Source organism: Bradyrhizobium sp. LMG 9283 (assembly GCF_045571415.1).
GTDB lineage: Bacteria > Pseudomonadota > Alphaproteobacteria > Rhizobiales > Xanthobacteraceae > Bradyrhizobium.
This window is the reverse complement of sequence record NZ_CP120691.1, coordinates 5,204,349-5,259,876: the sequence shown is the minus strand read 5'-3', so window position 1 is coordinate 5,259,876 and position 55,528 is coordinate 5,204,349. Positions and strand designations below refer to the sequence as shown.

The following is a 55,528-nucleotide window of genomic DNA, read 5'->3' as shown; positions in this document are numbered from 1 at the left end:
CCGTCTTGCCTTCGTCCACCTGGAGCTTGACGCCGACCGGTAGGTTGAGGCCGAGCGGCAATTGCAGCAGCGCGATCGGCGTGCGGGTGTCGGGCGCGATGCGGATGTTGATCAGGACGACGGTCTGGCCGGTCTTGGTCAGCACCGCGTTCTGCTCCATCGCGCATTCGAGCGGCGCATCGCGGCTCGCGCTGGTGCAGCGGACGATCCAGCCGGGCTGTCCGGAAGCGCTGTCGGCCTGTGCTTGCGTCGGGGCGGGCGCGGGCTGCGCGGCCGGTGCAGGAGGAGCGGTATTCCTCTTGGCGCCCTGCTGGGCAAACGCAGCACCGGCCGACAACAGGACAGCGGCGGCGAGGGCGACAAGTCTGGATTGCATGGGCATAGCGAAACCGCGTTGGCGTGAACCGGGGCCTCGCTGTAGCGTTGTGGATGCCTCGGCGCAAGCTTACTCGGCGGCTTCCTTGACTCTGCGGTGCTCGGGCGCCTCGGCGCCTTCGTCGCCCGAACGGCCCCAAGTGGAGAACCAGTTGTTGAGCTTGTCGAGATAGAGATAGACGACGGGCGTGGTGAACAGCGTCAGCGCCTGGCTGACGATCAGGCCGCCGACCATGGCATAGCCGAGTGGCTGGCGGATTTCGGCGCCGGTGCCGTGGCCGAGCATCAATGGTACGCCGCCGAGCAGCGCCGCCATCGTCGTCATCATGATCGGGCGGAATCGCAGCAGGGCGGCCTGGCGGATCGATTCCTCCGGCGTCTTGTGCTCGTCGCGCTCGGCGGCGATCGCGAAGTCGACCATCATGATGCCGTTCTTCTTCACGATGCCGATCAGCAGGATGATGCCGATCAGCGCGATCAGGCTGAAGTCGAAGCCGGCGGCCATCAGGATCGCGAGCGCACCGACGCCGGCCGACGGCAGCGTCGACAGAATCGTGATCGGATGGATGTAGCTCTCGTAGAGAATGCCGAGGATCAGATAGACCACGACGAGGGCGGCGAGGATCAAGAGCGGCACGGTGCCGAGCGACTGCTGGAACGCCTGCGCGGTGCCCTGGAAGCTCGAATTCAGTGTCGGTGGCGCACCGAGCTCGGCCATTGCCCGCTGCACGGCCTCCGTGGCTTGGCCGAGCGCCACACCTTGCGCGAGGTTGAAGCTGATCGTGATCGCCGGGAACTGGCCCTGGTGGCTGATCGAGAGCGGGCGGACCGGATCGGTGGTCCAGGTCGCGAAGGTCGACAGCGGCACCTGGTCGCCGGTCAGCGGCGATTTCAGATAGAGCTTGTTCAGGCTGTCGAGATTGCCTTGCATCTCCGGCAGGATCTCGAGGATCACCTTGTAGGTGTTGAGCTGGGTGAAATACTGTGTGACCTGCCGCTGTCCGAAGGCGTCGTACAGGGTGTCGTCGATCAGCTGCGGCTGGATGCCATAGCGCGAGGCGGTGTCGCGGTTGATCTTGAGTTGGACCGTGGTGCCCTGGGTCTGCTGGTCGGTGGCGACGTCGCGCAGCTCCGGCAGCGTCTGCATCTTGGCCAGGATTTTCGGCGCCCACTCGTTGAGCTCGGTGAGATCGGCATCCTGCAAGGTGAATTCGAACTGCGTGCGCGTCGGGCGGCCGCCGAGCCGGACGTCTTGGGCTGCCTGCATGTAGAGGCGGGCGCCCTCGACCTTGTCGAACTGCGGACGCAGGCGTGCGATGATCTGCTGTGCCGAGGCCTCGCGCTGGTCGCGAGGCTTTAGCGTGATGTACAGGGCGCCATTGTTGCCGGCGCGGCCGCTGCCGCCGATCGCCATGGCAACGCTGGCAACATCGGGATCGGCCATGATGATCTTGCCGAGCTGCTCCTGGCGTCTCATCATCTCCTTGAACGAAATGTCCTGCGAGGCTTCGGACGTGGCCGTGATCAGGCCGACGTCCTGCTGCGGGAAGAAGCCCTTCGGGATCAGCACGAACAGGTAGATCGACAGCCCGAGCGTGGCGAAGAAGATTGCGAGCGTGGTGCGCCGCCAGGCCAGAGCGTGATCGAGCACATATTCGTAGCCGCGCAGCATCCCGTCAAAGGCGCGCTCGCTCCATTGGTAGAAGCGGCCGTGGCGGACTTCGCCGTGAGCGCGCAGGAAGCGCGAGGCCATCATCGGCGTCAGCGTCAGCGACACGAACATCGAGACGAAGATCGTCATCGCCAGCACGACGGCGAACTCGCGGAACAGGCGCCCGATGATGCCGCCCATCAGCAGCAGGGGGATCAGCACCGCGACCAGCGAGATGCTGATCGAGAGGATGGTGAAGCCGATTTCCTTGGAGCCCCTGAAGGCGGCCGCGAGCGGGGTTTCGCCTTCCTCGATGTAACGAGTGATGTTCTCGAGCATCACGATGGCGTCGTCGACGACGAAACCGACCGCGATGGTGAGCGCCATCAGCGACAGATTGTCGAGCGAGTAGCCGGCCACCCACATCAAGGCGCACGCGCCCAGCAGCGCCAGTGGCACCGTGACCGTGGGAATGACCGTCGCCCAGAAGCTGCGCAGGAAAATGAAGATGACCATGACCACGAGCGCGATGGTCAGCAGCAGCGTGAACTGGACGTCCTCGACCGCGGCGCGGATGGTCGTGGTTCGGTCGCTGATCAGCTCGATCTTGATCGCGGGCGGGATCGCTGCAACGAGGCGGGGCAGGGTCGCCTTGATCCGGTCCACGGTCTCGATGACGTTGGCGCCCGGCTGCTTGAAGATCACCAGGAACACGCCGCGCTTGCCATTGGCCCAGGCCGCCTGCTTGGCGTCTTCAGCGGCGCTGACCGCTTGGCCGATGTCGCGAATCCGCAACGGACCGCCATTGCGATAGGCGATAATGACGTCGTTCCAGTCCTTCGAGTGGGTGAGCTGGTCGTTGGCGTAGATCGTGTAGGCGCGTTTTTCGCCGTCGATATTGCCCTTGGGGCTGTCGACCGTGGTGATCGCGATCTGGCTGCGCACGTCTTCCAGCGACAGGCCCTTGGCGACGAGTTTCGCCGGGTCGACCTGGACGCGGATGGCGGGTTTCTGCTGTCCGCCGATGAAGACCTGTGCGACGCCCGAGAGCTGGCTGATCTGCTGAGCAAGCTGGGCGTCGACCGCGTCGCTGACGCTGGTCAGCGGCAGCGTCTCTGATGTCGCCGACAGCAGCAGGATGGGCGCGTCGGCGGGGTTGACCTTGCGATAGGTCGGTGGCGAAGGCAGGTTTTTCGGCAACTGGCCGCTGGCGGCGTTGATGGCGCCCTGCACGTCGTTCGCGGCGCCGTCGATGCTGCGGTTGAGGTCGAACTGGATGGTGATCGACGCCGTGCCCAGATAGCTCGTCGAGGTCATCTGCGCGATGCCCGGAATCTGGGCGAATTGCCGCTCGAGCGGCTGCGCCACCGACGAAGCCATCGTTTCGGGGCTGCCGCCGGGCAGGTTGGCGGTGATCTGGATGGTCGGAAAGTCCACCTGCGGCAGGGGCGCAACCGGAAGCAGGGGATAGGCGACGAGACCGATGAACAGAATGCCAGCCATCAGCAGCGAGGTGCCGATGGGATATCGGATGAAAGGTGCCGAAATCCCGCCCCCAATCATTCCTGTCGCACCTTGTTCTGGGCGGGATCCGAGCTTGCCACCGCCGTCGACACAAGGCTTCCGGGCTGGACCTTGAACTGACCGCCAACGATCACCTGCTGGCCCGGGCTCAAGCCTTCCTCGATGACCGATCGCCCGTCGATGCCATAGCTGACCTTGATCTTGTGCACCTCGGCCTTGTTGTCCTGATTGACCGTATAGGCGTAGAGTCCGTTGGTGGAATGCTGGACCGCGTCATCCGGAACCACGGTCGCATCCTTCAGCGTTCGCAACAGGAGCCGCGTCGAGATCGATTGGCCCGGCCACAGCGTGTGGTCCTTGTTGTCGAACACCGCCTTGAGCCGGATCGTCCCGCTGGTCGTGTCGACCTGGTTGTTGATGACCGCGAGCTTGCCCTCGGCCAGCGTCTTCTTGCCGTCGGTCGTGAAGGCGATCACCTTGAGCGCGCCGGCTTTCTGGCCCTCGCTGATATAGGGGAGCTGGTCTTCCGGCGCCGTGAAGATCACCGAGATCGGCTCGACCTGCGAGATCGTGACGATGCCCGTCTGCGTCGAGGCGTTCACGATATTACCGATGTCGACCTGGCGCAGACCGGCGACACCGGTAATCGGTGCCTTGATCTGGGTGTAATCGAGCTGGGTCTGGGCGTTGGCGATCGCGGCTTCGTCGGCGGCGATCTGGGCGGTGAGCTGGGCGACGGTGGAGCGCTGGGTATCCACCCGCTGTGCGGTCGCGAATTCGCCGAGCCTCATGGCGCGCTGAAGTTCGAGATTGGCGTTGGCCAGACTAGCCTCGTCCTGCGCCTTCTTGGCCTTCGCCTGGTCAAGCGCGGCTTGATAGGGACGGGGGTCGATCGAGACGAGGAGATCGCCCTGCTTGACGATCTGGCCCTCTTTGAATTCGAGCCTATCGATCTGGCCATCCACACGGGTTCGGACCTGGACCGTATTGAAACCCTGAACCGTGCCCAGACCGGTGAGGTACACCGGAAAGTCCGTCTTCTGGACCGGCGCAATGCTGACGGGGACGGCGGAGGGGCGAGGCGGGCCTTTTTGTGCGGTTTGGGTATTTCCAGCCTGGGACGAGCCGAACTTCTGCCAACTATAGTAACCCGCGGAGACCACGGCCGCGATGATCAGAAGCCAGAGGATCGGCCGGGACTTTTTCATATCGTCTCGTGTCGGCTCGTGTGCCCTCAGCTATGAATAATAGGGCAATCGTAGAGTTCCGTCGCGATGTATAATACACGCCAAGTTCCAGTGTAAACAGCACTATCGGTTCAGAATCCTAAACAATTGGAAAGCTTTGCACCCCCTGGGCAGCGGTCTGGCGCGGCGGTGTGCAGTGCTGCATTTTCCCGGCGCGACCGATCGGCGTGCCGGTCTCGTGCAGCACCCAAGAGGGTGTGCTCATGCCGAATTGGTCTCGCGCCAGCCGTGGTTCGGATCAGTCGCAAGAACTGTTCTAAGTCGGGTGGAGACCGTTTCGGTTGTCAGGCATTTCGGCATCGTCCATATCGGCGCCGCCATAAATGGAGCGCAGGATGGACGAGCTGAACGGCAAGCTGATCGCATGTCAGATTCTGATCACGGGATTGATCGCGCGTGTCGCCAACGAGCAGCGCGATCCCTTGCGCTTCCTCACCGACTTTCGCGACGAGATCAAAGCCGTCGTCAACGGCATCAACATCGCCGGCATGGACAGTACCGATCGCGTGCGCGCCGTCGCGCAGAAGACAGTCGACGAATTGTTCTCGCTGATGAAGCCGCCGAGCAGCGACTGAAGCCGTTAGCATCACCGCCGATTTCGCGGCATTTCTCGCGTACGTTTTAGAACGAGTCCAATCTATCTTTAGAACCGTTTCAAACTTCAGTTTAGAATCGTTTTGATCTGGACTTATTCAAGCGTTCTCGCGGCTTGCGCGCATTGACCCACTATTTTGCCGCCGATACCAACAGCCCAATTCGCTCGTCGAAGTGAGTGAGCGAACATGAAGATGGGGCGTGTTGTAATGGGGCAGGTGGTCGCACCGAAGTCGTTGCGTTCGGTGACAGCGTTCGATCCGATGGATGAGAGGTCCGCGGGCGTTTCCGGCAAAAAGGTTTCAGCGGTCGCGAGCTTGATCGCGGTGGCATCGGTGTCGAGCGGCGCGCAGGCGCAGCAGTCGAACCTGCCGCCGGTGACGGTCGATGCTCCGGTCGAGCGTCCGCGTCCGGCGGCCTCGAAGCCTTCACCTGAGCAGGTCCGTGCCCGCAACGCGCTTCGCCGCGCCGCGCAGCGCCAGCAGGCGGCACAGACAGCCCCCACCACGCCGTCCGGCGCTCCCGACGGCAATCCCTACGCCGATCCGGCAGCGCCCTACAAGATCGATCACGTCCAGGCCGGCGGCAAATTTCCGGAGAAGATGCTGAACACGCCGAAGACCATCACGGTGCTCAGCAAGGAAGTGCTCGAGGACAAGAACGCCACGACGCTGAAGGAGATCGGGCGCTCGACCGCGGGCGTGACGCTCGGCTCGGGCGAGGGCGGCAACGCGTTCGGCGACCGCTTCTTCATCCGCGGCTTCGATGCGCGCAACGACGTCTTCATCGACGGAATCCGCGATCCCGCGGTTTCCATCCGCGAGAACTTCTTCACCGAGCAGATCGAGATTCTGCGCGGACCGGCATCCTCTTATGCCGGCCGCGGCACCGCCGGCGGCGCCATCAACATCGTCACCAAGCAGGCCGGCGACGTCAACTTCAAGCGGATGGACAGCGAGTTTGGTACCGACATGACCAAGCGCGTCACGCTCGACGTCAACCAGGTCATCGATCCGACCTTCTCGGTGCGCACCGGCGGCCTGTTCCAGGACGCCAACGTCGCCGGACGCAACTACGTCACCGACAATCGCTGGGGCAGCTTCATCTCGACCAAGTACACCCCGACCAACGACATCAAGATCACGACGAACTACGTCCATACCGATCTCAGCGGCTATCCCGATTTCGGCGTGCCCTACTACAAGCAGGGCAACGTGCCGGTGACCTCCGCGGGCATTCCGCGTGGAAACTGGTACGGCTTCCTCAACCGCGACTTCCAGACTGCGCGGCAGGATTTCGGCACCGGCACGATCGAGTACAAGGTCAACGAGGCGATCACGCTGACCAGCAAGGTGCGCGGCGAGCACTCGCTGCTCAACTATATCGGCACGCTGCCGCAGAACCCGATCACGACGAGCCCCAATCCACTGCTCTGGACCACAACGGCGAGCGCGCAGAGCCGCTACCAGAACGTCGACGTGTGGGCCAATCAGAACGAGGCCACGTTCAAGCTCGACACGGGCGGTGTCAGGCACACTGCGGTGTTCGGCGTCGAATATTCGAACGAGAACATCTCGATCGACCGCTATGCCGGGCTCGCATCGGAACTGTCCGGCTCCGCCTTCACCAGCAATGGTGCCGTGACGGGGGTCAATCTCTACTCACCTCAGTACACCTACATTCCTTTCGGTATACCGTCGTTGCTTGGAAATCCGACGCGCTACGGCGTCAACACCAGCAGCGTGTATGTCATGGATACCGCGAACTGGCAGGACACGATCATCGTGAACGGCGGCGTCCGCTACGACGGCTATAGCCAGAGCGCGTCGAACAACTCGAGCTATGTGAAGCAGAATGCCGATCTGGTGAACTACAACGTCGGTGTGGTCTACAAGCCGATGTCGATCGGCAGCGTCTATGCGGCCTATGCGACCTCGGCCAATCCGTTCGGCTCGGAGCTTGACGCGACCGCCACCGACTACGGCGGTGTTCCCCCCAACTCGACCCTCTTGCTTGGGCCCGAGCGCAACAAGGCTATCGAGCTCGGCACCAAATGGGAGCTTGCGGATCGCCACTTGCTGGTGACCGGTGCGCTGTTCCAAACCACCAAGGACAACGCGCGCGAGACCGTCAACGGCCTGCTTACATCGGGTGCAGCCTACAGGATCCAGGGCATCGACATCGAAGCCGAGGGTAAGATCACCGATCGCTGGAGCATCTTCGGCGGACTCGTGCTGATGCAGTCGAAGGTCACGCAGAGCGGCGTTGCTTCGAATCTCGGACTGCAACTCGCCAATGTTGCCCACCAGTCGTTCAGCATGCTCACCAAGTACAAGTTCGATGACGGTTGGGAGCTTGGCGGCCAGGCGGTGTATCGCTCCAAGGTCTATGGCGGCACGTTCGCGGCAAACACCAACGAACTGCCGAGCTATTGGCGTTTCGATGCGTTCGTCGAGAAGAAGATCGACCAGAACTGGACCATGAAGTTCTATGCGCAGAACCTGACCAACAAGCTCTATTACGACTCGTTCTATCGCAGCAACGTGCCGTTCGTCGCGGTTGCGCCGGGACGGGCTTTCTACGTCGTGACGACAGCGAAGTTCTGATCATGCTGACGTGTCTGCCTGGCGTTCTCAGCAAGGATGATGTGGCGGATTTCCGCCGCATCATGGACGCCAGCGAATGGGAGGACGGCCGCTCCACCGCCGGCGCGCAGTCGGCGATGGTCAAGCGCAACGAGCAATTGCCGCCGGACAGCGAGGTCGCGCGCAAGCTCGGCAACCGCATCATCTCGGCGCTGACGTCGAACCCGCGCTTCATCGCGGCGGCGATCCCGCTCCAGATCTTCCCGCCGCTGTTCAACCGCTATGCGGCCGATAGCGGCCACCATTTCGGCCTGCACGTCGACAATGCGATCCGCGGCGACCGCCTGACCGGCCTTCGCATCCGCACGGACCTGTCGGTCACGCTGTTCCTCGCCGAGCCGGAGGAGTACGACGGTGGCGAACTTGTGATCGAGGACACCTACGGCTCGCACGAAGTCAAGTTGCCAGCCGGGGACTGCGTGCTCTATCCCTCGACCAGCCTCCATCTGGTCACCCCCGTGACCAGGGGGACGCGGGTTGCGTCTTTCTTCTGGCTTCAGAGCATGATACGGGACGATCAAGCCCGGAGCATGATCTTTGACCTCGACACCGCGATACAGGCGCTGGTGGAACGGCTCGGGCGTGACGATCCCGAAACGGTCAAATTGACGGGTATCTATCACAACCTCATTCGCTACTGGGCCGAAGTATGAAGACCACAACTTTCCAAACCAGTCTTGCCGCAGCCGTCCTTTTGGCGGCCGCCTGGCTCGCATCGCCCGTTTCTGCCCAGACACAGACCTCGCCGGCACCGGCCCAATCGGCGGCTCAGCCGTCTGCGGCCAGCCCGGCTCCGGCCGCGCCGGCGGCTACCGCGCCTGCTGCCCCAGCGCCTTCGGCGTCGACGGCAACCGTTCCGGGTGCGCCGACCGCGGCCCCCGCCGCCACCGTTTCCACGACCGCAAAGCCCGACGGGGCGGGCGTCGCGCCGGCCATGAAGGAATTGTCGCCCTGGGTGATGTTCATGTCGGCGGACGTCATCGTGAAGGCTGTGATGATCGGGCTCGCGTTCGCATCGCTGATGACCTGGACCGTCTTCATCGCCAAATCGATCGAACTTTCGGTCGCCTCCAGCAAGCTTCGTTCGGCACTGAAGAAGATTGCCGAGGCGCGCTCCCTCGCCGAAGCGCAGATGGCGCTCGGCAGCAAGGAGGGCATCCTGCCGTCCTTTCTCGTGGCTGCGCTGCGTGAGGCGCGGATGTCGGCCGGCTTGTCCAGCGATGCCGGCATCAAGGAGCGCGCAGCCTCGAGCTTCTCTGAAATCGTGCGCGCGGAACAGCGGCGGATCCGCATCGGCATGGGCGTGCTTGCGACCATTGGCTCGACCTCGCCCTTCGTCGGCCTGTTCGGCACGGTCTGGGGCATCATGAACAGCTTCATCGGCATCTCGAAGTCGCAGACCACGAACCTCGCCGTGGTCGCGCCCGGTATCGCCGAAGCGCTGCTCGCCACCGCGATCGGTCTCGTCGCCGCGATTCCCGCGGTCATCATCTACAATCACTTCTCGCGCGTGACGAAGGGCTATCTCGAGCTCGTCAGCCGCGCCTCGGGCGCGGCGGCGCGGCTGCTCTCGCGCGATCTCGACCGCAGCCACGGCAGCGTGCATTCGCGCGCGGCGGAGTAGACCATGGCCGTTTCGCTCGCAGACAATGATGACGACGACGACTTCTCGGAAACGCATGACATCAACGTCACGCCGTTCATCGATGTCATCCTGGTGCTGCTGATCATCTTCATGGTCGCCGCGCCGCTCTCCACGGTCGACCTGCCGATCGATCTGCCGACGTCGAGCGCCACGCCGCAGAAGAAGCCGGACAAGCCGACTTATCTGAGCATCAAGCCCGATCTGACGCTCGCGATCGGAGAGAACCCGGTTCACCGGGCGGAGTTGATCGGAACCCTCGACGGCCTGTCCGACATGAGCAAGGACAAGTATGTCTTCCTGCGCGCCGATCGTTCGGTCCCTTATGGCGAGTTGATGGGCGTCATGGAGCTCTTGCGCTCAGGCGGCTATACGCGGGTGAAACTGGTCGCGCTGGAAGGTGCGCCGGGGGCGCCTGCGGCCGGCGCCGCTCAGCCTTAAGAAGGCGCAACGATGTCGCACGAACCGAGACCATCCCGGAAGCTCTGGATTTTGGCAGCAGTAGCGGCGCTCGCGCTTCATCTGGGCGGTGCAGCGCTCGCGCTGGCTCATTTGCGCACCGACGATGACGGCGACGGCCTTGGTGCGGCCGGCGCCGAGTTCGCCGTGGAGATGGCCTCGCCCAAAGCGCCCGATACCGATCTGCCGCCCGGGCCCGATAGCGAGGCGATGCAGGAGCAGCAGGCGCTTCCCGAGCAGAAGGCCGAGACCAAGGAGACGGAGCTTCCGAAGGACCAGTCGCAGGAGGTCGAGGATCCTGACCGCGTCGTGACCGAGAACAACACGAAGAAGCCAACGGAAGACGATCCGAAGATTCAAGCTGTCGAGACTCCCGCTGCCGAGGCATCGCCGAAGTCGGTTGCAACGGCGCGGCAGACGCTCGATGAAGACGCGCGCGAAGCCGAGAAAGCCTTGGCACCGGTGCTGGGGCTCGGCAAGGACATCCTGAAGATCACGGCCGACTGGAACCGCAAGATCAGCGCGCACCTCGCGGCTCACAAGGTCAATCCGGAGGGCAAGCAGCCCAACAACCAGAAGGTCAAGGTGAGCTTCGCGATCAACCGGAAGGGCAACGTGCTGTCGGTTGATGTCGTGGAGTCGTCGGGGGATACAGCCTACGATGCGGCGGCGGTCTCAATCGTTCGCAAATCCGATCCCATCCCGCAGCCGCCAGCCGGATTGACTGACGACCGGTTCGAACGGACCGTGGACATCATCTTCACGCCGCCTGACGCCAAGAAAAAGAAGAAGACGGCTCAGCGCCAGTAGAGCCGGATCCCGACATAGACCACGACCAGGCAGGCGAAGATCAGCGCGACCGGGAGCGGCCGTTTCTGGGGGCCGGCGAATGCCGCCGCCCCGAAGGAGGTGGCCTTCTTCGGCTTCGGTGGCGGGCGGCGGAAGGCGGTAACATTGTCCGCGGCCGGCTCCGCCTGGCGGGGGCGGACGTCGGGAGGCGTACCCGCACCGCCCATCTCGGCATAATAGGCCTTGTAGATCGCGCCGATGGTGGCTTCGGTTGCCTCGCCCTCGCTCATCTGCGCCAGCAGGTTCTGGTAGCTCGCCAGGAACTCCTGGGCCTCCGCCGGCAGCGCGGACGCGCCGTTGAGTTTGGCCATCATCTTCCAGGTGGCAAAATCGGCGCGGGCGCGGGTGTCGGCGCGTCGCGCGATCAGCATATCGGCAGCTTTGACCAAGTTGGCCTCTGGCCCTTCGGCGTGGATTCGAATGTTACGTTCAACTACGCATTGCCGGTCAGGAGGAGAACAGCCTGAATCACATAACCGGTCAACGTCCGCAGTATTGCTGAAATAACATCAAGATTTAGACCGAACTGGGAACCCGCAAGCGGCAGCAGGATCAACAGGCCGATCAGGATCAGCATGCCGAATGGCTCGAGCCGGGCCAGCGGCGCGGCGAGGGGGCGGGGCAACAGCCCGACCGCAACGCGCCCGCCATCGAGCGGCGGGATCGGCATCATGTTGAACACGGCCAGGATCGCGTTGATCACGAGGGCATTCTTGAGATTGTCCGCGACCCATTTCGCCGAGCTCGCAGGCACCACGGGCAGCGCATGAAAGGCGAGGGCCGCGGCCAGCGCCAGCAGGATGTTGGTGACGGGCCCGGCCAGCGCCACCCAGACCATGTCGAGCCTGGGGTTGTTCAGCTTGCGGAAGTTCACCGGCACCGGCTTGGCATAGCCGAACAGGAATGGCGAATGCGCAAATAGCAGCATCGCGGGCAGGATCAAGGTACCGAACGGGTCGATATGCCTGACAGGGTTGAAGCTGACGCGGCCGAGCTGCGAGGCCGTGTTGTCCCCGAGCCGGTCCGCGACGAAGGCGTGCGCTGCCTCGTGAAAAGTGATGGCGAGCACGAGGGGAAGGACCCAGACGGAGAGATCATAAATGGAAATATTCACCAGCTCATCCGTTCCGGTTCGGCCCGCGCTCTGCAAAGCAGGCCGTATAGGGCCACAACTGTTTACGATCCACCTTATATGGCGCTTAATTCCGAAATTGCCCGCTGCAAATGATCCGCCAGCAGTGCCGCCGGACGCGACAGGTTGCGCGCGCGGTGGAGGCGGATGTCCGCGGCCGGCAGCGGCGGCAGGCCGTCGCGCGCCGATAGGACGCGCAGGCGAGGGGGCAGGGTGCCCGCCTTCACGACCGTGATCGCGAGGCCCTGTGCCGCGATCGCTTCCACCGCGGCGAGGCTCCGGCTGACGAAGGCGAGCCGCCACGGGCGGCCGGCGGCATTGAGGGCCTCAGTGGCCCATTGCCGGAACAGACAGCCCGGCGGGTAGAGCGCGACGGACAGCGTATCCTGTGGCGCGGCGGCTGAATATGACGCGGCTGCGGCCCAGACCGCCTGCTCCCGCCGCAGCAGTTCGCCGCCGCCATGTCCTTCCGGATGCATGGCAATGACAAGGTCGTAGGCGTCGCCGAGCCGGGCTGGCATCGTGGCGGTTAGCCCGGTCAAGATCTCGACCCGGATCTCCGGACGGCTTGTGGCAAAGTGCGCCAGCAAAGGCGGAATGACGGTCGTGCCGTAGTCGTCCATCACCCCGAGGCGGACCACGGCTTCGCGCTTGCGCGTGCGGAGCGCATCGACCGCCTCTGTATTGAGGTCGAGAAGCCGCTTCGCATAGCCAAGCAGTTCCTGACCTGCCGCACTCAGCGCCACGCCCGATCGCGTACGGTGAAACAGCCTGACATCCAGCCGTTCTTCGAGGCGCCTGATCTGGAGGCTCATCGCCGATTGGGTGCGATTGAGTATCGCGGCCGCGCGCGTGAACGACCGATGCTCGGCAACAGCGAGGAAGGCCTTCAGCAGGTCGGGGTCGAGATCGGGTGCGGTCATGACGAAAACTTATCCTAGCATGACGGAAATTCCATTCCCCGTTTCGGCGCGCCTCCTATGCTGCTCGCAAAACCGTTGGGAGGAGTCGTGGGCGAGATCCTTGGCGTCTTTGCCGCCGTGTTGTCGAGCGCGCTGGGCGGGACCTCCATCGGTGCCACGCGCTATCTTGTGGGGAGCATCGATCCGCTCGCGATCGGCTCATTCCGCTTCGGCATCGGCTTTTTCCTGCTGCTGCCGCTGACGCTGCTGCGCGGGGATCGTTGGCCGAAGCGAGGGGACTGGGCCGCCGCCGTCGGACTCGGCATTTTGTTCTTCGCGCTGTTCCCGATTCTGTTCAACGCAGCGCTGATCTTCACGACCGCCGCGCGCGGCGCGCTTGCTTTGTCGACGCTTCCGCTGTTGTCGCTCGTGATCGGGGCCGTTCTCGGCGCCGAAGCCCTGACCTGGCGCAAGTCCATCGGCGTCGTGATCGCGACGTTTGGCGTTGCGCTCGCGCTGCTCTCTGACCTCGCCTCGGCGCCAACAGGCGCCTGGCGCGGCGATCTCCTGATGATGGCGGCTGCGCTGTGCATGGCGCTGTACGGCATCTGGTCGAAGCCGCTGATCCGGCGCTCCAGTCCGATCGCCTTTACGACCATGAGCATGGCGGCGGGCGCGGCCTGCCTCATTCTGCTCTCGTATATCCGCGGTAGTTTTGCGCCTGTCGCTGGGTTCGGCATGCCACAGTGGCTGGGCGCCCTCTATCTGGGTGCCTTCGGTGCGGCGCTGACCTTCTATCTCTGGGCCTTCGCGCTGGAGCGGACGACGCCGACACGCGTCGCGATCTCCGTGACGGTCAATCCGATCACGGCATCGCTGGTCGGCGCCTGGCTGCTGAACGAACCACTACGCTGGAATTTGGCGGTCGGTATCGTCGCGGTGTTTGCCGGAATCTGGATCGCGACGACAACGGGACGACGCGCTCAGGTGGCGAGCGCGTCTGCGTCACACCAGACCTGACGTCACGCCGGGATTGTCATCTGATGCTGCGTCAGGCCATCATCGAGCTTCACCCAGGCGAGCTTTTCCGACACCCAGATGTGCTCGGTCGGCGCGAAGGCATTGCGATCGTCGAAAGTGGCGAGGGCGACGCCCGCCAGCGTGCCGTTGCGCCGCCAGGCGAACAGGCGCGTGCCGCAACGCTTGCAGAACACGCGGTCGATGTTCTCGGACGACGCGTAGCGGGCGGTCTCGCCCTCGACGGTCAGCGCGCGCTGGTCGAATTGCGCGCGAGCAAAATAGGGCGAGCCCATCGCCTTCTGGCAGATGCGGCAATGGCAGATGCGGACGTTGAGCGGCTCGCCCTCCGCCTTGAACCGCACTGCGCCGCACAGGCATCCGCCTTCCCGGATCATGACGTCCTCAATAGGTTGCGCGCCCGCCGGAAATATCGAAGACGGCGCCGGTCGAGAACGTGCAATCCTCGGATGCAAGCCAGCTCACCATCGCGGCGAGCTCTTCCACCAGCACGAAGCGCCCCTTCGGGATCTTCGACAGCATGAAGTCGATATGCTGCTGCGTCATCTGATCGAAGATCGCCGTCTTCGCTGCCGCCGGCGTCACAGCGTTGACGAGGATGTCATGGGCGGCGAGCTCCTTGCCGAGCGACTTCGTCAGCGCGATCAGGCCGGCCTTGGAGGCCGAATAGTGCGAAGCGTTCGGGTTGCCTTCCTTGCCGGCGATCGAGGCGATGTTCACGATGCGCCCGTATTTCTGCTTGAGCATTTCGGGCACAATCGCCTTGCAGCAGATGAAGGGGCCGTCGAGGTTGATGCGCAGAACTTTCCGCCATTCCTCCAGATCGGTCTCCCAGACCGGCTTGTTGACGCCGGCGATGCCGGCATTGTTGACGAGGATGTCGATCTTGCCGAAGGCGGCGAGCGTCGCATCGCGCGCGGTCTCCACGGCGGTCGTGTCGGTGACGTCGACCTTGAAGACTTTGCTCTCGCCGCCGATTTCCTTTGCGGTCTTCTCGGCCAGCGTGGCATCGAAATCCCAGATCGCGACCTTGGCGCCGGAGGCGACAAAACGCTCGGCGATGGCGCGGCCAAAGCCCTGCGCGCCGCCCGTGACGACAGCGACGCGGCCGTTGAGATCGATCTTGTTCATGCCGGGGCCCTTGGCGTCAGAGCATGTAGCCGCCGTCGACGACGAGGTCGACGCCGGTGGTGAAGGCGCTCTCGTCGCTGCCGAGATAGACCGCCATCGCCGCGATCTCCTCGGCCGTGCCGAGCCGGCCCATCTTCTGGCGGGAGATGAACATCTCCTTGCCCTGGGGTCCTTGCGCCGCGGCGCGGTCGAGCATCGAAGGCGTCTCGACGGTGCCGGGGCAGATCGAGTTGCAGCGGATGCCCTTGGTGATGAAGTCGAGCGCGACCGCGCGCGACAGCAGCGACACTGCCGCCTTCGACGAGCTGTAAACGTAGCGGTTCGCCGGCGGCCTCAAGGCCGCGCAGGACGAGATGTTGACGATGCTGCCGCCGCCGCCCGCAATCATGTCGGGCAGGAAGGCCTTGATGGTCCGGTGCATCGACTTGACGTTGAGGTCGAAGGAGAAGTCGAAATCCTCTTCCGAGCATTCCAGGATGGTGCCGTGGTGCACGAAGCCCGCCGCATTGAGCAGGATGTCGATCTTGCCGACGCGCTTGGCGAAGGCGTTGACGTCGGCGGTGTTGCGCACGTCGAGCTTGGCGACTTCGGTGATGCCGTCCTTGGTCAGGCTCGCGATGCCGGCTTCGTTGATGTCGGTGGCGATGACGGTTGCGCCTTCACGCGCGAATGCGATCGCGCAAGCGCGCCCGATGCCTGCTGCCGCTGCCGTGACGACGGCGCGCTTTCCCTTGAGGCGGTCTGCCATATTGTTGTTCTCCTCACCTTAAATCTGAATGCCGTAGCCCGGATGAGCGCGCAAGCGCGACATCCGGGAACGGAATGTCCCGGGTGTCGCTTCGCTCACCCGGGCTACGTGTGCCTAGTTCAGTGATTATCGCGCGCTACGCCAAACGTGCCGGCGACGTTCTGGTATCGCGTGGCGAGTTCCATGCAGGCGCCGGTCGACTGCTGGCCGACGGTGTTGCGGTAGATCTCTTGCCACGGCGTCTGGTTCGGCGGATGCTTGAAGCCGCCATTGGCCTTCAGCTCGGCGTGGCGCTTCTTCAGCTCCTCGTCCGAGATCAGGATGTTGGCGCTGCCCTTGTTGAGGTCGATGCGCACATTGTCGCCGGTCCTCAGGATCGCGAGGCCTCCATTGGCGGCGGCTTCCGGCGAAGCATTGAGGATCGAGGGCGAGCCCGAGGTGCCGGACTGACGGCCGTCGCCGATGCAGGGCAGGGACAGGATGCCGCGTTTGATCAAGGCTGCCGGCGGCTGCATGTTCACGACCTCGGCGCCGCCGGGATAGCCGATCGGGCCGGTGCCGCGGATGAACAGCACGCAGCGCTCGTCGATGTCGAGCGCGGGATCGTCGATCCTCTCGTGGTAGTCCTCCGGACCCTCGAACACGATGGCGCGGCCCTCGAAGGCGTTCGGGTCCTTCGGGTTGCTGAGATAGCGATTGCGGAATTCCTTGGAGATCACGCTGGTCTTCATGATCGCGGAATCGAACAGGTTGCCCTTCAGCACCAGGAAGCCGGCATCCTTCACCAGCGGCTTGTCGTAGGCCCAGATCACGTCATTATCGGGCTCCGGCGCAGTCTTGCAGTTCTCGCCGATGCCGCGGCCGTTGACCGTGATCGCATCCTCATGGATGCGCTTATGCTTCATCAGCTCGCGCACCACGGCGGGCACGCCGCCGGCGCGGTGGAATTCCTCTCCGAGATAAAACCCGGCCGGCTGCATGTTGACCAAGAGCGGCACGTCGTGTCCGAATTTCTGCCAGTCCTCGATCGACAGCTCGACGCCGATGTGGCGGGCGAGGGCGTTGATGTGGATCGGCGCGTTGGTCGAACCGCCAATCGCCGAGTTGATCACGATGCAGTTCTCGAACGCCTTGCGGGTCAGGATGTCCGAGGGTTTCAAATCCTCCCAGACCATCTCGACGATGCGCTTGCCGGTCTCGTAGGCGATCTGGCCACGCTCGCGATAGGGGGCGGGGATCGCCGCGCAGCCCGGCAGCGAGAAGCCGAGCGCTTCGGCAAGCCCGTTCATGGTCGAGGCGGTGCCCATGGTGTTGCAATGGCCGACCGAGGGCGCCGAGGAGGCCACGATCTCCATGAACTCTTCATAATTGATCTCGCCGGCCGCGAGTCGCTCGCGCGATTTCCAGACGATGGTGCCGGAGCCGGTGCGTTCGCCATTGTGCCAGCCGTTCAGCATCGGGCCGCCCGACAGCACGATCGCGGGCAGGTTCACGGTGGCCGCCGCCATCATGCAGGCCGGTGTGGTCTTGTCGCAACCGGTGGTGAGCACCACGCCGTCGAGCGGATAGCCGTAAAGGATCTCGACCAGGCCGAGGTAAGCGAGGTTGCGGTCGAGCGCCGCGGTCGGGCGCTTGCCGGTCTCCTGAATCGGGTGGGTGGGGAACTCCATCGCGATGCCACCGGCCTCGCGGATGCCTTCGCGGACGCGGTGCGCGAGCTCGATGTGGTGGCGGTTGCAGGGAGAGAGGTCGTTGCCGGTCTGGGCGATGCCGATGATCGGCTTGCCGGATTGAAGCTCGGCGCGGGTGAGGCCGTAGTTCAGGTAGCGCTCCATATAGAGCGCGGTCATGCCCGGATTATGCGGGTTGTTGAACCATTCCTGCGAGCGAAGGTGGCGGCGAGTACCGTTGCTGCCGGCGGCATGCCCATTGGTTGGTTTCTTTGTCATTGGTTTCTCCTGCAATGCAAACGCACTGGCGTCCGTCTCATGATGTCGGCAAGTGCGACACCTAACGGCGCGAGCGAAGATTTGCCTTCCCGCTGGCGGGTCGTTTCCTCACGACTCCGATACTAGTCGTGGCTACTTGGTAACGCTATCATTTTGTTCGCGGCACCCGCGCCGGAAACGGCTGGCCTGCCGTCCGAACGTCGCGCCGACGAGCTTTGCCGCTCGATCACCTTGAAGCCGAGATCGAGCACCGGCTGCTCCGGGCGCCGGCCCTCGATCGCCTCGATGAGCATGGTGGCCGCGGTCTTCCCCATCTCGTAACGGTTGGTGCGGACGCTGGTGAGGGTGGGGACGGCGGAGGCCATGAATTCGAGGTCGTTGAAGCCGACGATCGCGATCTGCCCGGGGACCACGATCTCCCGGCGGCGGCATTCGAACAGCACGCCGAGCGCGAGGTCGTCATTGGCGCAGAACACCGCATCGATGTCGGGCTCCCGCGCCAGGAGATCGGTGAACAGCGCTCCGCCGAGCGTCACCGAAGTCGGTGTGGCCGTCGTGACGACGAGGCGCTGATCGAACAGTGCGGCGTCTTTCATCGCCGAGACATATCCGTCCAGCCGCCGCTGCACCCTGGGGTCCATGCGTGCGCCGACGAAGCCGATCTTGCGGTGACCTTGTTCGAACAGGTGCGCAACCGCTGCGCGGGCTGCATCATAGTGCGAAAAGCCGATCATCATGTCGACCGGATCCGGGCCGATCTCCATGATCTGCACGATCGGGCAGTCCGCGGCTTCCAACATCGCGCGGGACTCCGCGGTCTGATCGATGCCGGTGACGATCAGCCCGGCCGGCTTCTGCGCCAGAAACAGGCGCAGCAACTTCTCTTCCTGGAGAATGCTGTAGCGCGTGTTGGACAACTGGATCGAGTAACGGCTGCCTTCGGACGCGTCATAGATGCCGCGCAGAACGTCCGAGAACACATTATTGGTGAGAGAGGGGATCAATACACCGATGACTTCGGTGCGTTGCGAGGCGAGTGCTCGTGCGGCAAGGTTGGGCACATAGCCGAGCTCCTTGGCGGCGCTCTCGACTCGCGTCCGCTTGGCGACCGACAGGGCCTCCGGGTTGCGGAAGAAGCGGGACGCGGTAATCGGGCTGACGCCGGCGAGCTCCGCCACTTCGGCCAGCCGGATTTTGCCTGACTTGGTGCGTTTTCGACCCATTTGCTGCTCTTAACACAGTCAGTCCCGCAAACAAAGGAACGTTGACAGCGCTACCAGCAACGACTAACCAAAGACAAATTGCCAAAACCGCACAAACTACCGACAATGTCGCCCGTTAAGATCGGGCTTCGTTCGGTGAAGTCTGAAAACAAGACGGTCGCGGCGCTAGGAGGCGCCGTGGACTTTCGAGGAGGGAACTAGATGTCGTCTGTGCAAATCCGCGACGTGCGGAAATCGTTCGGCAATTTTGAGGTCCTGCACGGCGTGACGATTCCGATCGAGGACGGCCAGTTCGTCGTCCTGGTTGGCCCCTCCGGCTGCGGCAAGTCGACGCTTCTGCGCATGCTCGCCGGCCTTGAGAACATCACCTCCGGCACGATCTCGATCGGCGACCGCGTCGTCAACAATGTCCAGCCCAAGGAGCGGGACATTGCGATGGTGTTCCAGAACTACGCGCTCTATCCGCACATGACGGTGGCCGACAACATGGGCTTCTCGCTCAAGTTGCGGAATGCCAGCACCGACGAGATCAACAAGCGCGTCAAGCGCGCCGCCGAGATCCTTGCGCTGTCGCCGCTGCTCGACCGCTATCCGCGCCAGCTTTCCGGCGGCCAGCGCCAGCGCGTCGCCATGGGCCGTGCCATCGTGCGCGATCCGCAGGTCTTCCTGTTCGACGAGCCCTTGTCGAACCTCGATGCCAAGCTGCGCGTCGCCATGCGCACCGAGATCAAGGAACTGCACCAGCGGCTGAAGACGACGACGGTCTACGTCACCCACGACCAGATCGAGGCCATGACCATGGCCGACAAGATCGTCGTCATGCATGACGGCATCGTCGAGCAGATGGGTACGCCGCTCGAGCTCTACGACAAGCCCGACAACCAGTTCGTCGCCGGCTTCATCGGCTCGCCCGCGATGAACTTCCTCAAGGGCCATGTGCGCGTCAACGGCGTTGCCACCTTCGAGGGGCCGAACGGCGTCAAGCTGCCGCTCAAGACCGCGCCGACGGCGTCGGACGGCCGTCCCGCCGTCTATGGCGTGCGGCCCGAGCATTTCACCATCGCTGACGACGGTGCCGAGGCCGAGATCATCGTGGTCGAGCCGACCGGCTCGGAGACGCAGGTGTTCGCAAAGCTTGGCGGCGAGCAGGTCGTCGCGGTCTTCCGCGAGCGTCACCAGTTCAATCCGGGCGACAAGGTGCGGCTGAAGCCCGACCCCTCGCTGGTACATCTGTTCGACGATGCGACGGGCAAGCGAATGAACGCCTAGCGCATAAGACGACAAGGCATAAGACAACAAAAAGCATCACAGGGAGGACGACATGCAAGACTTTACCCGCCGGTCTCTGCTTCAAGGCGGCACGGCTTTGGCTGCGACCGGCATGCTGACCGGGCCGGCACTGTTCGACTTCGCCAAGGCCTGGGCGCAGAGCGCGCCCTGGAAGGCGGAGCCCGGTGCCAAGCTGACCGTGATGCGATGGAAGCGCTTCGTGCCGGCGGAAGACGACGCGTTCAACGCGATGGTGGCGGCGTTCAAGGCAGCGACCGGCACCGAGATGAACGTATTCAGCGAATCCTTCGAGGACGTGCAGCCAAAGGCCTCGGTTGCGGCCAATACCGGCTCCGGGCTCGATCTCGCCTGGGGCCTGCACACGCTGCCGCAGCTCTTCCCCACCAAAGTGCTGAAGATGAACGACGTCGCCGATTATCTCGGCAAGAAATACGGCGGCTGGACCGATGCGGCCGCCAAGACCTGCAAGCTCGGCAACGACTGGCTCGGCATTCCCGTCGCCACCAACGGCGGCTACATGACCTACCGCAAGTCGGCGCTCGACAAGGCCGGCTTCAAGGAATTCCCGAAGGACTTCCCCGGCTTCCTCGAGATGTGCAAGGCCCTGAAGGCGAACAATACGCCCGCCGGCTTCGCGCTCGGTCATGCCTCGGGCGACGGCAATTCGTGGCTGCACTGGGTCCTGTGGGGGCACGGCGCCTACACGGTCGACCAGAACGATAAGATCATCATCAATTCGCCGGAGACGGCGAAGGCGCTGGAATATTGCAAGTCGCTGTACGACAACTTCATCCCGGGCACGGCGTCCTGGAACGACTCCTCCAACAACAAGGCGTTCCTCGCCGGCGAGCTCTATTGCACGGCGAACGGCATCTCGATCTACGTCGCCGCCAAGACCGATCCGAGCAAAAAAGAGCTGACCGAAGACACCTATCATGCGCTCTGGCCGGTCGGGCCGGTCGGCAAGCCGACCGAGCTGCAGCTGGCGCTGCCGATTCTCGCCTTCAACTTCACCAAATATCCAAACGCAGCGAAGGCCTTCGTTGCCTTCATGCTGGAGAAGGAGAACTACGAGAAGTGGCTGGACGGCGCGCAGGGCTATCTGACGCAGACCTTGAATGCGTATGAGACGGCGCCGATCTGGAAGGCCGATCCCAAGAACGAGGTGTTCTCGCAGGCCTCCAAGCGCACCCTGCCGGCGTCCGGCATCGGCACGGTGGGCGAGAAGGCGGCAACCGCAATCGCCGACTTCATTGTCGTCGACATGTTCGCCAACTACTGCACCGGCGCCAAGGACGCGAAGGGCGCGATGGCGGAAGCCGAGCGCCAGCTGAAGCGCATCTATCGCTGACAGTCACAGAGCGGGCGGCAGTCTCGCCGCCCGCTCGTCAACATTTCGATCAGGGATATCGGGCATGGCTGATGTCGCAATTCCCCGGGCCAAGCCTCAGATGAGCGAGGACAGCGCCTGGACCCAGCTCAAACACAATCGCAACTGGCTCGGCTTCTGGTTCATGTTGCCGGCCATGGCGTTCCTGATCTTCTTCCTGGCCTATCCGCTGGGGCTCGGCATCTGGCTGTCCTTCACGGACACCCGCATCGGCAGGGTCGGGCACTTCGTCGCCACCGAGAACTATGAGTGGCTGTGGGACGATTCCATCTTCTGGCTATCGGTGTTCAACACGCTGCTCTACACCTTCGTCGCCAGCGCCTTCAAATTCGGCATCGGCCTCTATCTTGCGCTGCTATTGAACGAGAACATGCCGTTCAAGGCGATGCTGCGCGCGATGGTGCTGATCCCCTTCATCGTGCCGACGGTCCTCTCGGCGTTAGCCTTCTGGTGGATCTTCGACTCGCAATTTTCGATCATTTCCTGGTCGCTGAAACATCTCGGACTGATCAGCCAGAATATCAACTTCCTCGGCGATACCACTTGGGCCAGAATTTGCGTTATCTTCGCCAACATCTGGCGTGGTGTTCCGTTCGTAGCGATCACGCTGCTCGCGGGGCTGCAGACCGTCTCGCCGTCGCTCTATGAAGCCGCAACGTTGGATGGCGCAACGCGCTGGCAGAATTTCCGCTACATCACCTATCCGCTGTTGACGCCGATCATCGCTGTCGTCATGACCTTCTCGGTGCTGTTCACCTTCACCGATTTCCAGCTGATCTGGGCGATGACACGTGGCGGTCCGGTCAACGCGACGCATCTGATGGCGACTCTGTCTTATCAGCGCGCGATCATTGCGGGGCAGCTGGGTGAGGGTGCCGCGATCTCCAGCGCCATGATTCCTTTCCTGCTCGCGGCCATCATGATTTCGTGGTTCGGATTGCAGCGCCGCAAGTGGCAGCAGGGAGAAAGCAATGACTGACCTGCCCACCAGATCCATCGATCTCAAGGCCGTATTGTCCGCCTCGTCGCCGACGGCCGATCACAGCGAGGGCATGAGCTATCTGCAGTCGGTGCCGCGCAGGATCGTTACGCTCTATCTGCCGCTCGCGATCATCGTCTTCATCCTGCTGTTCCCGTTCTACTGGATGGCGCTGACCTCGGTGAAGCCGGACGAGCAGCTGCTCGACCTCGACAAGTACAATCCGTTCTGGACCTGGAATCCGACGTTCAAGCACTTCCACAAGCTGCTGTTCGAGAGCTATTATCCGCACTGGCTCTGGAATACGATGTACGTGGCGATCTGCGCCACGGTGCTCTCGATCATCGCATCGGTGTTCGCGGCCTACGCTATCGTGCGGCTGCGCTACAAGGGCGCCAATCTCGTCGGCGGGCTGATCTTCCTCGCCTATCTGGTGCCGCCTTCGATCCTGTTCATTCCGCTCGCCACCGTCGTGTATCAGTACGGCCTTTTCGACTCCCCACTGGCGCTGATCCTGACCTATCCGACGATCCTGATCCCGTTCTCGACCTGGCTGTTGATGGGCTATTTCAAGACCATTCCGTTCGAGCTCGAGGAATGCGCGCTGATCGACGGGGCGAGCCGCTGGCAGATCCTGATCAAGATCGTCGTGCCGCTCGCCATTCCCGGCCTGATCTCGGCCTTCATCTTCTGCTTCACGCTGTGCTGGAACGAGTTCATCTACGCCCTGACGTTCCTGCAGTCGACCAGCAACAAGACGGTGCCGGTGGCGATCGTCAACGAGTTCGTGGACGGTGACATCTACCGCTGGGGCTCGCTGATGGCGGGCGCACTGGCCGGCTCGCTGCCGCTCGTGATCCTTTACGCCTTCTTCGTGGAGCATTATGTGTCGGCGATGACCGGCGCCGTGAAGGAATGATCGCGGGGCTTGCCGTGGGCGCATCAGGAGCGGTGCGCTCCGGTCAATAAGCCAATAAGAAGGAGTTAAGCTCTTGCACATTCTGGTTCTCGGCGCCGCCGGCATGGTCGGCCGCAAACTCTGTGAACGGCTGTTGCGCGACGGCCGGCTCGGCAAGAGCGACATCACCAAGCTTACGATGCACGACGTGGTCGAGCCCAAGAAGCCGGAGAAGGCCGGCTTCCCGGTCGAGACCATGTCCGGCGATTTCGCTGTGCCCGGTGCAGCCGAGAAGCTGATCGCCGGCCGCCCCGACGTGATCTTCCATCTCGCCGCGATCGTCTCCGGCGAGGCCGAGCTCGATTTCGACAAGGGCTATCGCATCAATCTCGACGGCACGCGGATGCTGCTCGATGCGATCAGGCTTGTTGGCGGTGGCTATAAGCCGCGCGTCGTCTTCACGTCCTCGATCGCGGTGTTCGGCGCGCCGTTCCCGGATGCGATCGACGACGAGTTCTTCCACACGCCGCTGCTCAGCTACGGCGCCCAGAAGGCGATCGGCGAACTCCTGCTCGCCGACTATTCGCGCCGTGGCTTCCTCGATGGCATCGGCATCCGCCTGCCGACTATCTGCATCCGGCCGGGCCTGCCCAACAAGGCGGCATCGGGCTTCTTCTCCAACATCCTGCGTGAGCCGCTCGCCGGCAAGGAAGCGATCCTCCCGGTGTCCGAGGACGTCCGCCACTGGCATGCCACGCCCCGCTCCGCGGTCGGCTTCCTGCTGCACGCCGGAACCATGGACCTCGCCACGGTCGGTCCGCGCCGCAATCTGACCATGCCGGGCCTGTCGGCCACGGTCGGCGAGCAGATCGCCGCCTTGAAGCGGGTTGCCGGCGAGAGGGTCGCCGCGCGCATCAAGCGCGAGCCCGATCCCTTCATCGTCGGCATCGTCGGCGGCTGGCCGCGCAATTTCGATGCCAAGCGTGCGCGCGAGCTCGGCTTCACCACCGCCGAGAAGAATTTCGACGATATCATCCGCATTCACATCGAAGACGAGCTCGGCGGCAATTTCGTCGCCTGACCTCCGACTGAGCGGGCTCCAGTAATGGCGAGCGTGGCTTGCATCGGCGAATGCATGGTCGAGCTCAGGCAGGCGCAAGGAGGCGCGTCTGCCGGGCAGGGGGGCGGCCTGTACTCACGCGGCTTCGGCGGCGACACCCTCAATACCGCCGTCTATCTGGCGCGGCTCGAGGTCAAGGTCGACTATCTCACCGCACTCGGCGATGACGCCCTGAGCGATGAGATGATCGCGGCCTGGCATGCGGAAGGCGTCGGCACGCGGCGCGTCGTGCGGCTGCCGGGCAAGCTGCCCGGCCTCTACATGATCCAGCTCGATGCCAAGGGCGAGCGCCAGTTCTTCCACTGGCGCGACAGCGCGGCGGCGCGCCAGCTGATGAGCCTGCCGGAGACGGACGAGCTGCTCAACTCGCTGATGAGCTACGACATCGTCTATCTCTCCGCGATCACGCTGTCGATCTACGATGGAGCCGGACGCGAGCGCCTGTTCGCGGCAATCAAGCGCGCGCGCCTGCTCGGCACCTGCTTCGTGTTCGATACCAATTTCCGCGCGCGGGGCTGGCCAGATCGCGACGTCGCCCGCGAGGTCTTTGCCACGGCGTTTGCGGCCGCCGACATCGTGCTGACCTCGACCGAGGACCTGCTCGCGCTCTATCCCGGCGAGAGCCACGAGCAGCTCATTGCGCGTATCCCCACGCCGGAGCTGGTGTTCCGCCTCGCCGAGCCGGTCAGCCTGCTGCGTTTCCCCGGCGGGACCAGCGAGGTCCGCGCCGAGCCCATGACCAAGCCCGTGGTCGACACCACCGCCGCCGGCGACAGCTTTGCTGCCGCGTACATTGCCGCCCGCCTCGCCGGCGCCGAGCCGGTCGAGGCCGCCCAGGCCGGGCATCGCCTCGCCAGTATCGTGATCTGCTATCCCGGCGCCATCATTCCGGGCTATGCCATGCCGCCGAAGAAGCGGCACCGGCCGGCGGCCTCTCGCCAAGCGACCAAGTGAAATCGAGCCCCATGACCACGACTGCTCAACAGAACCACCTCGCCGCGCTGCTCAAGGCCGCGACCGTCATTCCCGTCCTCACCATCGAGCGCATCCAGGATGCCGTGCCGCTGGCGCGTGCGCTGGTCGCCGGCGGCGTCCGCACGCTGGAGGTGACCCTGCGCACCGCCGTCGCGATCGAGGCGGCGAGGGCGGTGATGGCCGAGGTCCCCGAGGCGGTCGTCGGCATCGGAACGATCCTCAACCCGGCCGATTTCACCCGTGTCGAGAAGCTCGGCGTCGCGTTCGGCATCAGCCCGGGCCTGACCCCCGATCTCCTCAAGGCCGCAACCGACAGCTCCTTGCCATTCGCGCCGGGCATTGCCACGGCCTCCGAGCTGATGATGGCGCTGTCCTACGGCTTCGACGTCGCAAAGTTCTTCCCGGCGGAGCAGGCCGGCGGCATCAAGGGACTGCGCGCCCTCGGCGGACCGTTCCCGAACGTGCGGTTCTGCCCGACCGGCGGGGTCGGTGAGGCCAACGCGGCGACCTGGCTGGCCGAGCCCAACGTGGTCGCGGTCGGCGGGTCCTGGCTTTGCCCAACGGCGGAGATCCGGGCCGGGAACTGGGCCGGCATAACTGCCATCTGCCAGCGCACGCTTCAGGCCCTGAAAGCCGCGTGAAGTCTTGCCATCCCTGGGTTAAGACTTAGCTCAGGAAGAGATCCCAGGGAGAAATGACCATGACCGCCAGCATCGTCGGATGGGCGCATACGCCGTTCGGCAAGTTCGACACCGAAACCGTCGAAAGCCTCGTCACCCGCGTCGCCAATGAGGCGCTGGCGGATGCCGGCATTTTGGCCAGCGACGTCGACGAGATCGTGCTCGGCCATTTCAACGCCGGCTTCTCGCCCCAGGATTTCACCGCTTCACTGGTACTCCAGGCCGACCCCAATCTGCGTTTCAAGCCGGCGACCCGCGTCGAGAACGCCTGCGCCACGGGCTCTGCCGCCGTGCACCAGGGCCTGCGCGCGATTGCCGCAGGGGCTGCCAAGATCGTGCTGGTCGTCGGCGTCGAGCAGATGACGCGCACGCCTAGCGCCGAAATCGGCAAGAACCTGCTCAAGGCGTCTTACCTGCCGGAGGACGGCGACACCGTCGGCGGCTTCGCCGGCGTGTTCGGCAAGATCGCCAGCTCCTATTTCCAGAAATACGGCGACCAGTCCGATGCGCTGGCGCTGATCGCGGCCAAGAACCACAAGAACGGCGTCGCCAATCCCTTCGCCCAGATGCGCAAGGATTTTGGCTTCGACTTCTGCCGCGCCGAGAGCGAGAAGAACCCTTACGTTGCAGGTCCCCTGAAGCGCACCGACTGCTCGCTGGTCTCCGACGGGGCCGCGGCGCTGGTTTTGGCCGATGCCGAGACCGCCAAGGGAATGACCAAGTCGATCGGCTTCCGCGCCACCGCGCACGCCCAGGACTTCCTGCCCATGAGCAAGCGCGACATCCTGCAGTTCGAGGGCTGCACGGTCGCCTGGCAGCGCGCGCTGGAGAAGGCGGGCGTGACCCTATCCGATCTCTCCTTCGTCGAGACCCATGACTGCTTCACCGTCGCCGAGCTGATCGAGTACGAAGCGATGGGCCTGACGCCGAAGGGGCAGGGCGCCCGCGCCATCAAGGAAGGCTGGACCCTCAAGGACGGCAAGCTGCCCGTCAATCCGTCCGGCGGTCTGAAGGCGAAGGGCCACCCGATCGGCGCCACCGGCGTGTCCATGCATGTGATGACCGCGATGCAGCTCGCAGGGCAGGCGCCCGAGGGCATGCAGCTCAAGAATGCCAAGCTCGGCGGCATCTTCAACATGGGCGGTGCGGCGGTTGCCAATTACGTTTCCGTGCTGGAGCCGCTGAAGTAAGCTCAGTCCTGGAGATGGGCAAAGGCGCGCATGCGCCGCGCCCATCCCCCTTACGCTAGATCATGGTGGGCTCCTCTGGCCCCCTTAATGCTCTTGATTGATTTTCAGGGAATGCATCATGAGCAATGAATACGAAACGTCACTGTCGATGGACGCACTCAACGAGCGCATCGCGATCCTCGAGGACAACATCCGCCAGCTCATCGAGCAGGCCGCTGCCGCCTCGGGCGAGCAGAACGAGTCGCGGATTGCCGATCGCATCAACCAGCAGAACGACGAGCTCGACCGTCTCATCAAGATCCGCGAATCTCGCCAGAAGAAATAGCGGCCGATCTCGCCGAGCGATGCATGTCGCCATACGCCGGTCGCCCTTGCGCGAGCGGCGGCACTGCCGTTAGCTGGACCGAAATCGCGAGGGCATGTGAGCCCCGCGCAATCGGGAGCGAACGATGGGGCCGCTGAAGGGCATCAAGATCGTCGACATGACCACCGTGCTGATGGGGCCTTATGCGACCCAGATGCTCGGCGATTACGGCGCCGACGTCATCAAGGTGGAATCGCTCGACGGCGACGTCACCCGCCTGATCGGCCCAACGCGACACGCCGGCATGGGCCCGGTGTTCCTCAACACCAACCGCAGCAAGCGCTCGATCTGCCTCGACCTGAAGAAGCCCGCTGGCCGCGAAGCCGTGCTGCGGCTGCTGAAGGACGCCGACGTCCTGGTCTACAACGTCCGTCCGCAAGCCATGACGCGGCTTCAGCTCGGCTACGATGTGGTCTCCGAGATCAATCCGCGCCTGGTCTATGCCGGCGTGTTCGGCTTCGGTCAGGAGGGACCCTATGCTGCAAAGCCCGCTTATGACGATCTGATCCAGGGCGCCACCGCGCTGCCCGCGCTGATGGCGCAGACCGGAGACGGTGTGCCGCGCTACGTGCCGAACGCACTGGTCGACCGCATCGTCGGCCTCACCGCCGTCGGCGCGATCTGCGCCAGCCTCGTGCACCGCGACCGCACCGGCCGCGGCCAGCGTCTGGACATCCCGATGTTCGAGACCATGGCCGGCTTCGTCATGGGCGACCATATGGGCGGGCTCACTTTCGAGCCGCCGCTCGACAAGGGCGGCTATGCCCGCCACCTCTCGCGCGACCGCAGGCCGTACAAGACCTCGGATGGCTATCTCAGCGTCATCGTCTATAACGACAAGCAGTGGGAGAACTTCTTCAAGGCGACGGGGCGCGACGACCTGCGCGCCGACCCCAAATTCTCAACCTTCGCCGGCCGTGCCGCCAATATCGATGTCGTCTACGCCGAGCTCGCGCGCATCTTCGAGACGCGGACCACGGCCGAATGGATCGACCTGCTGACGAAAGCCGATGTGCCGGTGATGCCAATGCACGATCTCGCCTCGATCCTGCACGACGAGCATCTGGAGGCGACCGGCTTCTTCCCTGTCGTCATCCATCCGACTGAAGGTCCGATCCGCAGCATGAAGGTGACGGCGAGCTGGTCGGAGACTGAGGCCGAACCGGTGCGGCTGGCACCTCGGCTCAACGAGCACGGCGCGGAGATTTTGCGCGAGATCGGCTACTCCCAGGACGAGATCGCCGCCATGGTCCGCGACGGCGTCACGCGTGCGGCGCCGGAGTAGGGAAGTAGAGATGACCACGCCTCTCTCATCCGTCATTCCGGGGCGATGCGTCAGCATCGAACCCGGAATCTCGAGATTCTCAGGTGCGCAAGGGCGCACCAGAGTTCGGTCCTTCGGGCCGCCCCGGAATGACGAGGAGGAGAGAGCACCATGAGCTTCATCACCGGCGTCGGTCTGACCCGTTTCGGCAAGCACGACGGCTCGTCCTCGCTCGACCTCATGAGCAAGGCCGCGCAAGCCGCGCTCGACGACGCCGTGTTGAAGCGCTCCGAGATCGACGGCGTCCTCTGCGGCTACTCCACTGTCTCGCCGCACATCATGCTGGCCACCGTGTTCGCCGAGCATTTCGGTATCCGCCCGTCCTATGCCCACGCCGTGCAGGTCGGCGGCGCCACGGGGCTGGCGATGACCACACTCGCACATCATCTCGTCGAAGGCGGTGTCGCGCGCAACGTTCTCGTCGTTGCCGGCGAGAACCGCCTCACCGGCCAGAGCCGCGATGCCTCGATCCAGGCGCTGGCGCAAGTTGGCCACCCCGACTACGAGGTGCCGCTAGGTCCGACCATTCCCGCTTATTACGGCCTCGTTGCTAACAGATACATGCATGAATATGGCGTGAGCGAAGAAGACCTCGCCGAGCTCGCCGTGCTGATGCGCGCCCACGCCTGCACCCATCCCGGCGCGCAATTCCATGATCCCATCACGGTCGCCGACGTCATGGCCTCGAAACCGGTCGCGATGCCGCTCAAACTGCTCGACTGCTGCCCGGTGTCCGACGGCGGCGCGGCGTTTGTCATCAGCCGCGAGCGAACGGGCGAGGCCGGCGTGCGCATCCGCGGCTGCGCGCAAGCCCACACACATCAGCATGTCACGGCCGCGCCCGGCCTCAGTGAGCTCGGCGCCGAGATCTCCATCGCTCGTGCGAAGGAAGCTACGGGCCTTGCGATCTCCGACGTGCGCTATGCCGCGATCTACGACAGCTTTACGATCACGCTCGCGATGCTGCTGGAAGACCTCGGTCTCGCCGATCGCGGCGAGGCGGCCGCGCGCGTGCGCGCCGGCCATTTCGGCCGCAACGGCGAGATGCCGCTCAATACCCATGGTGGCCTGCTCAGCTACGGCCATTGCGGTGTCGGCGGCGCCATGGCGCATCTGGTCGAGACGCATTTGCAGATGACGGGTCGGGCAGCTAGCCGCCAGGTGCGGGATGCGTCCATAGCGCTGCTGCACGGCGACGGCGGCGTGCTGTCCTCCCACGTGAGCATGTTCCTGGAGCGGGTGCGATGAGTGAGCGGCTGGCCGACTGGACCAAGGGCGAAGAAGCTATCACGTACCAGACCTGCACCGCGTGCGGACACGTTCAATATTTCCATCGCGCCTTTTGCGCGGCCTGCGGTGCGTCCGATCCGCGCGAGCACCGCGCCAGCGGCAAGGGCAGGGTCTACGCGACGTCTCTCGTCTGCCGCGCCGCAACGCCCGAGACGCGCGCGCACGTGCCCTACAACATCCTGCTGGTCGATTGCGTCGAAGGCTTCCGCATGATGGCGCATGGCGACAACGGACTTGCCATCGGCGATTCTGTCGTCGCGAGGTTCAAATCCTTTGCCGGGAACCTCGTGCCGTTCTTCACGAAGGACGCCTAGAGCGTTTTTGAGCGAATTGGAAACCAGTTCGCGTCGGGAAAGCGCATCGAGACTGGAAGCTAAAGCCCCATCCCGCTTTGGTCGGAACGAGGCTTTAGCCCGATTCGCCATTCGGGGGCGGTCCTGGGGACCGAACCTGGAACGGGATTCTGGGTCTGGCGCTGTGCGCGACGCCACCCCGGAACGACGAAAACTCTCAACCTCAACGCAACTAACGCCCGTAGAACAAGATGCTGGCGATGACGAGCATCGCCGTCACCGCCAGCATATGCGCGAGCGCTCCCGAGGCCGCCCCCTTGGTGGCTTCCTTCATGCCTTTTTCTCCCTAGACTTGGGCGTGACTCATCGCTGCGCGACTAGCGCACACGACGGCCAATGATTTTTACTCGGAACACCCCTTGCGAGTATTCGCCGCGATTTGTCCCCACACGGCGAATATCGACTGTGTCAGGGTCGATCAGCAATGCGGCGGCAATTTGACTCGATGTTGTTGCTCCTGCGTCGGCGCGCGAATAGAGTCTTTGGGAACTTTCGCCGACGGCGACAAGAAGCATCAAAAGATCAGGGAAAACTTCAGGAAAATCATGGCCCGCCTTCAGTACAGCGACCCGTCCAAGGCATCCGACCGCACGCGCGAAATCCTCGACAAGAACCGTCATGCCAACATCTTCCGCATGATGGCGCACTCGCCGAGCTATTTCGAGCAGTACTGCCGCTTAGGGGGCGCCATCAGGCACAAGGGCGAGCTCGATCCGATCTTGCGCGAGCTCGCGATCACGCGCACCGGAATTTTGTGCGAGGCTCCGTACGAGATCGTCGCGCACAAGCGGATCGGCAGGAATGTCGGCGTGACCGACGCGCAGAACGAGGCGCTCGAGAACTGGCAGGCCGCGTCTTGCTTCAATGAGGTGCAGCGCGCCGCGCTCGCCTTTACCGACGAGATCGTGAAGCTGAAGAAGCCGACGGACGCGACCTTCAAGGCGATCGCATCGAAGCTGACGCCGGCCGCATTGGTCGAATTGCAGCTCTCGGTCGGCTTCTACATCATGACGTCAAAATTCCTGGAGACCTTCGAGATCGATCTCCAGCCCGTCACCGAAGTGGTGGGTTGAATCGACGCAAGCGGCGAGGGATGCCCTATGACGATCGATGAATATGCGGTGTGGGCCGCGAGCGTTGCGAAAGTCGATGAGCATCCGTCCAACGAGCGGCTCTCCTATCTCGGCCTTGGCCTTGCCGGCGAATCCGGTGAGGTCGCCGACCACATCAAGAAGCTGCTGCGTGACAACTGGCTCGACCAGGCGGGTCTCGTCGATGAGCTCGGCGACGTTATCTACTATTGGGCCTGCCTGTGCGCGGCGACTGGCCAGCAGCCGTCCGAAGTGCTGAAGGCAAGCGCTGCCAAGATCAAGCGACGACTGAGCGAGGCGGCGAGCCGCTAGCGCGGGGTAGGAGCGAGTGGCCCGGATCACCTCTCCCGTAGGGGAGAGGTGAAGAACGTCGGCCGCTCACGTCGATGTCAGAATGTCGACCTTCGCGTTGGCGACGATGAGGCGGTCGGCCAGCAGCTGGGCCAGATTGCGCATGATGCATTCGCTGGCGCGCGGGTGCTGCTTGCGGAAGCGCTCGAAATCCTTCAGCGGTATCTCGAATGCGGTCGCCGCTATGTCGGCGAACACGTCGGCGGAGCGGGTCGGCTCCAGCAGCGCCATCTCGCCGAACGCCATGCCGGCGGTGAGCGTCGCCAGCCGTACGCCATCGGGCAAGGTGACATGCACCGCGCCGCTGCGTAGGAAGTACAGGGCATCAGCGGGATCACCGGTTGCGAGAATCTTCGCGCCGGACTGATAGGTCCTGATGGTGCAGAGCGAGGCCAGATCAGTCAGCTCTTCCTCGCTCAGCCCCGCCAGCAGCGGCTGCTCGGCAAGCTCGGTGGTCTCGTGAAAATCGATCGAGCCGCCGTAGCGATAGACAATCTGGTCTTCGGCCCATTCGATCGCGGTGTCGAGCAGGTAGAAGTCGCGCACGTTCTTCAGCTCTGCGGTCCATTCCCGCAAGCTGTTCCATTCCTTGGAGGTGCGCCGCACGCCTGACAAAACCACCGTGACATTCAGCGTGGCCAATTCCTCGAAGGCTTCCGCCACAAGCCGCGCGCCGGCGCGCGTGGTCGAGGTCACGCGGTGAAGATCGAAGATCACGAATTGCGGTCGCGGCCGGCCTGCGAGCCGGCGCGAGACGTAGTCGACCGCCGACAGCGACAGCGTGCCGACCAGTTCGATGATGCGCACCTCTTGCTCATGTGCCGCCAAAATCTCGCGCTCCTGCGGGCGGCGGACGCGGCGCGACGGGCTCTTGCCGATGTCGTAATCTGCGATGACGGCGTTGCGGGCGTCGTCGCTGCGGTTGAGCATGTGCAGGTCGTAATGCGAGGACAGCGCCTCGCAGACCTTAATGCCGCGCACGCTGTTGCCGTGCTTGTCGAGCTTTGGCGAATAGCTGCCGAGCCCGAGGCGGGCAGGGAGCGCGGCCAGAATGCCGCCACCGACGCCGCTCTTGGCGGGAATGCCGATCCGGTAGATCCACTCGCCGGCATAGTCGTACATGCCCGAGGATGTCATCACCGAGAGCGTGCGGGAGATCGCGTAAGCGCTCAGCACCTGCTCGCCGGTCACAGGATTGATGCCGCGATTGGCGAGTGTCGCCGCCATCACCGCGATGTCGCGTGCGGTCACCAGCACTGCGCATTGCCGGAAATAGACGTCGAGCACGGCGGCGACGTTGTCGGAGATTATCGCGTTGGTCTTGAGCAGATAGCCGATGGCGCGGTTGCGGTCGCCGGTCTGGCTTTCGGAAGCATAAACGGCCTCGTCCACGGCAAGGTCCCGGCCGGCAAAGCGGCTGAGCGCGGCGCGAATCTGCTCGAAGGCTTCCACGCCCTTGCTGTCGTAGATTAGCCCGGTGCAGGCGATGGCGCCGGCATTGACCATCGGGTTGAACGGATGGTTCTCGGAATTGAGCCGGATCGAGTTGAACGGATCGCCCGAGGGCTCGACGCCGATCGCGCTCTCGACCTTGCTTGCGCCCAAAAGGTCCAGCGCCAGCGCGAACACGAAGGGCTTTGACATCGACTGGATGGTGAAGGGCACCCGGCTGTCGCCCACTTCATAGACATGCCCATCCAGTGTGGCGAGGCTGATGCCAAAATAGGCAGGGTCGGCCTTGCCGAGTTCGGGAATGTAGTCCGCGACATGACCCGAGGTTTCGGCGGAGAATTCACTAAGGCAATTGTCCAGAAACCGCAGCAAAGGCGGTTTCGAGCGGGTCCAAGCGGAGGCGGCGGGCAGTAGCGGCTTCATCGCCGCACTTGTGCAACGCAATTAAGGCACGCGCAACCCGTCCGGCGTCACAGGCTGGCGTCGGACCAGGAGAAGCGCGATCAAGATCGTCGGCAGCAGGATGGCAAGGCCCAGCAACGTCATCTGCAACTGAGACAGCGGCATGATCCCGCCGCCCGGCGTCGCGACCACGAAACCGCCGATCACCAGCAGCACGCGGATGGGCCATTCCAGCGCGCCGGCGCCGCGCAGGTCGCCCACGAAGGGCTGGTAGCCCTGGATACCTCCGCAGATGAACAGCGTGCCGAAGGCGGCGAGGCCCATCAGGCCGAGGCCGGCGAGATAGGGGCTCGGTCCCTGCAGCACCAGCGCCGGATTGAGCACGAAGAAGAACGGCAGGAAATAGATGATGCTGCCGACCCACATCGATTCCCAGCCCGTCTTCATCGCCGGCGAACCCGCGATGCCTGCGGCTGCGAAGGAGGCGATCGCAACCGGCGGCGTGATCGACGACAGCATGCCCCAGTAGAAGATGAACATGTGCACCGCCATGCGGTTGAGCCCGAGCTTCTCCAGGGCGGGCGCGACCAGGATGGCGAGGAAGATGTAGCAGGCCGTCGTCGTCAGCCCGAGGCCGAGGATGAGGCTGGTGAGGGCGCACATGCCGAGCAGCAGGAAGGCATTGTCGCCTGCGATGTGCAGCAGGTCGTTGGCAAGGCTCGACACAACACCGGTCATGGAGAAGGCGCCGATCAGGAGACCGCAGCCGGCGAGAATGCCGACGAGCTCCACGAAGGTGCGCCCGTTGACCTCCAGGAATTTACCGATGGTCGCCAACGTCCAGCGCGTGTCCTTGGAGAAGAACTGGTTGAGCACCAAGAGCAGCGCGCTGGCATAGAACGGCGCATGGCTCTCGCGCTTGAAGTAGAGCAGCATCACGATCAGCAGCGCGATGACGAAGACGTAGTACCAGCCGTCCTTAATCGTATCCATGATCCGCGGCAGCTCGGCGCGCGGAATGCCCTTCAGCTTGTGCCGGGCGGCATAGGCGTCGACCTGCATGAACAGGCCGACATAGTAGAGCGTGGCCGGAATGATCGCGGCGAGCGCGACATCGGCGTAGCTGACGTTGAGGAATTGCGCGATCACGAAAGCGGTGGCGCCCATCACCGGCGGGGCCAACACTGCGCCCGTGGAGGCGCAGGCCTCGATCGCGCCGGCATAGGAGGCGCGGAAGCCGCTCTTCTTCATCACGGGGATGGTCATGGTGCCGGCGGTGAGCACGTTGGAGATGATGGAGCCCGACATCATGCCGAGCAGGCCGCTGGCGAAGATGCAGACTTTGGCGGCGCCGCCGCGGAATGTGCCGCACAGTGCAAAGGCGAGGTTGATGAAGAATTTGCCGGCGCCGGTCATCATCAGCGCGGTGCCGAACACCAGGAAGCCGATCACGGTGTCGGCGAAAGCCTGGATGGGAATGCCGAGCAGGCTCTCGCCCGAGAGCACGTGATAGGCGGTCGCCTGCTCGAGCGTCGACTGCGTGCCGCGGAACGGCCCGAGCCAGCCGGATTCGGCAAACAGCGGATAGACGGTGAAGGGGAGCACGCTCAGCAGCAGGCTCCAGCCACCGGTCCGGCGCAGCGCCTCCATCAGCATCACCCACATCACGAGGCCTGCGGCAATCACGGTGTTGGGCGCGCCGCCGAATTCCCAGCCGGCCTCCGCCGCTTTGCGCACGTTCGACATCAGCATGAGGGATGCCGCGAATGTCGCGACAAAGAGGACGAGATCATACCAGGGAATCCGGTCCAGCGGCGCGCGCTCGGTGCCCGGAAAGATCAGGAAGGTGAACGGCAGCATCAACGCGATCAGGAGATAGAAATACTCCGTGTTGAGCTGGGTGTAGCCGATGAAGAAGCGCAGCGAGAATTGCTGGTTGATGCAGAGCAGGATCGTCGCCGCGGTCGCTGCCACCAGTGCCCAGCGCCAGGCGCCGCGAAGTGTGCGCACGCGCGTCACCTCCGCCTCCTGCATGTTGCCGGCGGCGCAGTGCGGATCGTCGAACACGATCCGCTTGGCCTCGTCGTTCGGGCCGGTGGAAGTGGAAGTAGAAGACATCATCGATCCCGCGCGTGGGCTGGTAACTAACGAAGCGAATGGCCGTAGGTTGAATCGCTAGGGCTGCGCGCTCTTCAACCTCTCCCGCCTGCGCGAGAGGTCGGCGCGCAGCGCCGGGTGAGGGCTTTCTCCTCTGGGGGATTCCTGCCGCAGAGATACCCTCTCCCCAGCCCTCTCCCGCAAGCGGGAGAGGAAGCGCAGCTCGCGCGTGGCAACGAATGAGCCCATTCGCTCTATTCCTCGAACCCGTTCGGCATGCCGGCCTTGGCCAGCGCTGCAGCGCGCGCTTTCATCCAGCCGTCGAGGAACGCCTTGTCGTCCGACGGCGGATTGGACTTGCCGTAGTCCGTCCACGCCGTGGCGAGCACCTCCTGACGCTTGATCAGCTTATTGTTGTGCGCCTCCTGCGCATCGCTCCATTGGCCGGCTTCCTTCAGCGCCTTCACGGCGCCGGGGTGCACCGGCACCACCCAGTTCTTGGTCTGGCGGTCGGCGGCGAGACCGCCGGCGCCGGGCGCGGAGTCCTTGTAGGCGTCATAATTGACGATCATCGCCTTGGTGATCGCATAGACCTGGTCGGCCGGCTGCGAGGCATAGGCGACGAAGATCGGGTAGGGGTAGTTGCCGAGCTCGACCGGCTTGTCCGGCGAGATGCCGGCGCCGCAGGTCGCAAGCTGCGGGAAGAAGAACGAGCCGACCTTCTGCATCCGTGCCCAGCCTTCCTTGTCCTTGGCGGGCAGCGGCGGCCAGATCAGTCCGCGCGGCGAGGTCTCGGCTTCCTTGGCGGGGCCGGTGATGGTGGTGCCGAAGGCAGCATCGACGTCGTTGTTGATCAGCCCTTTCCACATCGCCCCATAGCTTGCGAATTCGACGACCCTGACGTCCTTCTGCGTCAGCCCTGCGAAGGCGAGCACCGCGAGCGAATTCTGGTTCAGCGCGGGCGAGCCGACCACGAAGCCGACGCGCTTGCCCTTGAGGTCCTTCAGCTCCTTCACGCCGGTGTCGGCGGCCACCGCGAGCGAGCCGCAATTGCAGTCGACGGTCGAGAGCAGGATCTGCAGCGGCTGCGGGCCCCATTCCTTCGAGCCGAACTCGAACACGCCTTCCTGCGCGAAGTAGGTGCCCGATCCCATCGCCGCGGAGGCCGCGCGCTTGGCGCGCAGCGGCGCGAGGCGGGCGACGTCGTTGCCGGCGGGGAGCACGCGCACGTCAGTGCCGTACTTGTCCTTCATCATCTTGCCGACGCCGACCGCGATGTTGAAGCCGGCGGTGCCGGTGTCATAGGCGGTGAACGTCAATGTCGCCGGCAGCTTGATGTCCTCGGCGACCGCATAGCGTGTAGACGCAAAAGAAATGCCCGCCACCAAGGCAGGCGCGAGCATGAGCAGCCCACGAAGCATGTTTCCCTCCAATGATCCCCGCGTTCGCCGCGAAGATTTTCTTTCTTTGTTTGAAACAGAATTTTGTTTGAACAGATCATGTCACCGGGCGTTCGCGATGGCAACGCCGTACCATGCATGCGGGAATGCGGCTGACAGATTGTCGCGGAAACGACCGGATAAAGCGCTCAACTCGTGACGATCGCGATCGCCTGTCCCTCGGCAACGACGTCGTCGAGCTTCACCAGAAGCGATGTGATCGTGCCGTTCGCCGGCGAGAGCACCGGGATCTCCATCTTCATCGCTTCGACGACCACAACGTCATCGCCATCTGCGACGGTTCCTCCAACTTGCACGGGAGTTGCGCAGATGCGTCCCGCGACCTCGGTGACGATCTTAATTTCTGGCATGCCATCGCCTTTTTGTTGTCGCCGCAAAATGCCTGAGGTAGCGTCGTCTGCAAGTGGAATTTAATTCCGCAGAGCGAAACATAACGGTAGGGAACATGGGACGACGATCGGAGCGGTTGAGTAGGCAAGGCGTGCTCGCTGGCGATGCCGGCGAGGGTGATGTCATCCAGGTGGTGTCGCGCGCGTTCGATGTGTTGCGATGCTTCGAGGGCCACGATAGCAGGCTCGGCAATCTCGAGATTTCAAACCGCTGCGGTTTGCCGCGCTCGACGGTGTCGCGGCTCACGCACACGCTGACCCGCATGGGCCAGCTCGTGTATCTCCCGCGCGATCAGAAATATCGCATCGGCCCGAGCGCGGTGGCGATGAGCGCCTCGATGATGAAGGGCGCGCAGCTGCGCAGCATGATCCGGCAGCGGCTCCAGGAAGTGGCCGAGCAACTGCCGGGCACCGTCGGCTTCGTCGTTCCCGACCGCTTCCATCTCGTCTATCTCCTGTTCGCGCGCTCCGCGAGCGCGCTCGGCCTGCACGAGGGTACCGGCAGCCGCATCTCGATGGCGTCGACCGCTGCAGGTGCGGCCTACACCGCTGCCCTGGCGCCGGAAGTCGGCGATGCCTTCGTCGCAGACATGGAGCGGGAAGCGCCAGAGGCTGCGAAGATTCTCAAGCCCCGCATCGAGGCCAACCGGCAGTCGTTGCGCGAGCGCGGCTATGTCGTTGCCTGCGGCCTCTGGAGCCCGCACATCAATGGCCTCGCGGTTCCGATCTGGTCGCCGCAATACCAGACCTTCGTGGTCATCACGATCGGCCTTCTGTCGGCGATGTATGACGAGCAGCGTCTGCATGACGAAGTCGCTCCGCTGATGCTCGCGCTTGGCCGCTCGCTCGGCAGCCTGATGGAAGGCGCGGAAGGTGACGCCTTCAACCACCGTATCTCGCGTAAGCCGGTCGCCATGGCCGTGCACAACAATAACAAGCCGATCAATTCGGAGGGAGTGAATGAACTGGAAGCCGGAACTCGACGAGCTCGCCCGGCGCGAAGCCTTCGCGCGGGAGATGGGCGGCGTTGACAAGGTCAAGCGACAGCATGACCAGGGCCGGCTGACTGTTCGGGAGCGTATCGACAAGCTGATCGACAAGGGCAGCTTCCACGAGATCGGTGCCGTCTCCGGCATCGGTGAGTACGATTCCAGTGGCGATCTGAAGAAACTGACGCCTGCGAACTGCGTGTTCGGCCGCGCGCGCGTCGACGGCCGCACCGTGGTCGTGGTCGGCGACGATTTCACCGTGCGCGGCGGCTCGGCTGATGCGTCGATCTCGGCCAAGCCGCTGATGGCGGAGGAGATGGCGCATGACTTCCGTCTGCCCATCGTCCGCATCATCGAGGGCTCCGGCGGCGGCGGCTCGGTCAAGACTATCGAGACCAAGGGCGCGGCCAATCTGCCCGGGGGCATCGGCGGCACGCGCTGGTATCGCTTCACGACGGAAAATTTGTCGCGCGTGCCGGTGGTCGCGCTCGGCCTCGGCTCGGTGGCGGGCTTAGGCGCCGCGCGTCTTGCCGCCAGCCACTATTCCATCATGACGCGGAAGTCCGCGATGTTCGTTGCGGGGCCGCCAGTGGTGAAGGCGCTGGGACAGGATCTTACCAAAGAGGAGCTCGGCGGCGCCGAGATCCAGACCCGCGCCGGCGCGGTCGATCATGCCGTCGACACCGAAGAGGAGGCTTTTGCCTGCGCGCGCCGTTTCCTCTCTTACCTGCCGTCGTCGGTCTACGAGCTGCCGCCGACCTTGCCCTGCACCGACAATCCCGAGCGCGGCGACGAGGCGCTGCTGAATGCGGTGCCGCGCAACCGCAAGCAGGTCTACAAGATGCGCCCCATCATCGAGTCCGTCGTCGACAAGGGCTCGTTCTTCGAAGTCGGGAAGAATTTCGGCAAGCCCATCATCGTCGGCTTGGCGCGGCTCGAGGGCAGGGCGGTGCTGCTGCTCGCCAGCGACAGTTTTCACTATGGCGGCTCCTGGACCGCGGATGCCTGCCAGAAGGTGGTGCGCTGGGTCGATTTCGCCGAGACCTTCCATCTGCCCATCGTCTATCTCATGGACTGTCCCGGCTTCATGATCGGCCTCGATGCCGAGAAGGCGGCCACCATCCGCCACGGCGTCCGCGCCATGGCGGCGGTCAACCAGACCACCGTACCCTGGTGCACCGTGATCCTGCGCAACGCCTTTGGGGTCGCCGGCGTGGTGCATCAGCCCGCCGACCGCTTCTCGATCCGCTACGCCTGGCCGTCGGCCTATTGGGGCTCGCTCCCGCTCGAAGGCGGCATCGAAGCCGCCTACCGCGCCGACATCGACGCGGCGGAAGACAAGGCGGCGAAGCTGAGGGAGATCGAAGAGCGTCTCAACAAGCTCCGCTCGCCATTCCGCTCGGCCGAAAAATTCTGGGTCGAGGAGATCATCGATCCCAGAAAGACGCGGTCGCTGTTGTGCGAGTTCGCACGCCTCGCTGAGCCATTGCGAAAAGCAGGGCCGCCGGAGAATTTTTCGATCAGGCCGTAGCATCCCTGTGCCGAGCCATCACGCTCGTGCCCCGGACGCAGCGCTGCCGAAGATGCGAAGCATCGTCCGGCGGCGTTGCGCTGCAGAGCCGTGCCCATGCCACAGCGAGCGCAGCCTCCTGTGTCCCGCCTCGGCGCCGCAACGCCTAAAGCGTTGCAGCGCGTCCGGGACACGAGAGAAGATGGCGCCGACAAATCCAAAGCCCTTCCACGACAAAACAATAACGCGCTAAGCTCTCCCAACAAGAACAAGAGGAAGCGCCAATCGTGTACGACTTCATCATCGTGGGCGGCGGCTCGGCGGGGTCCGTGCTGGCCCACCGGCTCTCCGCTAGAAGCGCCAACCAGGTCCTGCTGTGCGAGGCCGGGCAGGACACACCACCGGGCAACGAGCCGGCCGAGATCAGGGACAGCTATCCCGGCACGGCCTATTTCGATCCGCGCTTCCACTGGACCGAGCTCAAGGTCACGACGCAGGTCGTCAGCCACAACAATCCGAACGAATCGCGTCCGCCGCTACGCAAATACGAACAGGCGCGCGTGCTGGGCGGCGGCTCGTCGATCAACGGCCAGATGGCCAATCGCGGCGCGCCGACCGATTACGACGAATGGGAGGCGCGGGGCGCCGAGGGCTGGAGCTGGAACGACGTGCTGCCCTTCTTCAAGAAGGTGGAGCGCGACCTCGATTTCGACGGGCCGTATCACGGCAAGGACGGCCGGATCCCGGTCCGACGCATCCCGCGGGAGCACTGGACGCGGCATTCGGAGGCGTTCGCGCAAGCCTTCCAGCAGGCCGGTCACCGATTCCTGCCGGACCAGAACGGCGAGTTCGTCGATGGCTTTTTCCCGGTGACGCATTCCAACCAGGCCGAGCAGCGGGTCTCCGCCGCCATGGGCTATCTGGATCGCGACACCCGCGCGCGTACGAACCTCACGATCTCCACCAACACGCAAGTGCGAGAGCTGTTGTTCGAAGGCACGCGCTGCGTCGGCGTGAAGGCGATGGTTGACGGGCGCGAGCAGGAATTCCGCGGACGCGAGATCATTCTCTCCAGCGGCGCGATCCATTCGCCGGCGCATCTGCTCCGCGCCGGCATCGGCCCGGTCGGTCACCTCAAGGACTTAGGGATTCCCGTGCTGATGGGCTCGCCGGGCGTCGGCCAGCGCCTGATGGATCATCCCTCGATCTCGCTGTCGTCCTTTGTCCGACGCGGCGCACGCATGAACGAGCACACCAGGCGCCACATGCAGCTCGGCCTGCGTTATTCCTCAGGGCTGCCTGATGTGCCAAAGGGCGACATGTTCGTCGTCGTCATCAGCAAATCGGCCTGGCACGCCGTCGGCGCGCAGATCGGCTCGCTCCTGACCTTCGTCAACAAGACCTATTCCGAGACCGGACAGGTCAAGCTTGCCTCGCGCGATCCCTTGGCAGAGCCGATCGTCGAGTTCAACCTGCTGTCTGATCGGCGCGACCTCGATCGCCTGATGAGCGGCTTCCGCAAGATGGCGGCGATACAGATGAGCGAGGTCGTCAGGAAGGTGACGGACAAGCCGTTCCCGGCCGCCTATACCGATCGCGTCCGCAAGATCGGCGTGGTCAACACCAAGAACAGGATTCTCACCACGATCGCCGCGGCCTTGATGGACGGTCCGGCGGCGCTGCGCCATTACATGATCGACAATTTCGTGGTGGAAGGCTTCACCTTCGACCAGGTGATGAACGACGATGAGGCGCTGGAAGCCTTCGTGCGCAAGGCGACGATCGGCGTGTGGCACGCCTCGTGCTCGTGCCGCATGGGCCGCGCCGACGATCCGATGGCGGTGGTCGACAATCAAGGCCGCGTCAAGGGCGTGCAGGGCCTGCGCGTCGTCGACGCCTCGATTTTCCCGGTGGTGCCATGCGCCAACACCAACTTCCCGGTCCTGATGTCGGCGGAGAAGATCGCGGCCGCGATGATGCAGTGAGTGGCCGCCGCTTCCGGCCATCCGGGCAGTGCAGGCAAGAAGAGCGCTGATCCGGGATGCTTAATTCGCGCGAACCGGACGTGATTGCACGCCGCAAGCTTGACGCGCTGAGCGCGCATTCGTGTATTGCGAGTTCGTCATCTCGGTCGCTACGTGTAGTTTATGCGCCTTGCAGGTTGTGGCGCGCAATTGCAGCCATTTTCAGCCGCTCTTTAGGCCCATTTCAGCCAAACTGTTATTGGTTTCTCGTTGCCCGGGGCAGGGTCTCTCATTTGGAGTCCTGCAATGTTCAAGCGAGTATTTTCTGCGTGCCTGTTCGTTGTCTTAGGTTCTGTCGCTTCGGAAGCGCGGCCTTATCGCATTCATCAAGCTCCTGAATGCAATGTCACCATGCCCTGCGACTTCTCGTATTCGCAGATGCAACGCGAGCGGACTTCCAGGTCCTCACTGGCGTCCCGATCTTCACTGATTTCCAGGTCCTCACTGCAAGCCTACCGCTCGACGCAACTGACAATGACTGATGCTGGGGGCACCGCCGCGCCGGCGGCCGTCTCAGGTGTCTCCGGCGCTCGCATCGTCGGTGGCCGTCCGGCCGGCTGCCCTTCGTCTTTCTGCGGCTGCGGCGCGGCCCTGCGCGTGTTCGGCCGTATCGTACCGGAATTGAATCTTGCGTCCAACTGGCTGCGCTTTCCGCGGACATCACCCGCACCAGGAATGGTTGCTGCGCGACGAGGACACGTTTTCGTCCTGGAGCAGCACCTCGGAGGCGACGTCTGGATGGCCTATGACGCCAACTCGGGCGGGCACGCGACGCGAATCCATGCGCGTTCATTGCGAGGTTATACGATCGTCAATCCGCGTGGCGGTTCGGTTGCTTGAGGACAGCTGACCCAGCTCTCGATAAGACGATGGATGGGGCGCAACATCTTTGCGACCCATCCATGCAGCTTCGATCAGAGCCGCAGCACCTTGCCGGGATTCATGATGTTCTGCGGATCGAGCGCGCGCTTGATGGTGCGCATGATGTCGAGCTCGGTTTTCGAGCGGTAGTGGCTGAGCTCGTCGAGCTTGTCGATGCCGATGCCGTGCTCCGCCGAGATCGAGCCGCCCATCGAGGTGATGAGATCGTTGACGGCCCGCGTGATGGCGCCCTTGTATTGAGCCAGCGTCTGCTGATCCATGCCCACCGGCCCCATGAATGAGAAATGCAGATTGCCGTCGCCGATATGTCCGAGCGGGTAGGGCCTGATGCTCGGGAGAATGTCGAGCACGGCCTTGGTGCCTTTGTCGATGAACTCCGGTATCCGGGAGATCGCCACCGACACGTCGTAGCTCAGCCCAGGTCCTTCGGCCCGCGAGGCCTCGGCGACACCCTCCCGGATCCGCCACATGTTGCGCGACTGACCGACCGTCTGAGCGATCGCGGCATCAAGTACACGACCCGCCTCGAGCTGATCGGCGAGAAACTGCTCCAGCTTCTCGGCCATGCCCTCGGCCCCGTCCCGGCGTGGGCGCGCCGACGACCATTCGAGCAGGAGATACCATGGCGTTTCCGCCTTGAGCGGATCCTGGGTACCGGGAATATGGCGCAGCACCATGTCGATCGCGCTGCGGCTCATCAGCTCGCATGAGCCGACATTGTCTTCGGAGGCAGTATGGGCTTCGGACAGGATCTCCAGCGCCGTGTGTGGATCGCCGATCGCCAGCCATGCGGTGCACACGTCCTTCGGTGCGGGCCATAGCTTGAGCACGGCCTTGGTGATGATGCCCAGCGTGCCTTCGGCGCCCATGAACAGATGCTTGAGGTCGTAGCCCGTGTTGTCCTTCTTGAGCGCGCGCAATCCGTCCCAGACCTCGCCGCTCGGCAGGACGATCTCGAGCCCCAGCACGAGGTTGCGGGCATTGCCATAGCGCAGCACTTGCACGCCGCCGGCGTTGGTCGAGAGGTTGCCGCCGATCATGCACGAGCCCTGGGCGCCGAGACTGAGCGGCAGGAACCTGTCGTGTTGGCTTGCTGTTTCCTGAAGCGTCTGCAGCACGCAGCCAGCCTCGACCGTCATCGAATAGCCGACGGGATCGACATCGAGCACGCGGTTCATGCGGCCGAGCGACAACACGATGCCGGTGTGTGAAGGCCAGGGCGTCGCCGCGCCCATCAGGCCGGTGTTGCCACCCTGCGGCACGATCGCGATGCCGTGCTCATGGCAGAGCCGGACCACCTTCGATACTTCCTCGGTGCTCCCCGGACGAACGACGGCGCCGGCACCGCCGACCAGCAATCCCCGCCAGTCCATCACGAACGGCTGCATGCCGTGTTCGTCCTCGATAAAACCCTTCTCGCCGACGATCGCTCGCAACGCATCGCGCTTCTCGGCGGTCAAAGGAGCGGTCGGGATGATGGGATCGGAGGATAGGAAGGCAGCCGGCATTTCGTTTCCCCTGACGCATCTTGGTGTGCACTGCGCACGTGACGTGCGCTGGTATTGTTCACGTTTGTCGCGGGGAGTCTAACGGCAAGATGTCTCGAGCCTGGCGACCGGCAACCAACGCGATCCGCCTGGGAGTCGAGCTTTAGGAGCATGGTTGATTTTTAGAGACGTTCGGTCTAGTAAATATTCATGAGCAAGGCATCCTCGGTTTCAGAGCCGCGTCGACGTGGCCGTCCTCCCAAGGACCAGTCGCAGCCGAATGCGCCGCGCGCGCGTCTGTTGCGCACAGGCGTTGCGATCTTGACCGAGAAGGGGTTCAGCGCCGTAGGCATTGACGAGATCTTGCACTCTGCGGAGGTGCCGAAGGGGTCGTTCTATCATTACTTCGACAGCAAGGACGCTTTTGGTCTCGCGCTGATCGACGCCTATGCCGCCTATTTCGCGCGCAAGCTGGATCGATGGTTCGACGCTGCGGAGCGTGCTCCATTGGATCGCCTCCGCGGTTTCATCACAGACGCCCGGTCAGGCATGGCTCGCTATGGCTATCGACGTGGCTGTCTCGTCGGCAATCTCGGACAGGAGATGGGTGCTCTGCCGGAGCCGTTCCGAAAACGCCTTGCTGCGGTCTTCAGGGATTGGGAGGCACGGACCTCACGCTGTCTCCGCGCGGCGCAGGAGACGGGCGACATACCCGAAGGCATCGATTGCGATAGTCTCGCCCATTTCTTCTGGATCGGCTGGGAGGGGGCGGTGCTGCGGGCGAAGCTGGAAAAACGTCCCGATGCGCTCGACGTGTTCGCGAAAGGATTTTTTGCGTTGATCGAGGCGAAGGAAATGGAAACCCAATGACCCAGGCACTTGCAGTCAGTCGCTTTCCTGTCCCTGATCTGGCGGATATGCCAGACGACATCAGGTCCCGCATCATGGCGGTCCAGGAGAAGTCCGGCTTCATCCCGAACGTTTTTCTCGTGCTCGCGCACCGGCCGGACGAATTTCGCGCGTTCTTTGCCTATCACGACGCGCTCATGGACAAAACCGGCAACCTCACGAAAGCAGAGCGTGAGATGATCGTGGTGGTCACCAGCAATCTCAATCAGTGCCAGTATTGCGTCGTCGCACATGGAGCGATCCTGCGCATCCGCGCGAAGGATCCGCTGATCGCCGACCAGGTCGCAGTCAACTATCGCAAGGCTGATATCACCGATCGGCAGAAGGCCATGCTCGACTTCGCCGTTCGGGTCTCGACCGAGGCCTACAAGGTATCTGAAACCGATTTCGTCACCCTGAAATCGCATGGCTTCACGGAAGAGGACATCTGGGACATTGCCGCAATCTCGGCCTTTTTCGGCCTGTCCAACCGGCTTGCCAATGTCACGAGCATGCGTCCGAACCCGGAGTTCTACAACATGGGACGCGGCTGAAAGTTGACTGACCGCTTCAAGCACTCCTCTGCGTACACAAGGGAGAATGGCCATGGAACTCTCACCCCAGCAACTGGCCTTGAAGGAAAGGGCTGCGGGACTCTCGAATGGGCTGATACGCAAACGCGCCGCCGAGATCGACCAATCGCGCGAATACCCATGGGATCTCGTCGAGGCACTGAAGGCGGAAGGCTTCATGGGGATGACCATCCCGCCCGAATATGGCGGCCAAGGTCGGAGCTTCCTGGATACGGTGTTGGTGATCGAGGAAATTGCCCGGTCCTGCACCGTCTCCGCCCGCATCGTGGTCGAGGCCAATATGGGCGCGATCTCGACCGTCATGGCGTATGGGACCGATGCGCAGCGCAAGCGCGCTGCCGCTCTCGTCCTGGGAGGCGACAAGCCGGCCATCTGCATCACGGAGCCTGAGGCAGGCAGCGATGCGAGCGGAATGACGACCCGGGCCGACAAGCGTGGCAACCGCTACGTCCTCAACGGCAAGAAGCATTGGATCACGGGCGCTGGGGTCTCCCGCCTCCACCTGATCTTTGCGCGCGTGTTCGACGAGAGCGGGGAGGAGCTTGGTGTCGGCGGCTTCCTGGCCGTACGCGGCGAGGCGCAAGGACTCCGCGTCAGCAAACGTGAGACGACGATGGGGCTCTGCGGCATGCCCGAGGGCGAGCTCGTATTCGAGGACCTCGAGATCACGCCGGACATGGTCCTGCTGCCTCCATCGGGCTTCAAACGCGGCTTCGCCGACCTCATCAATGCCTACAATAGTCAGCGTGTCGGCGCCGGCACGGTGGCCATGGGCATTGCCGCCGGCGCGCTGGAGCACGCCGTGGAATGGGCGAAGACGCGGGAGCAGTTCGGCCGGCCGATCGGTGAGTTTCAAGGGCTGCAATGGATGCTCGCCGACATGCAAACGCAGCTGACTGCATCGCGCCTGATGCTGTACGCGGCGGCAGCGTCGCGTGGGCCGGGCGGCAGCGCGTTCCCCGATCCCACGCTTGCCGCCCAAGCAAAGATCTTCGCCTCGGAAGCTGCGATCAAGATCGTCAACGATGCCCTGCAGGTCTTTGGCGCGCGCGGCTATTCGCGCGATTTTCCTCTCGAACGCATGGCGCGGGACGTCCGCATGTTCACCATCGGCGGCGGCACGGCCCAAGTGCTGCGCACGCTGGTTGCAAGCAAGGTCCTTGGCTGGAAGCTGCCGCAGACGCGCGATGGCTACATGCCGAGGGATCATGCGGCAAGAGACTAGGCTGCCGTCGCGATCGCGGCATCGAGCGCCAACACGATGTGGCTCGACGCCGGGGGAGGCGGTTTTGCTTGCTGTTGCGGCTGGTCCAAATGACTGCCCGTCGGGCAAAACACCCCTGTCAATCCCTTGCTGCAAAATAGTCTTATTTACCGAATTTCGGATATGGAGCATATTGTGCCCATCCCGCCCGCCACGAGGGGCGTTTCGCGATCGTCACGAGACGCGGGCCGGGAGGCGGTGGCCGCGACGGCGTCGTCGCGCGAGGCAGGCTGCAGGGCGGGAAGCCCCGTGAGTAGCGGTGCGCGCGGTACGACACGGCGCTGACAGCTTCCTCGTTCGGCCGCGATGGTGAGCGCACGCCAGCTATCGCAGACAGGGGCGGGGATGTGCGCGGACGGCAAAATCGTGTGGTCCTGACGCCCGGGGTCTGTGCGTCAAGTGTTGCGGTGATTGCAGCGGCTCGACCGGGTCAGTGCATCAGCCATCCGCAAGGCGACGGGGGCAATAGTGCATCGCTCCCCGGGGAGAGCGCGACATACGCCGTAAAACCATCCGCGCAGGGAAGGCCGGACGCTCGGCTTCACCTGTTGTCCAACCCGTGCGCGTCTTGTTCGCACACGGGACCGCGGGTGCCAGCCGGCGCCCGGCCTTCCCTGCGCCCTTTCTTAAGAGGGGCAACGAAGAGAGCAAGGCTCGGGCGAAATCAGTCGCGAGAATGCGAAGGTGTGCCTGCGGAAATGGATCATGTTGCATGGGCAAGTCTGCGCCCAGGCCCCGACGCAGCGTCCTTCGACGAGCGCCGGGTCCTGCTGGAGTGTTGGGCTTAAGCCGCCGCCGGCTGCAGTTTCGGCTGCCGTGACAGCGCCAGCACGATCAGGGCCGCGAACACGCAGAGCGCGCCGGCGATGAAGAAGGCGGGCAGGTAGCTCTGGTAGACCGTCCGCGAGAAACCGGCGCCGAACGCCGCCGTACCGGCACCGAGCTGATGGCCGGCGAAGATCCAGCCGAACACCAGATTGGCGCGTTCGGGCCCGAACTTTTGCGCGGTGAGGCGCACCGTCGGCGGTACGGTGGCGATCCAGTCGAGACCATAAAACATCGCGAAGACGGAGAGGCCGTAGAACGAGAAATCGCTGAACGGCAGGAAGACCAGCGAGAGTCCGCGCAGGCCGTAATACCAGAACAGGAGCCAGCGGTTGTCGTAGCGGTCCGACAGCCAGCCCGACATGATCGTGCCGAAGAAGTCGAAGATGCCCATTGCCGCCAGCAGGCTCGCCGCCTGCACCTGCGGGATGCCGAAATCGAGGCACATCGGAATCAGGTGCACCTGCACCAAGCCGTTGGTCGAGGCGCCGCAGACGAAGAAGGTTGCAAACAGGATCCAGAACGCCGTCGACTTCGAGGCGTCGCGCAGCGTGCCGAGCGCAACCGCCGTGATAGAGCCGTGGCTCGCGGGCGGAGCGGGCAGGGGCTCGGTGCCTTCGTCACCGAACGGGCGCAGACCGACGTCGCTCGGCCGGTCGCGCATCGCGAGCAGCACTGCGAGCGCGGACACGCCGAGCATGACGCAGACGAAGCCGAGCGCCAGCCGCCAGCCGAACCGTTCGGTCAGGCTTGCCAGCAGCGGCAGGAACACGAGCTGGCCGGTGGCGACGCTCGCGGTCATGATGCCGACGACGAGACCGCGCCTTGCTGCAAACCAGCGCGTGGCAATGGTCGCGCCGAGCACCAGCGCGGTCATGCCGGTGCCGATCCCGATCACCACGCCCCACAGGGCGATGAGCTGCCAGACCTCGGTCATGCCGAGCGAGAGCACGAGTGCCGAGACCACGATCAGCTGAGCGGCCAGCGTGACATTGCGCAGGCCATAACGGTTGAGCAGGGCGGCCGCGAACGGCGCCATCAGCCCGAACAGGATGAAGCGGATCGACAGCGCGGAGGAAATCTCTGCCGTGCTCCATCCGAACTCCTTCTGCAGGGGAACGATGAACACGCCGGGCGCGCCGACCGTGCCGGCGCTGATCAGCGCGGCGAGGAAAGTCACGCCGACCATCACCCAACCGTAGTGGATGTTGCGGCGGGACAGTGCTGCCGCGAGCCAGTTCGAGATCATTGGGCCTCGTTGTTATTGGCGGTCCATGCCGGATCCGCGTCATCGTTCCAATCTGGCATAATGGAGGGAAGTCTGAAATGACAGACTTCCCTCAATTTCGGACGTTGGTCCTAGTGCGCAAGCCGCTCCACCGCGATCGCCGTCGCTTCACCACCGCCGATACAGAGCGCGGCGATGCCGCGCTTGAGGTTCTGCGCTTCGAGCGCGTGCAGCAGCGTCACGATCAGCCGCGCGCCGGTCGCGCCGATGGGATGGCCGAGCGCGCAGGCGCCGCCGTTGATATTCAGCTTCTCGCGGGGGATGCCGAGATCGCGCTGAGCCGCCATCGCCACCACGGCGAAAGCTTCGTTGATCTCGAACAGGTCGACATCACCGGCGCTCCAGCCGACCTTGTCCAGCAGCTTGCGGATCGCCGGAATCGGGGCGGTGGTAAACCATTGCGGTTCCTGGCTGTGGGTGGCGTGTCCCTTGATTTCGGCGATCGCGGGCAGGCCGTTGCGATGGGCGAGCGAGCGCTTGGTCAGCACCAGCGCGGCGGCGCCGTCGGCATTGGCGGAGGAGGCGGCCGGCGTGATGGTGCCGTTGGCGCGGAACGCCGGCTTCAATCCGGGGATTTTTGCGGGGTCAACCTTCAGCGGATGCTCGTCATTGGCGATGACGCGGGGACCTGCCTTCTCCGTGAGCGTGATCGGCGCGATCTCGGCCTTGAACGCACCGCTCTCGACCGCCTTACGGGCGCGGCTGAGCGTCTCCATCGCATAGGCGTCCTGGTCCTTGCGGGTGAACTGGTAGGCTTCCGCAGTGGCCTCGCCGAAGTCGCCCATGGAGCGGCCGGTCTCGTAGGCGTCCTCGAGACCGTCCATCATCATGTGGTCGATGATGCGGTCATGGCCGGCGCGATAACCGCCGCGGGCCTTGGCGAGGAGATAAGGCGCGTTGCTCATGCTCTCCATGCCGCCGGAGACGACGATGTCGGCCGAGCCGGCGCGAATGATGTCGTGCGCCAGCATGGTCGCCTTCATGCCGGAGCCGCAGACCTTGTTGACCGTGGTCGCGCCGGTGGCGTCGGGCAGGCCGGCGCCACGCGCCGCCTGCCGCGCCGGTGCCTGGCCTTGTCCCGCCGGCAGCACGCAGCCCATGAAGACCTCGTCAACCTTCTCGGGCGCGAGCTTGGCACGCTCCAGCGCCGCCCCGATCACATGCGATCCGAGCTTGTGCGCGGGAAGCGGCGACAATTCGCCCATGAAGCGGCCGAGCGGGGTGCGGGCGGCGGAGACGATGACGACGGGATCGGCGGCTTCGGCCATGGTACAACTCCCTGCGATGACGGTGTAAGATTATGGTCATCATATGATGCGGCGCAAAAAATGCAACCGCGCGAAGGATGAGAAAATGTCGTGGTTCGGATGAGATTTGGTCGTTCGGGTGGAGCAGTGAGCCTGCTCAGGGGACTGTCATCACCCGAGCGAAGACGGCAAGCCGGGGCATGACAGCTTTGGAGTGGCGGCGGCTTGCTAATCAGAGACGACTGCGGCGAGCGCAGCGCTCACCGCTTCCTGTTCACAAATGCCTGCATCAGCCGCGTCGGCTCGTCCGTCAGGAACGACTCGCCGAACACCTTGACGCTCAGATTCACCGACTCCGTCAGCGGCAGTTCTTCCCACTGCCGCAGCAGCGCCTTCTGCGAGCGCAGCGCCTCGGGGCCGCAGGCGAGCAGCGCCGTCACGACATGCTCGACCTCGGCATCCAGCTCGCCGGGGGCGGCGACCTTGTCGACCAGGCCCCACGCAAGCGCGGTCGGAGCATCGATGTTCTCCGCCGTCATCACCAGCCACCGCGCGCGGGCCCAGCCGATCAGGCGGGGCAAGAGCGCCGCGTGGATTACCGAGGGGATGCCGACGCGCACCTCAGGCATGCCGAAATGGGCATCATACGCGGCGATCCGGAAATCGCAGGCCGCCGCAACTTCGAGCCCGCCGCCGAGGCACCAGCCGGGCATACGCGCGATGACCGGGGCAGGGAACTGGCGGACGGCCTCGCAGAGATCGCGCAGGCGACTGATGAAGGCCTCGGCCGATCTCTGGTCGAGCTTCGCCATCTCCTTGATGTCCGCGCCCCCGATCATGCTCTTCTCGCTCTCGCCGCGCAGCACCACGACGCGGATGCTGCGGTCGCAACTGAGCTGCTGGAGGCCTTCGCGCACGGCGTCGATCACCGGCGAACCGAGAATGTTGAGCGGGCCGGCATTGCAGATTGCGACATGAACGACGCCGCGCCTATCGCGCGTCACGCCGCAATGTTGGTTGAGCATTTCCATCGTGGGTTCTCGAAAGGCTTTCGTGGACGCGCAAGGTACCCTGGTCGGGATCACTTCCGAGCCGAAACGACCGGTTTGTCAAGCGGGAGGGAGGGGCGGAGTTGCTAACGCGAAATCCGTGGCATAGTATGATTAGCATCATACAAAGGGGTGGCCATGGCCGACATCGATCAACTCGACCTGTTTTCACCGGCGCAGCGGCGTGAGCGCGTGGTGGATTGGCAGGTGCCTGCGCCGGTTGCGAGAGTGGCCATTGGGCTGTCGGGTATGGACGCCATGCTTGGCATTCGCGACGGTCGTCTGCCGCCGCCACCATTCGCAAAACTGATCGGGTTCACCATGGCCGTGGTCGAGCCGGGCCGGATCGTCATGGAACTGGAGCCGCGCGAGGATCTCGAAAACACCATCGGTCTTCTCCACGGCGCGACCGCAGCGGCGCTGCTCGATACGGCCATGGGATGTGCAATCTCGACCCGGCTCGAGGCCGGGCAAAGCTCGGTGACCCTCGATCTGAAGCTGACCTACTTGCGCCCGCTGTCGGTTCGATCCGGGCTGATCTCGGCCGAAGGCAAGATCATCAAGCTGGGGCGCCAGACCAGCTACACTGAAGGCTTCGTCCGCGACGGTAAGGGAGCCCTTGCGGTGCATGCAACTGCAACCTTCTCCATGATCGGCAACAACTAAACATGAATTAATGCACCGTTCGGGTGACCTTCGTGTTATGAGATGATCTCCGACATTCAATGAGATCCGCATGCGCTATTCCCGGGAACACAAGCAGGAAACCCACGATCGGATCGTGAAGAAGGCCTCCGTGAGACTGCGCGAGAAGGGCGCCCACGGCATCGGCGTCGCCGACCTCATGAAGGAGGCGGGCCTGACCCATGGCGGCTTCTACGCGCATTTCGATTCCCGCGAGGCGCTGGTGATCGAGGCCTTTGGCTATGCCATGGACCGCTCGATGGAGCACTGGCGCAAGCTCGCCGGCGAGGCCGCTCCTGAAAAGCGGCTGGCGCTGATCGCGGAGAGCTATCTCTCGACGCTGCACCGCGACAATCCCGGCCATGGTTGCTCGATCCCCTCGCTCGGCGCCGAGATTGCCCGCGAGAGCCCAAAGACGCGCAAGGCCTTTGCCGGCAAGCTCGACGAGATGATCGAGATGATGACCGACTACATCCCAAACATGCCGCGCAAGGCCGCCCGTAAGCAGGCCATCGCGACGCTGGCCACGATGGCCGGCACCGTGCTGCTGGCGCGCATCGCCGGCTCCAGCGAACTGTCCGACGAGGTGCTGAAGGCGGGCCGGGACAGCGCGCTCGATGGCGCGAAGCGCGAGCCGAAGGCGACGGCCGCGAAGAAGGCGAAGCAGAATTAAGGCGGGATGCGGTAGGGTGGGCAAAGGCGCTCTTGCGCCGTGCCCACCATCTCTCCACGACCGCGGCCGACATGGTGGGCACGCCACGAGCCGCGCCGCGTCTCGTTGCTTTGCCAGCCCTGCGGCAGCGGCGTTCACCTTCCCGCAAACAGCGTCCGCTCGCGCTCGACGATCTCCGAGATGTAATCCGCCACGGCCCGGATGCGCGCGAGGTCCTTGCTGTCGGCGTGCATCAGCATCCAGAACGTGCGTGTGATCGAGATCTCCTCCGGCAGCACGGCCTTGAGCCGCGGATAATCGCTCGCCATGAAATGCGGCAGCACGGCGATGCCGAAGCCGGAGAGGGTGGCGTTGAGCTGGGCGATCAGATTGGCGCTGCGAAAGCGCGCGGAGATCCGCGGCGACACCTGCGGCAGATAGTCGAGCTCCGGCGTGAACAAGAGCTCCTCGATGTAGCCGACGAAGCGGTGCTGCACCAAATCCTGCCGGGAGGTGATCTCAGGGAAGCGGTCGAGATAGGCGGGGGCGGCATAGAGCCCGAGGCGGTAGTCGAGCAGCTTGCGGCCGACGATGCGGCCTTCCTTCGGCATGGTCAGGCTGATGGCGATATCGGCCTCGCGCTTGGAGAGACTGAACAGCCGCGCGGTGGCCACAAGTTGCAGATCGAGATCGGGATACCGGTCCGCGAACGGCGCCAGCCGCGGCGCCAGGAAGGCGGTGCCGAACCCATCGGGCGCGCCGATCCGCACCGTGCCGGTCAGCCGTGCCACCGAACCGCCGACCTGCTCCTGGTTGGCGACGATGGTCGATTCCATGGCTTCCGCGCTGTCGGCGACACGCTGGCCGGCCTCGGTGAGCAGATAGCCGGTCTTGCGCCGATCAAACAGCTTGGCCGAGAGGTGCTTCTCCAGCCGGTCGACGCGGCGGATCACCGTGGCATGATCGACCCCGAGCTGTTTTGCCGCAGCCGACACCGAGCCGCCCCGCACGATGGCCAGCACGAAGCGAAAGTCGTCCCAGTCGATAGCGCCTTGATCCAGCATTTTCGCACATCTATGGTGCATTATCTCAGACTTGAATCCTATAAAATGCAGGTCAATAGGATTTGTCAAAGCGACCACACGCTCGGCCTGAAGGAGATCATTCCATGCGTTCAATCGGACATTTCATCGGTGGCAAGGAGGTCAAGGGTACCTCGGGCCGCACCGCCGACGTCTTCGAGCCGATGACCGGCGACGTCCAGGCCAAGGTGGCGCTGGCATCCAAGGCCGAGGTCCGCGCGGCTGTCGAGAACGCCCGCGCAGCACAGCCCGAATGGGCCGCGACCAACCCGCAGCGCCGCGCCCGCGTCATGATGAAGTTCCTGGAGCTGATCCAGCGCGACTACGACAAGCTCGCCGAGCTGCTAGCGCGTGAGCACGGCAAGACCGTGCCCGACGCCAAGGGCGACATCCAGCGCGGCCTCGAGGTCGTCGAGTTCGCCTGCGGCATCCCGCATCTGATGAAGGGCGAGTACACCGAAGGCGCCGGTCCCGGCATCGACATCTATTCGATGCGCCAGCCGCTCGGTGTCGTCGCCGGCATCACGCCGTTCAATTTCCCGGCGATGATCCCGATGTGGAAGTTCGCGCCCGCGATCGCCTGTGGCAACGCCTTCATCCTCAAGCCGTCCGAGCGCGACCCCGGCGTGCCGATGAAGCTCGCCGAGCTGATGATCGAGGCGGGCCTGCCGGCCGGCATCCTCAACGTCGTCAACGGCGACAAGGAAGCTGTCGACGCCATCCTCGACGACCCCGACATCAAGGCCGTCGGCTTCGTCGGCTCGACGCCGATTGCGCAGTACATCTATGAGCGCGCCGCGCAAACGGGTAAGCGCTGCCAGTGTTTCGGCGGCGCCAAGAACCACGCCATCGTCATGCCC

52 protein-coding genes (2 of these 52 only partly in view) are annotated in these 55,528 nt (G+C 64.0%); 31 read left to right on the top strand and 21 right to left on the bottom strand.

Annotated elements, in window-relative coordinates; genetic code table 11:
* The 3 genes from P6U29_RS24935 to P6U29_RS24925 form a co-directional block, all read right to left on the bottom strand.
* On the bottom strand, positions 1-382 hold the 5' portion of the coding sequence (locus P6U29_RS24935) for an invasion associated locus B family protein (RefSeq protein ID WP_407112752.1). 188 nt of this gene lie to the left of the window's left edge; only the first 382 of its 570 coding nucleotides appear in the window; its start codon is at positions 380-382; the stop codon falls past the left edge of the window.
* Positions 383-445: 63 nt separating this feature from the next.
* Entirely contained in the window at positions 446-3,589 is a 3,144-nt protein-coding gene (locus tag P6U29_RS24930; RefSeq protein WP_407112751.1) for a multidrug efflux RND transporter permease subunit, read from the bottom strand.
* Positions 3,586-4,758, bottom strand: coding sequence for an efflux RND transporter periplasmic adaptor subunit (locus P6U29_RS24925; RefSeq protein ID WP_407112750.1), 1,173 nt, complete (start codon positions 4,756-4,758; stop codon positions 3,586-3,588). Before P6U29_RS24925 ends, P6U29_RS24930 begins: the two co-directional genes overlap by 4 nt.
* Before the next feature lie 374 nt (positions 4,759-5,132).
* Here P6U29_RS24925 and P6U29_RS24920 point away from each other — a divergent pair, with 374 nt between their 5' ends.
* The 6 genes from P6U29_RS24920 (at position 5,133) to P6U29_RS24895 (ending at position 10,947) form a co-directional block, all read left to right on the top strand.
* Positions 5,133-5,372, top strand: coding sequence for a hypothetical protein (locus P6U29_RS24920; protein WP_028135749.1), 240 nt, complete (start codon positions 5,133-5,135; stop codon positions 5,370-5,372).
* Positions 5,373-5,600: 228 nt separating this feature from the next.
* Positions 5,601-7,997 (top strand): TonB-dependent receptor, encoded by a 2,397-nt coding sequence (locus P6U29_RS24915; protein ID WP_407119421.1) that lies wholly within the window; start codon positions 5,601-5,603, stop codon positions 7,995-7,997.
* Between the two features lie 2 nt (positions 7,998-7,999).
* Positions 8,000-8,689 (top strand): Fe2+-dependent dioxygenase, encoded by a 690-nt coding sequence (locus P6U29_RS24910; protein WP_407112749.1) that lies wholly within the window; start codon positions 8,000-8,002, stop codon positions 8,687-8,689.
* On the top strand, positions 8,686-9,660 hold the full coding sequence (exbB, locus tag P6U29_RS24905) for a tonB-system energizer ExbB (RefSeq protein ID WP_407112748.1): 975 nt from the start codon (positions 8,686-8,688) through the stop codon (positions 9,658-9,660). Before P6U29_RS24910 ends, exbB begins: the two co-directional genes overlap by 4 nt.
* Before the next feature lie 3 nt (positions 9,661-9,663).
* Positions 9,664-10,119 carry a TonB system transport protein ExbD gene (gene exbD / locus P6U29_RS24900; protein WP_025035680.1) on the top strand — a complete coding sequence of 152 codons (456 nt, stop codon included), beginning with the start codon at positions 9,664-9,666 and terminating at the stop codon, positions 10,117-10,119.
* Positions 10,120-10,131: 12 nt separating this feature from the next.
* Positions 10,132-10,947 (top strand): energy transducer TonB, encoded by an 816-nt coding sequence (locus tag P6U29_RS24895; RefSeq protein ID WP_407112747.1) that lies wholly within the window; start codon positions 10,132-10,134, stop codon positions 10,945-10,947.
* Here P6U29_RS24895 and P6U29_RS24890 read toward each other — a convergent pair.
* The 3 genes from P6U29_RS24890 to P6U29_RS24880 form a co-directional block, all read right to left on the bottom strand.
* On the bottom strand, positions 10,935-11,357 hold the full coding sequence (locus P6U29_RS24890) for a hypothetical protein (protein WP_407119420.1): 423 nt from the start codon (positions 11,355-11,357) through the stop codon (positions 10,935-10,937). The two genes, P6U29_RS24895 and P6U29_RS24890, sit on opposite strands and share 13 nt — an antisense overlap.
* Positions 11,358-11,419: 62 nt before the next feature.
* Entirely contained in the window at positions 11,420-12,100 is a 681-nt protein-coding gene (locus P6U29_RS24885) for a site-2 protease family protein (protein ID WP_407112746.1), read from the bottom strand.
* A 74-nt stretch (positions 12,101-12,174) separates the two neighbouring features.
* Positions 12,175-13,041 carry a LysR family transcriptional regulator gene (locus P6U29_RS24880; protein ID WP_407112745.1) on the bottom strand — a complete coding sequence of 289 codons (867 nt, stop codon included), beginning with the start codon at positions 13,039-13,041 and terminating at the stop codon, positions 12,175-12,177.
* 87 nt (positions 13,042-13,128) lie between these two features.
* Between P6U29_RS24880 and P6U29_RS24875 the strand changes: the two genes are divergently transcribed.
* On the top strand, positions 13,129-14,040 hold the full coding sequence (locus P6U29_RS24875; RefSeq protein WP_407112744.1) for a DMT family transporter: 912 nt from the start codon (positions 13,129-13,131) through the stop codon (positions 14,038-14,040).
* A gap of 2 nt (positions 14,041-14,042) precedes the next feature.
* Here the strand turns inward: P6U29_RS24875 and P6U29_RS24870 are convergent, their stop codons facing one another.
* The 5 genes from P6U29_RS24870 to P6U29_RS24850 all read right to left on the bottom strand — a co-directional run bounded on the left by P6U29_RS24870 (position 14,043) and on the right by P6U29_RS24850 (position 19,109).
* On the bottom strand, positions 14,043-14,435 hold the full coding sequence (locus P6U29_RS24870; protein WP_407112743.1) for a GFA family protein: 393 nt from the start codon (positions 14,433-14,435) through the stop codon (positions 14,043-14,045).
* Positions 14,436-14,442: 7 nt separating this feature from the next.
* Positions 14,443-15,189 (bottom strand): SDR family NAD(P)-dependent oxidoreductase, encoded by a 747-nt coding sequence (locus P6U29_RS24865; RefSeq protein WP_407112742.1) that lies wholly within the window; start codon positions 15,187-15,189, stop codon positions 14,443-14,445.
* A gap of 16 nt (positions 15,190-15,205) precedes the next feature.
* Complete coding sequence (locus P6U29_RS24860) at positions 15,206-15,937, bottom strand: SDR family oxidoreductase (protein WP_407112741.1); 732 nt, start codon at positions 15,935-15,937, stop codon at positions 15,206-15,208.
* A gap of 119 nt (positions 15,938-16,056) precedes the next feature.
* Positions 16,057-17,886 carry an IlvD/Edd family dehydratase gene (locus tag P6U29_RS24855; protein ID WP_407112740.1) on the bottom strand — a complete coding sequence of 610 codons (1,830 nt, stop codon included), beginning with the start codon at positions 17,884-17,886 and terminating at the stop codon, positions 16,057-16,059.
* Between the two features lie 122 nt (positions 17,887-18,008).
* The gene (locus tag P6U29_RS24850) at positions 18,009-19,109 is read right to left on the bottom strand and encodes a LacI family DNA-binding transcriptional regulator (RefSeq protein WP_407112739.1); all 1,101 of its coding nucleotides are present in this window, start codon (positions 19,107-19,109) and stop codon (positions 18,009-18,011) included.
* Between the two features lie 201 nt (positions 19,110-19,310).
* Here P6U29_RS24850 and P6U29_RS24845 point away from each other — a divergent pair, with 201 nt between their 5' ends.
* From P6U29_RS24845 to P6U29_RS24790, 12 genes are all read left to right on the top strand, one after another.
* Positions 19,311-20,378, top strand: a complete 1,068-nt coding sequence (locus tag P6U29_RS24845) for an ABC transporter ATP-binding protein (protein WP_407112738.1) — start codon at positions 19,311-19,313, stop codon at positions 20,376-20,378.
* 52 nt (positions 20,379-20,430) lie between these two features.
* Positions 20,431-21,750 (top strand): ABC transporter substrate-binding protein, encoded by a 1,320-nt coding sequence (locus tag P6U29_RS24840; protein ID WP_407112737.1) that lies wholly within the window; start codon positions 20,431-20,433, stop codon positions 21,748-21,750.
* A gap of 100 nt (positions 21,751-21,850) precedes the next feature.
* Complete coding sequence (locus P6U29_RS24835; protein WP_407119419.1) at positions 21,851-22,768, top strand: carbohydrate ABC transporter permease; 918 nt, start codon at positions 21,851-21,853, stop codon at positions 22,766-22,768.
* The gene (locus tag P6U29_RS24830) at positions 22,761-23,687 is read left to right on the top strand and encodes a carbohydrate ABC transporter permease (RefSeq protein WP_407112736.1); all 927 of its coding nucleotides are present in this window, start codon (positions 22,761-22,763) and stop codon (positions 23,685-23,687) included. The genes P6U29_RS24835 and P6U29_RS24830 overlap by 8 nt, the downstream gene beginning before the upstream one ends.
* Before the next feature lie 73 nt (positions 23,688-23,760).
* Entirely contained in the window at positions 23,761-24,747 is a 987-nt protein-coding gene (gene denD / locus P6U29_RS24825; RefSeq protein ID WP_407112735.1) for a D-erythronate dehydrogenase, read from the top strand.
* Positions 24,748-24,771: 24 nt separating this feature from the next.
* Complete coding sequence (locus P6U29_RS24820) at positions 24,772-25,740, top strand: sugar kinase (RefSeq protein WP_407112734.1); 969 nt, start codon at positions 24,772-24,774, stop codon at positions 25,738-25,740.
* A gap of 11 nt (positions 25,741-25,751) precedes the next feature.
* A complete protein-coding gene (eda, locus tag P6U29_RS24815; protein ID WP_407112733.1) occupies positions 25,752-26,402 on the top strand; it encodes a bifunctional 4-hydroxy-2-oxoglutarate aldolase/2-dehydro-3-deoxy-phosphogluconate aldolase in 651 nt (216 codons plus the stop codon).
* A gap of 59 nt (positions 26,403-26,461) precedes the next feature.
* On the top strand, positions 26,462-27,631 hold the full coding sequence (locus tag P6U29_RS24810) for an acetyl-CoA acetyltransferase (RefSeq protein WP_407112732.1): 1,170 nt from the start codon (positions 26,462-26,464) through the stop codon (positions 27,629-27,631).
* A gap of 118 nt (positions 27,632-27,749) precedes the next feature.
* A complete protein-coding gene (locus P6U29_RS24805; RefSeq protein WP_407112731.1) occupies positions 27,750-27,956 on the top strand; it encodes a hypothetical protein in 207 nt (68 codons plus the stop codon).
* 124 nt (positions 27,957-28,080) lie between these two features.
* On the top strand, positions 28,081-29,280 hold the full coding sequence (locus tag P6U29_RS24800) for a CaiB/BaiF CoA transferase family protein (protein ID WP_407112730.1): 1,200 nt from the start codon (positions 28,081-28,083) through the stop codon (positions 29,278-29,280).
* Between the two features lie 150 nt (positions 29,281-29,430).
* Positions 29,431-30,567, top strand: a complete 1,137-nt coding sequence (locus tag P6U29_RS24795) for a thiolase family protein (protein WP_407112729.1) — start codon at positions 29,431-29,433, stop codon at positions 30,565-30,567.
* Positions 30,564-30,923, top strand: coding sequence for a Zn-ribbon domain-containing OB-fold protein (locus P6U29_RS24790; RefSeq protein WP_407112728.1), 360 nt, complete (start codon positions 30,564-30,566; stop codon positions 30,921-30,923). The genes P6U29_RS24795 and P6U29_RS24790 overlap by 4 nt, the downstream gene beginning before the upstream one ends.
* 356 nt (positions 30,924-31,279) lie before the next feature.
* On the opposite strand, the gene P6U29_RS24785 is transcribed toward P6U29_RS24790, so the two are convergent.
* Positions 31,280-31,477, bottom strand: coding sequence for a hypothetical protein (locus P6U29_RS24785; protein ID WP_407112727.1), 198 nt, complete (start codon positions 31,475-31,477; stop codon positions 31,280-31,282).
* A 30-nt stretch (positions 31,478-31,507) separates the two neighbouring features.
* On the opposite strand from P6U29_RS24785, the gene P6U29_RS24780 reads away from it, so the two are divergent.
* Together P6U29_RS24780 and P6U29_RS24775 are read left to right on the top strand one after the other, a co-directional pair.
* Positions 31,508-32,035 (top strand): carboxymuconolactone decarboxylase family protein, encoded by a 528-nt coding sequence (locus tag P6U29_RS24780; RefSeq protein ID WP_407112726.1) that lies wholly within the window; start codon positions 31,508-31,510, stop codon positions 32,033-32,035.
* 27 nt (positions 32,036-32,062) lie between these two features.
* Positions 32,063-32,365 (top strand): nucleoside triphosphate pyrophosphohydrolase family protein, encoded by a 303-nt coding sequence (locus P6U29_RS24775; RefSeq protein WP_407112725.1) that lies wholly within the window; start codon positions 32,063-32,065, stop codon positions 32,363-32,365.
* Between the two features lie 66 nt (positions 32,366-32,431).
* On the opposite strand, the gene glsA is transcribed toward P6U29_RS24775, so the two are convergent.
* From glsA to P6U29_RS24755, 4 genes are all read right to left on the bottom strand, one after another.
* The gene (glsA, locus tag P6U29_RS24770; protein ID WP_407112724.1) at positions 32,432-34,279 is read right to left on the bottom strand and encodes a glutaminase A; all 1,848 of its coding nucleotides are present in this window, start codon (positions 34,277-34,279) and stop codon (positions 32,432-32,434) included.
* A gap of 21 nt (positions 34,280-34,300) precedes the next feature.
* Entirely contained in the window at positions 34,301-36,376 is a 2,076-nt protein-coding gene (locus P6U29_RS24765; RefSeq protein WP_407112723.1) for a TRAP transporter permease, read from the bottom strand.
* Positions 36,377-36,609: 233 nt separating this feature from the next.
* On the bottom strand, positions 36,610-37,776 hold the full coding sequence (locus P6U29_RS24760) for a TAXI family TRAP transporter solute-binding subunit (RefSeq protein ID WP_407112722.1): 1,167 nt from the start codon (positions 37,774-37,776) through the stop codon (positions 36,610-36,612).
* A gap of 167 nt (positions 37,777-37,943) precedes the next feature.
* Entirely contained in the window at positions 37,944-38,165 is a 222-nt protein-coding gene (locus P6U29_RS24755) for a biotin/lipoyl-containing protein (RefSeq protein ID WP_122403728.1), read from the bottom strand.
* A 95-nt stretch (positions 38,166-38,260) separates the two neighbouring features.
* On the opposite strand from P6U29_RS24755, the gene P6U29_RS24750 reads away from it, so the two are divergent.
* The 4 genes from P6U29_RS24750 to P6U29_RS24735 all read left to right on the top strand — a co-directional run bounded on the left by P6U29_RS24750 (position 38,261) and on the right by P6U29_RS24735 (position 43,567).
* Entirely contained in the window at positions 38,261-39,235 is a 975-nt protein-coding gene (locus P6U29_RS24750; protein ID WP_407112721.1) for an IclR family transcriptional regulator, read from the top strand.
* On the top strand, positions 39,165-40,724 hold the full coding sequence (locus P6U29_RS24745; RefSeq protein WP_407112720.1) for an acyl-CoA carboxylase subunit beta: 1,560 nt from the start codon (positions 39,165-39,167) through the stop codon (positions 40,722-40,724). Before P6U29_RS24750 ends, P6U29_RS24745 begins: the two co-directional genes overlap by 71 nt.
* A 266-nt stretch (positions 40,725-40,990) precedes the next feature.
* Complete coding sequence (locus tag P6U29_RS24740) at positions 40,991-42,688, top strand: GMC family oxidoreductase (RefSeq protein WP_407112719.1); 1,698 nt, start codon at positions 40,991-40,993, stop codon at positions 42,686-42,688.
* A 285-nt stretch (positions 42,689-42,973) separates the two neighbouring features.
* Positions 42,974-43,567, top strand: a complete 594-nt coding sequence (locus tag P6U29_RS24735; RefSeq protein ID WP_407112718.1) for a hypothetical protein — start codon at positions 42,974-42,976, stop codon at positions 43,565-43,567.
* Between the two features lie 74 nt (positions 43,568-43,641).
* Here the strand turns inward: P6U29_RS24735 and P6U29_RS24730 are convergent, their stop codons facing one another.
* Positions 43,642-45,117: an FAD-binding oxidoreductase gene (locus tag P6U29_RS24730; RefSeq protein ID WP_407112717.1), complete on the bottom strand. Its 1,476-nt coding sequence runs from the start codon at positions 45,115-45,117 to the stop codon at positions 43,642-43,644.
* 189 nt (positions 45,118-45,306) lie between these two features.
* Here P6U29_RS24730 and P6U29_RS24725 point away from each other — a divergent pair, with 189 nt between their 5' ends.
* The 3 genes from P6U29_RS24725 to acdA are packed head-to-tail and all read left to right on the top strand — an operon-like array spanning position 45,307 to position 47,802.
* On the top strand, positions 45,307-45,966 hold the full coding sequence (locus tag P6U29_RS24725) for a TetR/AcrR family transcriptional regulator (RefSeq protein ID WP_407112716.1): 660 nt from the start codon (positions 45,307-45,309) through the stop codon (positions 45,964-45,966).
* A complete protein-coding gene (locus tag P6U29_RS24720) occupies positions 45,963-46,538 on the top strand; it encodes a peroxidase-related enzyme (RefSeq protein WP_407112715.1) in 576 nt (191 codons plus the stop codon). The genes P6U29_RS24725 and P6U29_RS24720 overlap by 4 nt, the downstream gene beginning before the upstream one ends.
* A 52-nt stretch (positions 46,539-46,590) precedes the next feature.
* Positions 46,591-47,802, top strand: coding sequence for a 3-sulfinopropanoyl-CoA desulfinase (acdA, locus tag P6U29_RS24715; RefSeq protein WP_407112714.1), 1,212 nt, complete (start codon positions 46,591-46,593; stop codon positions 47,800-47,802).
* A gap of 823 nt (positions 47,803-48,625) precedes the next feature.
* Here the strand turns inward: acdA and P6U29_RS24710 are convergent.
* The 3 genes from P6U29_RS24710 to P6U29_RS24700 all read right to left on the bottom strand — a co-directional run bounded on the left by P6U29_RS24710 (position 48,626) and on the right by P6U29_RS24700 (position 52,232).
* Entirely contained in the window at positions 48,626-49,915 is a 1,290-nt protein-coding gene (locus P6U29_RS24710; protein WP_407112713.1) for an MFS transporter, read from the bottom strand.
* A 110-nt stretch (positions 49,916-50,025) separates the two neighbouring features.
* Positions 50,026-51,222 (bottom strand): acetyl-CoA C-acyltransferase, encoded by a 1,197-nt coding sequence (locus P6U29_RS24705; RefSeq protein WP_407112712.1) that lies wholly within the window; start codon positions 51,220-51,222, stop codon positions 50,026-50,028.
* Between the two features lie 239 nt (positions 51,223-51,461).
* Positions 51,462-52,232: an enoyl-CoA hydratase gene (locus tag P6U29_RS24700; protein WP_407112711.1), complete on the bottom strand. Its 771-nt coding sequence runs from the start codon at positions 52,230-52,232 to the stop codon at positions 51,462-51,464.
* 156 nt (positions 52,233-52,388) lie between these two features.
* Here P6U29_RS24700 and P6U29_RS24695 point away from each other — a divergent pair, with 156 nt between their 5' ends.
* On the top strand, positions 52,389-52,916 hold the full coding sequence (locus P6U29_RS24695; RefSeq protein ID WP_407112710.1) for a PaaI family thioesterase: 528 nt from the start codon (positions 52,389-52,391) through the stop codon (positions 52,914-52,916).
* A 70-nt stretch (positions 52,917-52,986) separates the two neighbouring features.
* Positions 52,987-53,607, top strand: coding sequence for a TetR/AcrR family transcriptional regulator (locus P6U29_RS24690; protein ID WP_407112709.1), 621 nt, complete (start codon positions 52,987-52,989; stop codon positions 53,605-53,607).
* A 134-nt stretch (positions 53,608-53,741) separates the two neighbouring features.
* Here P6U29_RS24690 and P6U29_RS24685 read toward each other — a convergent pair whose 3' ends face one another.
* Positions 53,742-54,650, bottom strand: coding sequence for a LysR family transcriptional regulator (locus tag P6U29_RS24685; protein ID WP_407112708.1), 909 nt, complete (start codon positions 54,648-54,650; stop codon positions 53,742-53,744).
* A 104-nt stretch (positions 54,651-54,754) separates the two neighbouring features.
* On the opposite strand from P6U29_RS24685, the gene P6U29_RS24680 reads away from it, so the two are divergent.
* Positions 54,755-55,528, top strand: partial view of a CoA-acylating methylmalonate-semialdehyde dehydrogenase gene (locus P6U29_RS24680; RefSeq protein ID WP_407112707.1) — the 5' portion only. The gene runs 723 nt beyond the window's last position; the window shows 774 of its 1,497 coding nt (coding positions 1-774); it begins with the start codon at positions 54,755-54,757; its stop codon lies off the right edge, out of view.

What these genes read in the sequence shown, in the direction of transcription:
- P6U29_RS24930 (WP_407112751.1), bottom strand. Translation starts at nt 3,589, where the DNA reads ATGATTGGGGGCGGGATTTCGGCACCTTTCATCCGATATCCCATCGGC.
- P6U29_RS24925 (WP_407112750.1), bottom strand. Translation starts at nt 4,758, where the DNA reads ATGAAAAAGTCCCGGCCGATCCTCTGGCTTCTGATCATCGCGGCCGTG.
- P6U29_RS24920 (WP_028135749.1), top strand. Translation starts at nt 5,133, where the DNA reads ATGGACGAGCTGAACGGCAAGCTGATCGCATGTCAGATTCTGATCACG.
- P6U29_RS24915 (WP_407119421.1), top strand. Translation starts at nt 5,601, where the DNA reads ATGGGGCAGGTGGTCGCACCGAAGTCGTTGCGTTCGGTGACAGCGTTC.
- P6U29_RS24910 (WP_407112749.1), top strand. Translation starts at nt 8,000, where the DNA reads ATGCTGACGTGTCTGCCTGGCGTTCTCAGCAAGGATGATGTGGCGGAT.
- exbB (WP_407112748.1), top strand. Translation starts at nt 8,686, where the DNA reads ATGAAGACCACAACTTTCCAAACCAGTCTTGCCGCAGCCGTCCTTTTG.
- exbD (WP_025035680.1), top strand. Translation starts at nt 9,664, where the DNA reads ATGGCCGTTTCGCTCGCAGACAATGATGACGACGACGACTTCTCGGAA.
- P6U29_RS24895 (WP_407112747.1), top strand. Translation starts at nt 10,132, where the DNA reads ATGTCGCACGAACCGAGACCATCCCGGAAGCTCTGGATTTTGGCAGCA.
- P6U29_RS24890 (WP_407119420.1), bottom strand. Translation starts at nt 11,357, where the DNA reads ATGCTGATCGCGCGACGCGCCGACACCCGCGCCCGCGCCGATTTTGCC.
- P6U29_RS24880 (WP_407112745.1), bottom strand. Translation starts at nt 13,041, where the DNA reads ATGACCGCACCCGATCTCGACCCCGACCTGCTGAAGGCCTTCCTCGCT.
- P6U29_RS24870 (WP_407112743.1), bottom strand. Translation starts at nt 14,435, where the DNA reads ATGATCCGGGAAGGCGGATGCCTGTGCGGCGCAGTGCGGTTCAAGGCG.
- P6U29_RS24865 (WP_407112742.1), bottom strand. Translation starts at nt 15,189, where the DNA reads ATGAACAAGATCGATCTCAACGGCCGCGTCGCTGTCGTCACGGGCGGC.
- P6U29_RS24860 (WP_407112741.1), bottom strand. Translation starts at nt 15,937, where the DNA reads ATGGCAGACCGCCTCAAGGGAAAGCGCGCCGTCGTCACGGCAGCGGCA.
- P6U29_RS24855 (WP_407112740.1), bottom strand. Translation starts at nt 17,886, where the DNA reads ATGACAAAGAAACCAACCAATGGGCATGCCGCCGGCAGCAACGGTACT.
- P6U29_RS24850 (WP_407112739.1), bottom strand. Translation starts at nt 19,109, where the DNA reads ATGGGTCGAAAACGCACCAAGTCAGGCAAAATCCGGCTGGCCGAAGTG.
- P6U29_RS24845 (WP_407112738.1), top strand. Translation starts at nt 19,311, where the DNA reads ATGTCGTCTGTGCAAATCCGCGACGTGCGGAAATCGTTCGGCAATTTT.
- P6U29_RS24840 (WP_407112737.1), top strand. Translation starts at nt 20,431, where the DNA reads ATGCAAGACTTTACCCGCCGGTCTCTGCTTCAAGGCGGCACGGCTTTG.
- P6U29_RS24835 (WP_407119419.1), top strand. Translation starts at nt 21,851, where the DNA reads ATGAGCGAGGACAGCGCCTGGACCCAGCTCAAACACAATCGCAACTGG.
- P6U29_RS24830 (WP_407112736.1), top strand. Translation starts at nt 22,761, where the DNA reads ATGACTGACCTGCCCACCAGATCCATCGATCTCAAGGCCGTATTGTCC.
- P6U29_RS24820 (WP_407112734.1), top strand. Translation starts at nt 24,772, where the DNA reads ATGGCGAGCGTGGCTTGCATCGGCGAATGCATGGTCGAGCTCAGGCAG.
- eda (WP_407112733.1), top strand. Translation starts at nt 25,752, where the DNA reads ATGACCACGACTGCTCAACAGAACCACCTCGCCGCGCTGCTCAAGGCC.
- P6U29_RS24810 (WP_407112732.1), top strand. Translation starts at nt 26,462, where the DNA reads ATGACCGCCAGCATCGTCGGATGGGCGCATACGCCGTTCGGCAAGTTC.
- P6U29_RS24805 (WP_407112731.1), top strand. Translation starts at nt 27,750, where the DNA reads ATGAGCAATGAATACGAAACGTCACTGTCGATGGACGCACTCAACGAG.
- P6U29_RS24800 (WP_407112730.1), top strand. Translation starts at nt 28,081, where the DNA reads ATGGGGCCGCTGAAGGGCATCAAGATCGTCGACATGACCACCGTGCTG.
- P6U29_RS24795 (WP_407112729.1), top strand. Translation starts at nt 29,431, where the DNA reads ATGAGCTTCATCACCGGCGTCGGTCTGACCCGTTTCGGCAAGCACGAC.
- P6U29_RS24790 (WP_407112728.1), top strand. Translation starts at nt 30,564, where the DNA reads ATGAGTGAGCGGCTGGCCGACTGGACCAAGGGCGAAGAAGCTATCACG.
- P6U29_RS24785 (WP_407112727.1), bottom strand. Translation starts at nt 31,477, where the DNA reads ATGCTTCTTGTCGCCGTCGGCGAAAGTTCCCAAAGACTCTATTCGCGC.
- P6U29_RS24780 (WP_407112726.1), top strand. Translation starts at nt 31,508, where the DNA reads ATGGCCCGCCTTCAGTACAGCGACCCGTCCAAGGCATCCGACCGCACG.
- P6U29_RS24775 (WP_407112725.1), top strand. Translation starts at nt 32,063, where the DNA reads ATGACGATCGATGAATATGCGGTGTGGGCCGCGAGCGTTGCGAAAGTC.
- glsA (WP_407112724.1), bottom strand. Translation starts at nt 34,279, where the DNA reads ATGAAGCCGCTACTGCCCGCCGCCTCCGCTTGGACCCGCTCGAAACCG.
- P6U29_RS24765 (WP_407112723.1), bottom strand. Translation starts at nt 36,376, where the DNA reads ATGTCTTCTACTTCCACTTCCACCGGCCCGAACGACGAGGCCAAGCGG.
- P6U29_RS24760 (WP_407112722.1), bottom strand. Translation starts at nt 37,776, where the DNA reads ATGCTTCGTGGGCTGCTCATGCTCGCGCCTGCCTTGGTGGCGGGCATT.
- P6U29_RS24755 (WP_122403728.1), bottom strand. Translation starts at nt 38,165, where the DNA reads ATGCCAGAAATTAAGATCGTCACCGAGGTCGCGGGACGCATCTGCGCA.
- P6U29_RS24750 (WP_407112721.1), top strand. Translation starts at nt 38,261, where the DNA reads ATGGGACGACGATCGGAGCGGTTGAGTAGGCAAGGCGTGCTCGCTGGC.
- P6U29_RS24745 (WP_407112720.1), top strand. Translation starts at nt 39,165, where the DNA reads ATGAACTGGAAGCCGGAACTCGACGAGCTCGCCCGGCGCGAAGCCTTC.
- P6U29_RS24735 (WP_407112718.1), top strand. Translation starts at nt 42,974, where the DNA reads ATGTTCAAGCGAGTATTTTCTGCGTGCCTGTTCGTTGTCTTAGGTTCT.
- P6U29_RS24730 (WP_407112717.1), bottom strand. Translation starts at nt 45,117, where the DNA reads ATGCCGGCTGCCTTCCTATCCTCCGATCCCATCATCCCGACCGCTCCT.
- P6U29_RS24725 (WP_407112716.1), top strand. Translation starts at nt 45,307, where the DNA reads ATGAGCAAGGCATCCTCGGTTTCAGAGCCGCGTCGACGTGGCCGTCCT.
- P6U29_RS24720 (WP_407112715.1), top strand. Translation starts at nt 45,963, where the DNA reads ATGACCCAGGCACTTGCAGTCAGTCGCTTTCCTGTCCCTGATCTGGCG.
- acdA (WP_407112714.1), top strand. Translation starts at nt 46,591, where the DNA reads ATGGAACTCTCACCCCAGCAACTGGCCTTGAAGGAAAGGGCTGCGGGA.
- P6U29_RS24710 (WP_407112713.1), bottom strand. Translation starts at nt 49,915, where the DNA reads ATGATCTCGAACTGGCTCGCGGCAGCACTGTCCCGCCGCAACATCCAC.
- P6U29_RS24705 (WP_407112712.1), bottom strand. Translation starts at nt 51,222, where the DNA reads ATGGCCGAAGCCGCCGATCCCGTCGTCATCGTCTCCGCCGCCCGCACC.
- P6U29_RS24700 (WP_407112711.1), bottom strand. Translation starts at nt 52,232, where the DNA reads ATGGAAATGCTCAACCAACATTGCGGCGTGACGCGCGATAGGCGCGGC.
- P6U29_RS24695 (WP_407112710.1), top strand. Translation starts at nt 52,389, where the DNA reads ATGGCCGACATCGATCAACTCGACCTGTTTTCACCGGCGCAGCGGCGT.
- P6U29_RS24690 (WP_407112709.1), top strand. Translation starts at nt 52,987, where the DNA reads ATGCGCTATTCCCGGGAACACAAGCAGGAAACCCACGATCGGATCGTG.
- P6U29_RS24685 (WP_407112708.1), bottom strand. Translation starts at nt 54,650, where the DNA reads ATGCTGGATCAAGGCGCTATCGACTGGGACGACTTTCGCTTCGTGCTG.